Origin of the sequence: Ciceribacter sp. RN22, assembly GCF_024054295.1 — a bacterium.
Classification (GTDB): Bacteria; Pseudomonadota; Alphaproteobacteria; order Rhizobiales; family Rhizobiaceae; genus Allorhizobium; species Allorhizobium lividum.
The window spans coordinates 2,949,639-3,006,108 of the sequence record NZ_JAMXLD010000001.1; the positions used below are offsets into that span (position 1 = coordinate 2,949,639).

Consider the following 56,470-nt stretch of genomic DNA (forward strand, 5'->3'; position numbering starts at 1 on the left):
CGCGATGATACGCAAATGCGGCGCTTCAACGACCTGCCACTGATCCGGAGGATTGGGCCGCGAAATCCTCTTGCCGGTGTCTGGATCTTTCATCATTTGAAGACGATTGAACACCAGCAATCCGACGTAGGCTTCGTTGTAGAGCATTCCACTGCGGCGCTTCAGAGTTCCGTTGATGGTCGACGCGGCCCACTCGCCGCCGAAAGGCGACGGAATGCCGTCGCGGTTGAGGGCGGCAGCAATCGTGCGACCGGAACGCCCCGACGCGAACTCACTGAAGATCCGACGCACCACGTCCGCCTGTTCAGGATCGATCTCGCGAAGCCCCCTGATCGGTTCGCCCCGCTCGTCGAATTTCCGCACCACGCGGTAGCCGTATGACAAGCCACCGGCGGAAAAGCCTTTCGTCACGCGGCCGATCTGGCCACGCCGTATTTTTGCAGCCAGATCTCGGAGAAAGAGCGCGTTCATCGTGCCCTTCAGCCCGACATGCAGCTCATCGATTTGTCCCTCGCTCAACGTCACGATTGTCACACCGGCGAACCGCAGTCGCTTGAACAAGCCCGCTATGTCTTCCTGATCCCTGGACAGTCGGTCGAGCGCCTCCGCGACGACGACCTCGAACTGTCCCGATTGGGCGTCAGTAACAAGCTGTCTGATGCCCGGGCGGAGGAGCATGCTCGCTCCGGATACCGCGGCATCCGAATATGTTTCGGCGAAGTCCCATCCTTCCCTCAGAACGCGCTCACGGCACAATCGCAATTGGTCCTCGATCGAGGCCTCCCTCTGGTTATCCGAGGAATAGCGGGCGTAGAGGGCAGCACGAGTCATCGGCATGTCTCCTTGTTGAGTCTCGTCTTCAGCGTTCATGGGCATCCAGCAACGCGCTGTATTTACGTAAGAGACGGGCGCGGGACGCGCCACCACGTCAGCGGCATGCCCTTGAGGGGACGGCTTTGTTCTGGCCGACGTCAGTGGAACGAGGCAAAGGCCTCAGTCGGCTCCGACGCATCAGTCGACGGGATTGGCTCGCCCGGCCCCGACCTGCGGCTCGGTGATCACCTCGACGACTTCCCGCAAGCGGATGAAGTCGCCGAGCCGGCCGTCAAGATCGTTGAAAAGGGAGGCGAGCGCCTTTGGCGTCAGCGGCACAGTCTCCATCCGGACAATCCTCATGTCCGGAAGCGGGTCGCTACGGTTTTTCTCCGCAAGCAATTTCCGGCGAAAGGTCACGACATCCCGCCGCGCCGTATCCTGCGTATCGTAGAAACGGCGGCTGGTCCTCGTAAGGTCGTCGCCGTAAACATAGGTGTAGAAACTGCAACTCGATGCCTGCTGTGTATCCGACATGACGGTTTCCCCTTTGCAATGGCAAGGGGTCGCGGATGCTGGTCGCATAGGGAAACGGGGCTGTCTGCCCTCGTGTCGTTCGATCGGCTTCCTGGGAGCATTCGCGGTTCGCCCCCGCGTCCATGCTCAATGACCCCTGGTGATCGGGGAGTTCGAAACCGTCACGAAACGGCCCTGTAGCCTTTAGCCGGAGGCCTGTTGCATACGCCACAGGCTCCCCGACCATAAGGTCAACGAGTACGATGCCATATCAGCTGGCATCAGCTTTCGTGAGGGGTTTCGACGCCCCAAGGCAGCGCGTATCTGCCTCAAGCGGAATCCTAGTCGCAAACCGGACGACGGTGCAAGGCGTTTGGCACACAATCCAATAGCGAGGGTTGCGATCGCTCTCTCGTCAATCACCGTCGCCGTCCGCCTCCGGACCACGATTGTCGTTGGTCGCGGCGCGGCGCTTGTAGTCTTCACGCGCCAACTGCCGGCCAATCAGGCGCGCGATATCAGACACGAGGCGATTAGGCCCTTCAGGGGCTAACACGGCTTTCGTGTCAGTACTGGGGCCGGGGTTGGTCTTGCCCCCGGGGTTCGGGACCCCTTCGCCGCTTGCGGGCGTCATATCCCTTTCCATTCGCTCCTCTTCACGATCCATTTCGCACCTGCATCTGTGTCGTGCCGGCCATCAAAGACCGTCGAAACACCGGTGGGAAGGGAGAACTTCCCCTGCATCGTACGGCCGACAAGCGCGTGCGGAAAAGACTTGTAAGATGCGCCAATCGTTACGATGCCTACAGGAACGGTAGCGATCTGCGGCAAGGGATCCTCGCCGGGCGGAAGTCTCCCCGATCAAGAACGCTGCAAAGAGCCTCGCCGCGCGCCTTCACGTGCCGTGAGGCGTGCTTACCAGCGCGGCGGTGGCCCGGTTCGCCGAAACCAGCGCCGAACGGATATCCTTTCCACACGCAAGATCAGCCGCGAGGACACCTGTGAACTCGTCGCCCGCGCCGCGGGTGCTCACCAGTCTTGCCTTGACCGCCTCAACTGAAAATTCTTCGCCTTTCTTCGTCGCATGCCACCCCTTGCCCGCCCGCCGTCACGACAACGACGGGGACCGGCCGGCCAGCTGCTTGGCTGCACCAAGCGCTCCCGCCAAGGTATCGATCACCGGGACCTGGGCCAGTTGTTCGGCCTCGATGGCGTTTACGACGATCACATCGACGATCTGCCCGTGATCGTCCGACAACGTCCGCGCCGTTGCCGCATTGAGCACGAGCTGACCTCCGGCGGCTTTCATCGCCCGGGCGGCCGAGACGCTTATGATATCGTCAGCCACGTACCGTTTCCTCCGCCGCGACTGCGATCGACAGGAGATGTTCGTCAGTGTTCGGCAGGCCTGAAAGCAGGCAGCCGACGGGCATGCCGGCGTCGCCCGTGCCGCAGGGGATGGAAACGCCGCACCAGTCGAGGAAATTGCCGATCTGGGTGTTGCGCAGCGTCTTGCCGTTGGCCGCGAAGAAGGCCGCATCGTCGGTGAGAAGGCTTTCGATGGTCGGCGCGACATGGGGGAGCGTCGGGGAAACGAGGATATCTCCCGGTGCAACTGAGCGGGCCATTTCCGCGATCATGCGCTGGCGGACCTGAAGGATATGGATGTAGTCGGGGGCGGTGATCTTCTGGCCAGTCAGCGAGCGCGAGACGACGCGCGGGTCCATGCCGCGGGCGTCCTCGCCGTGCAGCCGCTCGCCATGCAGCGCATAGGCTTCGGCCGTGACGAGGGCGCCCCTTTCGGTGATCATTTCGAAGAGTTGCGCAAAGATCGGGAAGGCCTGCCGGCGGATGCGCGCGCCGGCCCTGGAAAGCCTTTCGAGCGTGGCTTCGAAGGCCATGGCGACACCGTCCTCGATGCCGTCGAAGAAGACGGTTTCCGGCACGACGAGCGACTGTCCCTCAAGCGTTCCCCTGATGACCTCGGAGGATGTCCGCCCGCGCATGGCGGCATCGACCCAGACCGCGTCCTGCACGGTGTGGCAGAGGGGTCCGAGCGCATCGAGGTTGGTTGCGAGCGGAAATACGCCGTCCATGGCGTAGCGCCCGCGGGTTCCCTTGTAGCCGACGATGCCGTTGAAAGCCGCGGGGATGCGGATCGATCCGCCCGTATCCGTGCCCATGGCGACCGGCACGAGGCCTGCGGCGACGGAAACGCCGGCCCCCGAGGAGGAGCCGCCGGGAACGCGGGGAACGTCGGTGGAGGCGGGGTTCTTCGGCGTGCCGTAATGCGGGTTGATGCCGATGCCCGAAAAGGCGAATTCGCTCATATTAGTGCGGCCGACGGCGATCATGCCGGCCTGTTTCAGCGTGGTGACGATGGCGGCATCCGTGGTTGCCGGCGGGTTCTTTGCCAGCACCGTCGATCCCGCCGTGGTGGTGAGGCCTTCCATGTCGAAAAGGTCTTTCCAGGCGACCGGGATGCCGTCGAGAATGCCGAGCGAACGGCCCTCGGCAAGCCGCTTTGCAGACTGGTCCGCCTCGGCGAGAGCCCTTTCAGGCGTCAGTACGGTGAAGATCGACTGGTCCGCATGGGTGCGGATACCATCCAGCGTCTCCTCGGCAAGCGCGCGCGGATCGAGCGCGCCCGTCTGGATAAGTGCGGAAAGCTGCGCGACCGATTTGCCAAGATGCCCCATATCCATGCCCTTTTTTCAAGCTTATCGACCGACGAGCTGCATCCAGCGCCGGACGAGATAGTTATGTTCGTCCATCGTGGTGTTCCACACCGCGATGGAGTTGGCTCTTTGCCAGTAGGAACCGCCGCTGCGCAGCGAGCCCGCCCGAATGCGGATGCCGCCGTCCGGGCCGGGCAGATCCTCGGTCGCGGGACGGCCGGCATACCAGTAGTTCCACTCGGCGTCGCTCATGTAGCTGCGCGAGCGCTCCGGCGTCGAAATGTAATAGCCCTGCCGGGCGACCACCGCACCCGGCCAGCCGGAAAGCCACCAGTTGAGATAGTCGTAGGCCGCATCGAGCGTTCGCCCGACAAGCTGGCGCGAAAGGCAGAGGCCGCCATGCCAGGCGCGGTATCCCTCGGCCGGCACGGCCTGATCGACCGGCAGGCCCTGTCCCTGCAGGATCGTCGTGCCCGTCGACCACATGCTCTGGATTTCCGTCTCGTGCCGTATCATCAGCTGCGCCGCTTCTTCCGCCGTGCGCCAGAAGGCGCGGAAGAAGCCGCAGCGCTTCTTTTCGGCGAGAAGATCGATCAGCCGGTCGATTTCCGCGACCGTCATGTTGCCGATGTTTTCAAAGCGCATCAGCCCGGCGGATTGGGCGGCGAGCGCTGCATCGAAAATGCCGATGGCCGGTTCGTCCACCAGCGCCACCCGCCCGGCCCAGCGCTCGTCGAACAGGCTCGCCCAGCTTTCCACCTCGGAGGGCGCCTTCACCAGATCCGTGCGATAGGCGAAACTGTCGAAGTTATGGTGGGTCGGCAGCATGGAGATGCGCGAGGTCGGGGTCTCGCCGAGCTCGAGGTTCGGCTGCACGAAGAGCTTCTTCACCGGCGCGTCGCCCTGCCCGAGCCGCGCATTCGGCGCGATGCGGCCGGTCTTGGTGAGGTCGGTGATTTCGTCCCACAGCGCGATGCGGTTGATGTCGATCGGCTGGATCGCCCGCCAGTACCAGACGATATCGAGATTGTGGAAGCACTGGTCGTAGATGTCGTAGCCGCCGGGATCCTGCGCCGCCTTGTACTGGGTCGTCAGGAAGTCGTTGTTGTCGAAGGCGATTTCGATGCCGAGGTCCTTTTCCGCGCCGACGCGCAGCTCTTCCAGCAGCGAGATTGCCGTGCCGAGCACTCGAAGCTTCGGCCGGCCGGCCGTTGCCAGCGCGGGCGTGGCGAGTTGGGACATCGCAGATCTGGATTTTCTCATGCGCGCGGACTACCGGTTCTGGCTCATTATCGGCGTCGGGCCATGGGCGGGTTCGGATGAGACGACCGCAAACGCTTCGAAGGACCGTTTCAACAATTTCGGATCGAGACCGTCAACAATAAAGACGATGTGGGAACGGCGATCCTCCGAGGGCCAGCCCCCCATGTGGACCGGGGTGTGCACCAGGTGCTGGACGCCGTGGATGGCGACCGGCCTCTCCTCTCCGGCAATGTTGAGGATGCCCTTCACCCGAAGCACCCGGTCGCCATGGCGGTTGAGCAGCATGGTGAGCCAGATGCCGAAGGCGGTCCAGTCGATGGCGTGGTCGATGGTGACGACGAAGGAGCGGAAGGCGGCGCTGTGGGCCTCGCCGCTCGCCGTCACCAGTTCGCGGCTGCCCTCGCAGTAAAAGCCGCTTATCGATTGCAGGCCGTTGCCACGGGTGGTGTCGGAGGAGCCGACGAGGGCGGCGACCGAGAGATCCTCGTCATGCACGTCGATCACGGTCGCAGCGGGGTTGAGCTGGCGCAGGCGTTTTTCAAGGGCCTCGGCGGCCTCCGCGCCGGCGAGATCGGTCTTCGTCAGCACCAGCCAGTCAGCGATGGCCGCCTGACGGTTGGATTCCACGTAGACGTCGAGATTGCCTTCGCCGTTGACCGCATCGACTGTCGTGATGACGTTTCCGGGTTTGAAGTGATGCCGTAGCACCGGATCGGCCTTGATGGTGGAAAGCGTGGGGAAGGGATCGGCCAGGCCCGTGCTTTCGATCATCACCCGCGAGAAGACGGGGATCAGGCCGCGTTCGCGGCGCGAATGCAGGTCCCGCAGGGCGTCGACCAGTTCGCCGCGCACGGTGCAGCAGATGCAGCCGGATTGCAGCAGCACCATGTTCTCGTCGATGCGCTCGACAAGATGATGGTCGAGCCCGGCCTCGCCGAACTCGTTGATGAGAACGGCGGTATCGGCGAGCGCCGGATCGGCGAGCATCCGGCGAAGCAGCGTGGTTTTGCCGGAGCCTAGGAAACCGGTCAACAAGTTGACAGCTGTAAACTGTGGAATCTCAAACACTTCGCTCAGTCTCCAGCCGGGTGACGAGACCCGGATCGAGAGGGTCGCAGGGCCGGCCGATCATGCGTTCGGCGGCGGGCCAGAGATGGCCGAGATCCTCGACCACTTCGCTCTTGCCGGTCTTGTTGGCAAGCACGAAGGAAGAGCCCTGCCAGTCGTGAAGCGTGAGGCCGTAGGCCGCAAGGATGCGGTTGGCGGCGGCGACGCGGTTCGCCCGTTCCCGGCGGCGATCGATCCGCTCGACATTGCGGGTGAAGACGCCGGGCCTTGCCGCCGCATCGGACCAGTGTTCCGCGCCGCCAAGGACGCCACAAAGCGAGCACATCCTGCTGCCTCCGGTTTGGGATGCGCCGGCCCTTTTAAAGGCCGGCGCGATTATACCTGTTGCCGCCGGGCTTACTTCTTGCGCGGGAAGCGCTTGGCGAAGTCGTCGGCGATTTCGTTCATGGTAACGAATTTCACGCCCGGATGCTTGCTCATGTGTGCGTAAAGACGTTCCAGCATCATCAGAACCTGCGGACGGCCGGCGACATCGGGATGGATGGTGATCGGGAAGACGGCGTAATCCATCTCGCGGTAGACCCAGTCGAACTGGTCGCGCCACATTTGCTCGATATCGCGCGGATTGACGAAGCCGTGGCTGTTCGGCGACTTCTTGATGAACATCATCGGCGGCAGGTCGTCGAGATACCAGCTTGCCGGGATTTCGATCAGGTCCGTCTCGACGCCGCGCTTCAGTGGGATCATCCAGTCGGACGGCTTCTTGGAATAGTCGATCTTGGTCCAGCTGTCGCCGACACGCACGTAATAGGGCGTGAAGTCGTTGTGCATCAGGGAGTGGTCGTACTTGATGCCGCGTTCCAGGAGCAACTCGTTGGTGACGTTGGAGAACTCCCACCACGGCGCGACGTAACCGGTCGGCCGCTTGCCCGAAAGCTGGGTGACGAGATCGATGCACTTGTCGAGGATCTCGATCTCCTGCTCGCGGGTCATGGCGATCGGGTTTTCGTGGCTGTAGCCGTGAATGCCGATTTCATGGCCGGCTTCCGCAACTGCCTTCATCTGCTCCGGGAAGGTCTCGATGGAGTGGCCGGGGATGAACCATGTGGTCTTGATGCCGAAGCGTTCGAAAAGCTTCAGGAGACGCATCGAGCCGACTTCGCCGGCAAACAGGCCGCGCGAGATGTCGTCCGGCGAATCCTCGCCGCCATAGGAGCCGAGCCAGCCGGCGACCGCATCGACGTCGATGCCGAAGCTGCAGAGAATTTCCTTTGCCATGTGAAGAACCTCCTGTGTCGTGTCTTCTGATTGGATGGGTGTGTCAGTGCGCCGGGATCACGGTTGCCTGCTCGGGGCTCCATGAGAGGATGACCTGAGAACCGATGGCGAAGGTGTCCGGGCGGTATTTTTCGACATGTCCTTCCAGCATGATGCTGCGATTGTCGGACAGGGAGACGTTGAGATGCGAGATGTGGCCGACCACGTCGAAACGGTCGATCCGTGCATCGATGAGATTACCGCCGAATTCGCGGGCGAGCCGGTCACGCCGGGCGGCGGCGGCGGGGAAAACCTCGATGGCCTCGGCGGGTACGACGAGGTTGATCGGCACACCACTGGCAAGCGCGATGGAAGACTTGCCAGTCAGCGTACCCGATGCCGTCTCGGCCACGGCCATGCCGCCCTCGCTGCCCTTGACTACGCCGGAGAACATCGTGTTGCGACCGACGAACTGCGCCACGAAGGGGGTATCGGGCCGGGTGTAGAGCTGGTGCGGCGGACTGATCTGCTCGACGCGGCCCTGGTTCATCACCACCACCCGGTCCGAAAGCGCCAGCGCCTCCGACTGGGCATGGGTGACGAAGATGAAGGTGACACCTAGGTTCTTCTGCAGGAGCTTCAGCTCGTTCTGGATCGCCTTGCGCAGGTTGGCGTCGAGCGCGCCGAGCGGTTCGTCGAGAAGCAGGATATCCGGCTCGACCACGAGGCCGCGGGCAAGCGCGATGCGCTGGCGCTGGCCGCCGGAAAGACGTTCGGGCTTGCGGTCGGCGATGTCCTCGAGACCAAGGGTAGCGAGGATGCGGTCCACCTTGGCATCCATTTCCGCCTTGGGCAGGCCCTTGACCGCAAGGCCGTAGCCGACATTGCGGCGCACGGTCATATGCGGAAACAGCGCGTAGTTCTGGAAGATCGTTGAGGTTGGCCGGCGTTGCGCGGGCACGTCGTTCATGCGCACGCCCTTGATCATCATGTCCCCGGACGAGATGCTCTCGAAACCGGCGATCATGCGCAGCGTCGTCGTCTTGCCGCAGCCGGAAGGACCGAGAAACGCGATGAACTCGCCCTTGGTCACGGCCAGATCGAATTCGGCAACCGCGGTGGTGCCGTTGTCGTACACCTTGCCGACCTTCATCAGTTCGAGGTCGTAAATCATCGCAGACTCCGTAGCTTTCCTAATGCCCCTGATGCCAATGGGGTTCCGGCGCCCGCCTTCGCCGGGGTGAGCGAAGGCGGGCGTCAGACGGTTACGCGTTGAGGAATTCGTCCCACTTCTGGACGAGATGGTCGTATTCATCCGGCCACTGGTGCCAGTAGGCGACGTTGCTTGCGCGTTCCTCCAGCGAACCGCCATCACGAAGGTCGCCTTCGTTGATGCCGCGTTCGGGTGCGCCGACCCACGGCTTGCCCTCGTACCAGAAGGCATACTTGTCGGGGTCCATGACGTTCTTGATGTTGGTCGAGGGCGAGTAGTAGCCCTGCTCGGAGACGGTGATGCCTGGTTCGCCCGAGAGCCAGTAGTCGGCATAGGCGATGACGGCTTCCTTGTTGGTGGAGCCGGCAATCATCGCCGGGCCGATGGCCCAGCCGCGATAGCCTTCCTTCGGAACCGCGTACTTGGCGGGCTTGCCCTGTGCCTTGACGGCCATGACGGCAGGCTGCCATGCGTCGCAGACGACCATTTCGCCGGATGCCATGAAGTTGACGAGTTCACCGAAATCACCCCAGAGAGCGCGGAACTGGCCTTCCTTCTTCTTCGACACCAGGAACTTCGCGGCTTCGTCGATCTGGTCCGCCGAGGGATTGCCGGGGTTCTTGACGTCGGAAAGGCCGAGCGAGTTCATCGCCATGATGGCCTGGCCGAAGGCGATCAGCGGGTCGGTGTTGAGGCCGGACTTGCCCTTCCACTTCGGATCGAAGATGCAGGCCCAGGTATTGGCTTCTTCCGCCGTGACGACATCGGGATTGTAGCCGATGGAATCGTAGTTGTAGACGGCGGGAACCATGTTCAGCATGGTTTGGCCTTCGTCGGCCCAGATCTGGCCGACGATCTGGGACTTCAGGTCCCACTTGTCGCTCGGCTTGGTGAAGGTGTCGCGGATGTTCGCCCAGTTCTTTAGCGATGCAGCCGGCAGGGTCTCGACATTGTCGGTCATGACGATCGACGGCAGGCGCTCGGCAATGATTTCCCAGCAATCATAGTCCTTCGAACCGGACAGGATCTTGGTCTGGGCGTCGGGATAGGTGGCTGCGGTGCCCGAGGTCGAGCCGACGCCGGAGGCCTTCTTGAATTCCTCCAGGATGCGTTCCTGAACGGTGACCGAAAGGCCGATGGTGCGCAGCTGCTGGCTGGCGAGATCGCCGGCGGCGGCAAAGGCGGCGCGCGACGACAGGAAGGGCGTGCCGCCACCCATCGCCAGCGCGAAGGCGCCGGCAGAACGCTTCAGAAGCGAACGGCGGTTCATTTCCATGATGGACATGTCTCTTCTCTCCAATTCTTGATTGTTCCCCGAAGCCCGGTCGCGCCGAGACCCCGCTTGTCTTCTCTTCCGTTCCGGCGGTTGTCTCCGCCGGAAACCGGTTCAGTAGCGCCCCACCAGGAGGCCCCCATCCACGACCAGCACCTGGCCGGTCATGTATCTCGCGCCGTGCGACGCCAGAAAGGTGATGACGTCGGCGATGTCTTCGGCCTCGCCGAGACGGCCCATCGGTATGAATTCGGCCGCCTTTTCCGCGCCGGCCGGGCCGAGCGAGTTCTCTTCCGACAGAAGCTGGGCGGTGCGGATGTAGCCGGGCGCGATGCCGTTGACGCGCACGCCATCGCGGGCAAGCTCGACGGCGAGCGCCCTGACCAGTCCGACGACGCCGGCCTTGGCGGTCGAATAATGGACATGCTCGTCCCAGCCATAGGCGACGCCCATGATCGAGGAGAGCGCGACGATCGAACCCGACTTGCGGGTGCGCATGGCAGGCGCTGCCGCCCGCACGAGGCGGAAGATGCCCTTGAGGTCGATATCGAGGGTGAGGTCCCACTTCTCGTCGGTCAGCTCGGCAAGCGGCGTGCGATGCGCGATGCCGGCATTGGCGACGATGATGTCGATCGGGCCGAGACGGGCCTCGACATCGGCGACGATGGCGTCTGCGGCTTCCTTTGCGCCGACGTCGTAGCGGATGAACTCCGCCGAGCCGCCGGCATCGACGATTTCGGAAACGACGGCATTGCCTTCCTTCTCGAGAATGTCGGTGACGACGACATGATCGCCGAGAGCGGCAAAGGCCTTTGCGGTGCCCCGGCCAATGCCGATGCCGGCTCCGGTGACGAGGACGATGCGATTCTTGCTGCTGGACATGTTATCTGTTCCTCAAAGCATGACGTCGCCCGAATTGGGCCCAAGGGTCTGGCCGACGAACAGGCTCGCTGCGTCGGAAGCGAGGAAGGCGACGGTTGCGGCCACTTCCTCCGGTTCGCCGAAGCGGCCGAGCGGCAGTTCCGAACGCTTGCGGGCGCGCCAGTCGTCGGAAAGCTCCATGACGAGGGGAGTGTTGATCGGACCGGGCGCCACCGCATTGACCCGCACGCCGCGGCTCGATACCTCGCGCGCCAGTGCCTTTGTCATGCCGATGATCGCGGCCTTCGCGCCGGAATAGTGGACGAGTTCGATGCCGCCGATCTGGCCGAGCTGAGAGGCGATGTTGACGATGACGCCATGGCCGGCGGCGAGCATGGCCGGCAGCACGGCGCTGGTCATCAGGAAGTTGCCCCTGACATGCACCGCGAACATGCGGTCGAAATCGGCGACCTTGAGGTTTTCGAACAGCGCCTGATGGGCAATGCCGGCATTGTTGACCATAAGCCCGACCTCGCCATGGGTCGCGACCGCTGCGGCGTGGATTGCCGCGACATCCGCCTCGGTGGAGACATCGCCGGCAAAGCCCCTGGCAAGACCGCCGCTGTTGCGGATGCCGGCGGCGACCGCTTCGGCCCGTTCGGCGGAGAGATCGTTGACCAGCACGGCATAACCGTCGGCAGCGAGCCGTTCGGCAATCGCCTTGCCAATGCCGGAACCGGCGCCCGTGACGATGGCGGAGACGGGCTTATGGGCGGAGTTTTCTGCGGACATCATGCGTCTTCCTGAACGGCGATGCGCTTGGCGCGGCGGACGGAGAGACCCATCAGGATCGCGTAGACCGACAGAAGCGCGAAGGAGAAGAGGGTGGTCAGCACGCCGAAGGCGAAGACGTTCGGATGCACTTCCACGGAGAATGTACCGTAGATGGCGAGCGGCAGGGTGAGATCGCGGCCAGAGGCGAAGAGCGTGCGCGAGAACTCGTCATAGGACAGCGTGAAGGCGAACAGCATGGCCGAAAGCACGCCAGGGAAGATCAGCGGGAAGGTGATCTTGCGGAAGGTGCGCGCCGGGCTGACCCCGAGCGACCATGCGGCTTCCTCGACGCTCGGATCGAAGCGGTTGAAGATCGCCAGCATGACCAGGAAGGCGAAGGGGAAGGTATAGACGACGTGCAGCACGAAGGCGGTCGTCCACCAGTGGCGGTCGATGCCGAAGGTGTTGGCGACGAGCGCCATGCCGAGGCCGACGAGCACGCCCGGCACCATCATGCCGAGAACGATCAGGTAGAAGACCACGCCCGAGCCGCGGAACTTGCGACGGAAGGCCTGGGCCGACATCACGCCCAGCACGGTGGAGACAACCGTGGTCATCAGCGCCAGCGCCATCGAGCGGATGAGCGCCTGGTCGATGGGCAGCGGCGCGATGCGCGATGGCGGCGTGAGCCCGAACAGATGCTTGTACCAGTAGGTCGACCATTCGATGATCGGGAACTGCGGACCGCCTTCCGGTCCCGCCTGGAAGGACAGGATGGCCAGCACCACGAGCGGGCCGTAGAGGAAGACGATGAAGAGGGTCGTATAGACCGCAAGGCCGAATTTGATGCCGCCTGCGTTCATGATCAGAGTTCCTTCTTGAGATCGACGACCCGGAGCAGGGCGGCCACGACCGCGCCCATCAGCACGGTGAGCACGACGCCAGCCACGGCGGCGAAGGCCCATTTGAGCGATCCGACCTGGGTGACGATGATATTGCCGAGCAGGTTGACCTTGCGGCCGGAGAGCGCAGCGGAAGTGGCGAACTCGCCAAGCACCATGACGGAGACGAAGATCGCGCCGACCACCACGCCCGGCATGGACAGCGGCAGGATGATGGTGCGGAAGATGCGCCAGAAGCTCGCGCCGAGATCTTCCGCTGCCTCGATGATCGAGGGATCGATACGGCCGAGCATGAAGGCGATCGGGCCGACCATGAAGACGCAGTAGATCTGCGTCATGCCGATGACCACTGACAGTTCGGAAAACAGCAGAACCTCGATCGGCTGGGTGATGATGCCGATCTTCATCAGGATCATGTTGATCGCGCCTTCCTTGCCGAGCATCGGGCGCCAGGCGAGAACGCGGATCAGGAAGGAGGTCCAGAACGGGATGACACACAGCACCAGCAGCACGGTGGAAAGCGTCTTGTTCTTGATGAAAAGCCCGACAAAGAGCGCTGCGGGATAGCCGACGAGCACGGTGGCCAAGAGAACCGTCAGCCAGATCCGGACGGTCGTCCACAGCGCGCCGAGATAGGTGTCGCTGGTGAAGAAGGTGATCCAGCTCTGCAGCGTCAGTTTCGGCTCGATCTTGAAGGTGGTCTGCGTCCAGAACGATACGTAGAGCATCATCAGCATGGGCAGCACGAGGAACAGCACCATCCAGATGACGCCGGGGGCGAGAAGCCACTGGCCCCTGGCAGGTTTGAGCGTGACCGTTGAGCTTTCGCTCGAGGTTTCAGTTATGGCGGTCATGGGTCGAACTTTCCGGGAGGATGGGCAGGGTACGGGCGGTCGGGACGTCACGCGTAAACAATGGCGTCGTCCTTCTTCCAGATGAGGCTGTAACGGCCATGCGGCTCGTAGCTTTCGGGCGCGGCGTGGCTGAGATGGGTCTCCACCTCGAAGACCTTGCCGTCGTCGAGCGTGAAGAAGGAGGTGATCGCCGATCCCGTGTATTCGCTGGCGAGGAAGGCACCCTCGATAGCGATTTCGCCTTCGCCGGCGGGCGTGCCGGCCGGACGGATGGCGATGCGGTCGTAACGGATGGCATAGGCCTGCTGCGCGCAGGGCTGCAGGGTGGCGCCGACCGGAAAGACACCGGCGGCGGTCTTGAAGCCCGCTCCCTCGATGACGCCGGAAAAGATGTTGTAACAGTTGAAGAAGCGGGCGACCGCGGGCGAGACCGGATGATTGTAGACGGTATCGGAATCGCCCTGCTGGGCGATCTTCCTGCCGTCCAGCACCAGAACCGTATCGCCCATGGCCAGCGCTTCCGTCTCGCTGCCGGTGACATGCAGGAAGGTGACGCCGCAGCGTTCGCGGATCGAGCGAAGCTCGCTGCGCATGCGCATGCGCAGGTTCGCATCGAGCGCGCCGAGCGGCTCGTCGAGCAGAACCATCTTCGGTTCGGTGACAAGCGTGCGGGCGAGCGCCACGCGCTGCTTCTGGCCGCCGGAGATCTGCGTGACCGCGCGCTCTTCCAGCCCCGTCAGGCCGACCAGCGCGATCATGTCGCGCACCTTTCGGCGCACGATCCGAGGATCCGTGACCGGATTGTTTTTCCGGTTCTCCAGCCCGAAGGCGATGTTCTTCTCGACCGTCAGATGCGGGAACAGCGCGAAATTCTGGAAGACGAAGCCGATTTCGCGCTCATAGGGCGCAACGCCGCCGATATCCCGGCCGGCAAAGCGGATCGCGCCGCGTTCCGGGGTCTCGAAGCCGGCGATCACCCTGAGCAGGGTCGTCTTGCCGGCACCCGACGGCCCGAGCAGCGACACATAGCTGTCGTCGGGCAGGGAAAGGTCGATGCCGTCGAGTGCCACGGAATCGCCGTAGGACTTCACGACATTCGAAAGTTGCAGCACTGTCGACACTGTTTTTTCCGCCAGTTCAGGGCACGGCTGTCCGTTCGCCGATACGGCCCCAGAACGCCAATTGCGTTGTTCAGGGCGCGTGGAAGCGCTTGCGCCAAGGGCATGGCGCATCGGGTTCAGGACTGTTCCGTGGCGTTTAAATGGTCCACCTCGCCGCGCTTCTTGTCCGGCGCGATCGTTGCGAAAACTATGACATCAATGATTTTTGTATGCAATACTCTTTTTGTGATTTTGCATTCGTTTTGCCTCTGACGGGTGAGCCGGTCATTTGTGACTGCAATGCGGATGCCTGCCGGCTGACGCAAGGGCGCGCCGGCAGCCGCGCAGAGCCTGAATATCAGGACATTGCGCGTGGAAATCCGGAATTTCGGCCATCCGCAACCAATGCGGGATAGCGTCGCATTATTTCTCTGCCCGCCGAGGACGGTCCGCTTGACCTCTGCGACAAGGATCATAAATTCACATTTTGCATTCAATAGTCATTTTATGAAAATCTGGCGCGGCGAATGGAAAATGCCGTAAACAAATCATCCGCTTCGTCGCTCCATCATGAAGGCTTTCCGGGTCCATGGCTGAAAACCGCAAGGGACAAAACGCACAACGCCGGTATGAAATCGCCGAGGATGTGCTCAGAACGAACATCGCCGAAGGCGTGCTGCCGGTCGGCCTCGTGCTGCTCGAGGGGCCGATCGCCGAGATCCTCCAGACCTCCCGCGCGCCGGTGCAGCGCGCCCTGCAGACGCTGGAGGCGGAAGGCCTCGTGCATCGCTTCAAGGGGCGCGGCTATCTCGTCGGTCCGGGCAGCGACGAACCGGAACCCAACCGCACCGACATCAAGACGCTCGGGCTGATCATTCCCCAGCATGCCGACGAGGCCTTGCAGAACCGCGCCTCGTGGGAGCGTATCTACAATATCGTCGAGCGGGACGTCGCCGGCTGCGTCGTTTTCGGGCAGTACCGCATCATCGAGACTGAGCTTGCCGATCATTTCAACGTCAGCCGTACCGTGGTTCGCGATGTGCTGACGCGCCTGCGCGAGCGCGGCCTGGTGCGCAAGAACGCCTCCTCGCACTGGATCGCCGGGCCGCTCACCGCGCAGACGGTCAAGGATCATTTCGTGCTGCGCGGCATTCTGGAGCCTCAGGCGCTGATCGCGTCGGCTCCCCATATCGACCGCGCCGCACTGACCGCGCTTTTCGGCCGGCTGAGCACACTGGAAGGCCGACACACGCTGGATTTCCTGAAAGACCCCTCCGATATCCAGACGCTGTTCATCGACACCTGCGTCCTGGCGACGCCGAACGAGAAGCTGCAGGAACTGATCCGCAACAATCTCCTGCCGGTTACCGCCATCGAGCGGCTGCTCGGTCTTCTCGGTCTGCCGGGCGATCCGATCATCATCACGGAACTGAGGATGATCGTCGAGCTTCTGATGCGCGGCGCGACTGCGGCTGCGGCCTCCATGCTTCAGACGCATCTGGAGGCCTCGGTCAATCGCACTATTGCCCAGATGAAGATCGTGGCGATTATTCCAAGCCCAAGTGCGACCGCCGATTACCTGACGCGCGTGATAGAGGAGTGAGCAGACAGCGCGAGAGCGGTGGCTTTCGCCTTGAATGCAGGGCTATGCTTGCGGCGGGTGGTTCCTTCATCATGGCTCCTGTTCCTCGGCACGCTGCCGTCTTCAAAAGCCGAAGGATCCTTACCTCAACTGTTCAATTTTCCCGACCCAACTCTCATTGTCCGGGCCAGGCGACTTGTCCCAACCGCTCACCATAGTCAGTCCTCCTGGCGGCTCTGGCGTGCACCTTCATGCTCCAGGCCCATTCCAGCGAATGATGCAAAGGCCTCCACCGCCTCAGGCAACGGGATCGGCCTGCCCTGCCCGCATCCGCGGATCGGTGATCACCTCGACCAATTCCCGCGATCGCCTCTTATGAGACCTGTGCGCGGGTTGGCGTACGGCTTTGAAAAGCGATAGATTTCGGCAGCTTCTCGGCTTGCCACCGCTCGATCACTGTGTTGGGCAAGATAGCGGGGGCTCTTAGGCCGCCGTCGTGAGAATATTCATGGTGCGCTTGAGGTTGTAGGCGATGGCAGTGAGGTGGACTTGGGCGGCGGCTTTGGCGAGACCTCGCCATCGCATTCGGCGAAGGTCGTAGCATCGTTTCCATGTTCCGAAGATCTTCTCGATCCGGCCCCGCACGCGATGGATCGGTTGATTCCATTGGTGGAGCCATGCCTGGGCTTCCCCTTCGGTGCACGCCCAGACGCTGGTCGCGACAATGCGGGGAATGCCGCCTTTGGCCCGCACGGCATCGCGAAAATGATTGCCGCGATAAGCGCTGTCGGCGAACACCTCGCCGGGATTGTCGGGCAAGGCTTCCGGGCCTGCCTTGCCGTCATTGATATTGGCGGATGTGACCGAGACTTCCTCGACCAGCGCTGTATCGGCATCGGCGCCAACGTGGGCCTTGAAGCCGTGAACAGCCCGTTTTCCCTTGTGTTTTACCCAGCGTGCATCGTCATCGCCCTCACTGGCAGACGCGATGATGGTGGCATCGACCAGTGTTCCGGTCTTGACCGTCACCGCCTTTGATTTGAGCTGCATGGTCACGGTTTCAAACAGCGCCCGGTCAAGCTTGTGCGCCACGAGCAGCCTGCGAAATCGGACGAAGGCGGTCCGCTCAGGCGTCGCTTCATTCGCGGAAAAGCCGCAGAAGCGGCGAAAGGAGGCTCGATCGTCGAGCGCTTCGGCAAGCTTCACATCGGACAGATCGTACCAGATCGACAGGAGCAGAGCCCTGAACATCGCCAGCGGCGGCCAGGCCGGCTCGCCCTTGGTAGCCGGATAGAGCGGATCGAGCAGTTCCGCGACCTGGCTCCAGTCGATCAGCGAGACCAGCACGTCGAGCGATGAAGCCGCCCGCTCGCGCCCGGCAAAACCAAACTGTTCCTGTCCGATCGAACGTTGTGCCACCTGCCGCTCTCCTTCTGGGAAAGCCCATAGAATCAGCAATCAACCGCCCTGTCTACGCCAACCCGCGCACAGGTCTCCTAGGCAATACTACGGAGCTATCCTCCGTAGCTTCCAGCCTCTGTTGGCACGTGCACGTAGTGCCGATCGAAATAGAGCAGTGCGTGTCCGTCACGACGGCACCTTATGTCTACCACTTCGCCAATGAAGATATTGTGCGTTCCGACTGGACGGGCCTCGGCCAACCGGCAATCGAAGGAAACGATGGCATCCACGAGCGCCTGATTGCCGGAAGGGAGATTGGTCCAGTCGGCCGCGGCGTAACGTGCCTCCATGTCACTTTGCTGACCGGCGAAGAGACCCGCCAGATCGCGGTGTTCCTGGGTCAGGACATTGACGCAGAACTGGCGGTTCTCGACGAAGAGACCGGCCTGCGACGACCGGGAATTCATGCAGACGAGCAGCGTCGGTGGCTCGTCGGTCACCGAACACATGGCGGTGGCGGTGAACCCGCCGCGCCCGGCGGGTCCGTTGGTGGTGATCACGTTGACCGGGGCGCAGACCCTGGCCATCGCATTGCGAAACTCGGTCTTCGAAACGGAGAGCGTCATAACCGTCCTCCTACTCTGCCGCATCGCGCAAGGCACGCAGGTCGTCCTGCGGCGGCATCCAGGTATCGCCGGTCCAGCCGTTCTCGTCGTAATCGGCCATGCACTGGTCGACGAGAGCCTCCATTTCCTTCAGGCGGCCGCCCCGTTCGGCGCCCTTGAGAACCTGCAGGCGGACCTCTTCGGGCGCGCCGGCATAGTTCAGCTCGTAGAGCGCATGGCGCCCGCCGAACTCGGTGCCCGTCGCATCCCACAGGAGCTTCATGATCTTGATGCGCTCGATATGGCCCATGTCGTTCGAGCCACGGACATATTGCGCGAGGTAGCGGTTGATGTCCGGGTTCTGGAAGTCCTTCGCTGACGACGGTAGGTAGATCAGGCCGGAAGCCACGGTCCGCCGCACGATGTCGATAACCTTGGGATAGGCCTCGGACATGAAGGTACGGTAGCAGAGCGCCGCCTCGAGATTCGGCAGGACGGCACCATTGGCCCACGGGATCGGATTGTGCGCCATGGCATTGGAAAACGTCCAGAACTGGTGACGGATCGCGATGACCTCGCCCAGCATTGCCTGGTTGCCACGGAAGGCATCGCCGCCGGTGGCCCGGAGCGCCTTGGCGAGAAGCCCTGCCAGGAAATCCAGCTTCACGGCGAGACGGGTGCAACCCTGGAAGCAGTAGCCGTGCATGAAGCCGGACGCCGGGTGGAAGGACAGGATCTTCGCCGCGTCACGCAACACGAGCACGTCTTCCCAGGGCACGAAGACATTGTCGAGCACGAGGATGGCGTCATTCTCGTCGAAACGCGAGGAAAGCGGGTAGTCGAACGGCTGCCCGACCGAATTCGCGGTCTGTTCGTAGGAGACGCGGCAGAACATCTTGATGCCGGGAGCATTCATCGGGACGATGAACATGACGGAGAGAGACGGATCCTCGGTCACGGTCGCCGAACTCTGGGCAAGGAAGTTGTAGTGGGTCAGGGCCGAGGAAGTCGCCACGACCTTGGCACCCGAGACATAGATGCCGGCATCGGTCTCCTTGGTGATGTGGACGAACACGTCCTTGACCGCATCCGCGGGCTTGTGGCGGTCGATCGGCGGATTGACGATCGCATGGTTCATAAACAGCACGGATTCCTGGGCACGCTTGTGCCAGGCGAGCGCGTTGTCCTTGAACGGTCCGTACCAGTCGGCATTGGCGCCGAGCGTGTTCATCAGCGCCGCCTTGTAGTCGGCCGTGCGCCCCATCCAGCCATAGGACATGCGCGCCCAGTCGGCGATGGCTCCTTGCTGGGCGACCAGTTCTTCCGAGGACTTGGCGACGCGGAAATATTTATGCGTATAGCCCCCGGATCCGGTGTCGGTCGGCGAGGTCAGACGCGCCTTGGTCTTTTCGTCGTGCAACGCATCGTACATGCGCGCGATGGAGCGGGCCGAATTGCGCATCGAAGGATGCGTCGTGACGTCGGCGACGCGCTCGCCGTTGATGTAGACTTCACGGCCGTCTCGGAGGCTCGCGAGGTACTCCGCGCCGGTGAACGGGCGCGTGTTGTCTTTCCGATAATCTTCTGCACGCATGTGCGCTCCTCCCTTTAAATTCTGACAAACGTTAAATCCGGCGCCGGCTCCGGGCCATGGACAAAGAGCCCAATTCACTGGTACTTTTTCCGGCATGACAGACAGACACGACGTCCCCACCTATTTCGTTTACGGCGAACCGACCCGAGTGCTGGATGTTGGCTTCTTCCACGTGGAAGCGGTGATGGAGCGCAGAAACGTGCATTTTGGCCATGTTTCGCCGCACAAGCATCCACAAATGGGACAAATCACTTACTGGTTCAAAGGCGGCGGGACATATCGGATCGAAGATCACACTTGGAATTTTTCTGCTCCGACCGTCAGTTTCGTGCCATCGAGCGTCGTCCATGCCTTCGATGTCGAAGAGCATTCGGATGCCGTCGTGATCTCCATCTCCGACGACCAGCTTCGTTCGCTCGCCGCCAGCGTCGATCTGCCGCTCGACGCGCCTTGCCTTTTCGAAGGCAGCCCGGAGGATCCGGCCTGGATCCGTCTCGACCGCCTCTCCGAAATGGTCGTCGACGAATATCTCGGGACAACCTCGACCAGCCCCCGGCTGCTCGCGGGGCTGATCGGCGTCATGCTTTCCCAGATCGCCCGGTTGGGCGGCGGCAGCGACTTCACGGAGGCCTCCCCTTCGAAGCGGCTGGCGGCCAGTCTTCGCCGTGCGATCGACCTGCACTACCGCGAGGACTGGACCGTCGCGCGTTACGTGACGCTGCTTGCGACCACGCCGCACCTGCTCGACAAGGCGGCGCGGGAAACTTTCGGGCAATCCGTCAAGGAGATGCTGATGGAGCGTCGCCTGCTCGAGGCCAAGCGCCTGCTGATGTTCACCATCCGGTCGGTGGAAGACATCGCCCGCGAAATTGGCTTTGAAGATCCCGCCTACTTCTCCCGCTTCTTTCGCAAAAGAACGGGCATATCCCCAGCAGCCTGGCGGCAGGGCCGTATCGCTTCCCCCGAAGCAGACGACCGGAGCGCGCTGCCTCACCGCCAGACCTCCACCGAAGACCCCGCCAATCCCGAAATTCAGGCCAGATAGGCCTTGTGCAGGATGTCGGGTTCCGCGATCAGTCTCTGAGGCTCGCCGGAGTAGGCGAACCGCCCACGAGACATGACGATGGCGTGATCGGCCAGCGACAGGGCGACGGCGGTGAACTGCTCGATCAGCAGTATGCCCGTGCCTTCCCGGGCTAGCCTTTCCACCACGCCCATCAGCCGCTTGACGATCAGGGGCGCCAGTCCCAGGGACATCTCGTCGGCGAGCACGAATTTGGGCCGGCAGATCAGCGCCTGGCCGAGTGCCAGCATCTGTTGTTGCCCGCCGGACATGGACCCGGCGCGCTGGTTCTTCCGCTCCGCCAACTCGCCGAAGATCGAGTAGATTTCCTCGAGCGCCCGCTCGAGTTCGGCGCGGGAATGGGCATGCCCGGCCGTGCGCAGGTTGTCATCGACGGAAAGCCCAGCTAACACCCGGTGCCCCTCGGGAACGGCAGCCACACCGGCAGCCCGAACCGCCTCCGTCCCCAGACCGGAGAGACGCCGGCCACCGACGTGGACGGAGCCAGCCTCGAGCGGGAGCGCGCCGGCAAGGGCCAAGACGAGCGAACTCTTGCCCGCACCATTCGGCCCCAGCAGCGCCGTGACCGTTCCCGGTCGCAGACTCATCGACACATTGTCCACCACGCGCCTGACGCCTCGGCGGACGATCAGCCCCTCGATCTCAAGAGCCTGCATCACGCTTCCTCCATACCGAGATAGACCGCCCGCACCCTAGGATCGGCCAGCACCGAGGCCGTATCGCCATAGGTGACGAGCGAACCGAAATCGAGAACCATGGTACGGTGGCATGTAGCCTGGATCAGATCGACATCGTGATCAATCAGGAAGGTCCGAGCCCCGACCGTTTCGGAAATCCCATTGATGACGGACCGCAGCGTCGCGACCTCGCTCTGGGAGAAGCCGGCTCCCGGCTCGTCCAGCAGGATGAGTCTGGGCGAACCGGCCACGCAGCGCGCCAGCTCCGTCATGCGCCGTTCGAAGGCGTTAAGCCCGGCCACGGAGCGGCGGCGGACGGCGCTGATCCCCGTGAATTCCAGAGCCCTCGTCAGGGCATCCTCCGCCGCGCCGCGCGACAGAGGGAGAGAATCGAGCACGACCCTGACATTGTCTTCCACCGTCAGTTCGTCGACGGCCTGTTCCTTCTGAAAGGACCGACGTAGGCCCCATTGTGCCCTCTGATGGGGCTGAAATCCGGTGAGTTCCTGGCCAAAGGCACGGATTCGCCCGGCATTCGGCCTGACGAAGCCGGACAACACGTTGAGAAACGTCGTCTTGCCAGCGCCGTTCGGCCCGATGATGCCGACCACCGGCGCATCAAGCTGCACGGTGAGCCCGTTCAGCGCCGTGACACCACCGAAGGAGACGGTCACGCCATCGATCTCGATCATCTGGCACTCCCTCCGTTCGACTTGCCGAGCAACCGGGTCGCGAGATCCTCGATCTGGCCGGCGATGCCTCTGGGTGCGGTGGCGAGCGCGTGGATAAGGGCGGCACCGAAGATGATGTAGGCGGCATTGCCGTTGACGCCGAGATCGTTAAGCAAAGCTGGAACGAGGCGATAGAGTGCGGCTGCAATCAGAGCGCCCATGGGGCTCCAGGCCCCCCCGACGATCGTCAGGGCAAAGATCATCACCGACTCGGCGGCTGGAAAGCTGCGCGCGTCGAGCATCTGCAGATTGCCGGCGAGCAGCACGCCGGCGATCCCGGCAAGGAAGCCCGACAGGGCGAAGGCCCAGATCTTGTAGAAGGGAACATCGACCCCGGTGGACATCGCGGCCGCCTCGGAGCGCCGGATCAGCGCCCAGGCCCGGCCCGCCTTCCCGATCTCGTGCCAGTGAATGAGAGCCATGCCGAGCGCCGCAACCACGACGCAATAGGCATAGTAGCTCACATCACTGGAGGCGACGGCCGGACGCGGCATGTATCCGGCCGACTTCACGGCAAAACCGGACCATCCACCCCCGCCATTGGGAAACTGGATCACATTGACGATGATGGCGAAGGCGCCGGCGATCATGAGGGTAACAAGGGCCAGATAGAGCCCACGCATGCGCAGGGCCGGATAGGCGAACACCATGCCAAGGCACGCAGCGGCGACCCCGCCGGCCAGCATGTTGACCTCGAAGGGCGTGCCGAGACCATAGGCAAGCCTGAGTCCGACCCAGCCACCTGCCCCCATGAGAGCGACATGGGCCAGAGAGACCAGCCCGAGACGCCGATAGAGCAGCGCGATGGCGGCAGCGGTCAGCGTGTAGATCGCGACGCCCGTCAGGACCTTGAGCCAGAGGGAGGCCAGGAACAGCGGCGGCAGAAAGGCGAGAACCGCAACAAGGATGGCGAAACCGACCGGGCGGGAGCGCCAAAGGGCCGGGATAGGAGTGGAAACCGCCGGGGGATTCGATGCCATCATCTCAATCCTCTCCGGCGAACGTCAGCCGTCGGCCGCGCTGCAGCCACATCAGCGCCAGCGTCGCGATGACGAAGGGAGCGGCCACGCGGAATGGAGCAAGCGGCTTCACCAGGGTCAGCATGCTTTCGGTCACTCCGATCAGAAGTCCGGCCACGAAGGTGACCGGAATGGATTTCAGTCGTCCGATGATTGTGGTGGCGATCACCGGGATGACGAGAAAGGTGAGGACCGCCGGATCGAGCCGCACCAGTCCTCCGAAAAGCAGGCCGGTAAAACCGGCCAGCACACCCGAGATCCCCCAGGCGATGGCCTCGACGCGGCGAACCGGGACACCGAGGATGGCGGCGACATCGCGGCTGTCGGCGAGCGCCCGCATCAGCAGGCCCGTACGGGTTCTCGACAGATAGATCCCCATGGCGAGCGTGGCGATCACCCCGCCGGCAAGCGCGATCAGCCGGGTGCCGTTGATGCGGACCCCGATGATGGAAAGGCCGAGGCTGTCCGAGAACAAGCCGAGCTTGCGGGACGTCACCATCCAGACCAGGTTCATCAGGCCGAGCAGACATAGCGCGAAGCCGAGTGTTGCCACCGCCTTGATCACCGGTTCCCGGTGGGCGAGTTGCGGAGCGACCAGCAGACCAAAACCCAGAGAGAGAGCGAGGCTCACCCCCATCGCGGCCGCCCAGGCGAGAGGCTCCGGTAGGTGCCATTCCAGCACCTGCCAGGCCGTCATGGCGCCCACGGCGCCAATGGCGCCATAGGCGAAGTTGAGCACGCCGGTGGCGCGGTTCAGGATCACAAGCCCTACCCCGCCCAGCGCATAGAGGGCGCCGACGGCGAGCCCCGAGACGAGGAACATTCCATAGGCGCCCAGCATCCCCCAGCGACCTCAGTTCACGACACCGAGCGCCTTTTCATCGGCGCGATAAGGATCGAGATAGGCGCTGTCCACGTCCGTGCATTCGCCGACGACCTTGTAGCCACCCTCGACCGTCTGGACCATCATGTTGGCGTGGTTCGGCATATGGCGGTCGCCCGTGCCGACATAATAGGGACCGCACAACAGGTCGGAGCTGTAGTTCTTGATATTGCGGATCGCCTCGGTCACCGTCGCACGATCGAGCTTTGCCGGGTCCTGCTGCAGCATGGCGTCGACGAAGAAGCGGGCAGAGAGGTATCCGGCCTGGCTGAACGTGTCGCGCGGATCATCGGCACTGCCGTGAGCATCGAGAACGGCGCGCCAGTTGCTGGCATCGGGACCCGTCCCGTCGATTGGTGTCAGTTCGATGTTGACATGCATGACACCGGCCCAGTCTGCGCCGAGCATGGCCGGAACATCACGGTCATAAAGCGGCGTGGAGGAAATCCACTTGTAGCTGTCGCGCTGACCCGACTCGAGAGCCGCCTTCAGGAAGGCCGCAGCCATGCCTGCAGGCAGATTGACGAGCACCGTATCGGCCCCGGAGGCGACGGCTTCCAGGAAGGCCGAGTTCATGTCCGCCGCCGAGGGGTCGAGCAGCACGCTCGAACCTGCCAGGTTCTTCGACTGCATGTACTTCTCCGTCCAGCCGCAGGAATACGGACCGACGCTCGGAATGGTGAGACCGATGCACACGACATTGGTTGAGCCGAGGTTGGCGACCGCCCACTGGGCAGCCCCCACGGAAGACGGCAGCGGACCCTCGTTGGTGGAGACGATGTTCTTCGATTCGAAGCACTCGGCTACGGCGCAACCGGAGGCCATGGCCATCACGCCCTGTTCCTCGTAGAGCTTGGCATTGACGCCCATCTCCACGAAGGAAGCGTTGCCGACGAGGGCGACCACCTCTTCGTCCTTGACCAGCTTGGTCGCGACCTGCGCGGCGACTTCCGGATTCCACTGGTCGTCCTCGACGAGGTATTCGATCGGGCGGCCATTGATCCCGCCATTGGCGTTCACGCAGTCGAAATAGGCCTTAGCCGCCCGCGAAGCGGACGAGAAGTCGTCGGGGCCTGTCCGGCCGACGATGGTGCCGACCTTGATCGGTTCGCCGGTCGCCGCCTGACCGTTGTTCAAGCCGCAACTCGGCGCGGCGGCGGCGGAGCCCGCCGATGCCAGGAACAGTGCGGCAATGGCGGCGGAGCCGCACAGAAGATGCGATTTCATGTTTTCCTCCCAATGTGAGCCGGAACCCGGCTTCGTGGCCAAAAGGCCGTTTTTTGATCGCGCGGTCTCCTCAGGCCGCGCGATCCCTCCCCAAGATGAAGCGGCTGGCGCGCTCCCCGATCATGATCGTCGGTGCATTGGTGTTGCCCGAGACGAGCGTCGGCATGATCGAGGCGTCCGCCACCCGCAGCCGGTCGACGCCGAAGACCTTGAGTTCCTCGTCGACAACGGCCATCCGATCCTCCGGAACGCCCATCTTGGCCGTTCCGGAGGGATGGAATACGGTTTTCGAGATGCCTCGGATGTAATCGCGCAAGGCCTCCGGATCTTTCTCTATGCCGGGCGTCGGCAAGACGCGACGCTTGATGATCTTCGCCAGGGACGGCGCCTCGGTAATCTTGATCGCCAGCTCGACGCCGCGGACCAGCGTCTCCAGATCCGCCGGATTGGCAAAGGAATTGGCGTGGAAGAGCGCGGGATCCTCGGGATTGGACGACCGGAGCTTGACCGTGCCGCGCGATTGCGGCCGCAGGAAGCACGGGCCGATCGAGATGCCGTGTCCCGGCTCGGCCAGACGCTCTCCGAAGCCGATGAAGCTCGGCAGCACATGGAACTGGATGTCGGGCTGGCCGAGGCCTGCCGTATCGACGAAGCCGCCGGATTCGACGACAGTCGAGGTCAGCAGACCCGTTTTCATCAGCATGTATTGCAGCATGTGGCTGGCGGCGGCGAGGCCCTTGTCCTGCCCGAACAGGGACATGATGTTGACTTCGGCCTGAACCGTTGCCTCGAGATGGTCCTGATAGTTCTCCCCGACGCCCGGCAGATCGGCCACGACATCGATGCCGTGCGAACGCAGGTGCTCGGCTGCACCAATACCGGACAATTGCAGGATCTTGGGCGTGGCGATCGCGCCTGCCGTCAGGATGACCTCGCCGCGCGCCTTCACCCTTTCGCCGGACGAGAGTTGCACGCCGACCGCGGTCCGCCCCTCGAACAGGACCTTTTCGACCTTGACCCCGGCCATGATCTCGAGATTGGCGCGCCCCTCGGCGTCGCGCAGAAATGCCTGTGCGGCGCTCCAGCGGCGACCATTGTTCGTCGTCGTCTGATAAAATCCGACGCCTTCCTGCTCGGCGCCGTTGAAGTCTTCGTTATACTTGATCCCGACCTCCTGGGCGGCACGGATGAAGGCCCAGGACAGGGGATGGCCGTAGCGGCGGTCGGACACCTTCAACTGACCGTCCGCGCCGTGAAACTCTCCGGAGAGCCGCTGGTTGCCTTCGATGTCACGGAAGACGGGAAGCACCTTGTCGTAGGACCAGGACCGGCATCCCATCTGCGCCCAGGTCTCGTAGTCCTGGCGCTGGCCGCGGATATAGATCATCGCGTTGATCGAACTCCCCCCGCCGAGCACATTGCCCTGCGGAACGACGTTCGGCTTGCCCTTGATGCCGGGATCCGGTTCGGACATGTAGAAATGCACGTCCCGGCCCTTCTCGATCACCTTGAAGAAGGTGGCGGGGATATGAATGAACTTGTCGGTGTCCTTCTGTCCACTCTCGATCAGCAGGACCTTGTTGGATGGATTTTCCGAAAGACGTGCGGCCACCACGGAACCCGAGGACCCGCCACCGACGACGATATAATCAAACTCACGCATTTGAGCCTCCCGCACGGTGTCACAACAGCCGCGCCTTGAAAAAAGCCTGACGAACGGTTCAGCAGAAAACGGTCTGGATGGTGGTGAATTCCTTCAGCCCATCGACGCCGAACTCGACGCCGATCCCGGACTGCTTCACGCCTCCAAAGGGCGCATTGGGCTGGATCGCACCGTGCTTGTTGATCCAGACCGAACCGCATTCGAGCCGCGCCGCGACCTGCCTGGCCTTGGTGACATCCCCCGACCAGACCGAGCCGCCGAGACCGCTCGGATTGTCGTTGGCCTTGGCGATCGCTTCTTCTATGTCATGGTAGCGGATGATCGGCAGGGCCGGTCCGAACTGCTCCAGGTCGACGAGCTTCGCACCATGATCGACATCGGCGACCAGGGTGACGGGATAGAAGTAACCCGGTCCGCCCTGCGGTGCGCCACCCGTCAAAACCCGACCGCCCTTGGCGACCGCATCCTCGACGAAGTCAGAGACGATTCCGAACTGGGCCGAATTCTGAAGCGGCCCGAGAACCACGTCCTCCGCCAGGCCGTCGCCCACCTTGATGGCGGACGCATAGCCGGCGAGTGCCTCACATACGGCATCGTAGATGCTGTCATGCACGTAAAGGCGCTTCAGGCAGGCGCAGGTCTGGCCGCTGTTGATGAAGGCGCCCCAGAACAAGCCTTCGGCGATCGCTTTCGGATCGGCATCGGGAAGAACGATGCCGGCATCGTTGCCGCCCAGCTCGAGCGTCAGCCGCTTCAGCGTATCGGCGGCGGATGCCATCACGCTGCGCCCCGTGGCGGTCGATCCGGTGAAGGTGATCTTGGCGACATCCGGATGGGACGTGAGCGCTGCGCCCAGATCGTTGTCGTCGGCGATGACGTTGACCACGCCGGCCGGCAGCACCTCGTTCATCAGTTCCACGAGACGGATGGTCGTCAGCGGCGTGTTGGGCGACGGCTTGATGACCACCGTATTGCCGGTGCGGATGGCCGGGATGATATGCCAGCAGGCGATCATGACCGGCCAGTTCCACGGCGTGATGGCGGCAACGACGCCGATCGGCTTGCGATGCAGTTCCACCCGGCCTTCCGGTCCGTCCTGCACAACCTCGACCGGCAGATCGAGGGAAGCCGTATGGCGGGTCCAGGCAACAGCACCGCCGATCTCGAAGCGTGAACCGAGGCCGTTGAGCGGCTTGCCCTGCTCCAGCGTCAGAAGCCGCGCCAGTTCCTCGGCATTCGCCTCGATCGTCTCCGCCACGCGGGCGCAGAGCGCGGCACGGTCGGAGGAAGAACGGGCGGCCCAAGCCGGAAAGGCGGCCTTGGCGGCGGATACGGCAGCGTTCAGATCGTCGATGGTGGCCAGCGGGGACATTCCGACGACCTCGCCGGAAGAGGGATTTGTGACCTCTCTATGGCGCGCGGTCGGGGCCGCCTTGCCGCCGATGACAAGTTTGAATTTCTGCATGATACATCCTCCCATGCACTGCGATGGAAGGAGACTAGCCAATGCCCGTCGGTAATTCTTGGATCACGGCGCGGCCTGAATTGGACAAAAGCGCGGCAGGCGCCTCATGCCAAATCAGGCCATCACGACGTCCTTGGGCGAGCAGTCGAACAGCTTGCGGAAGCTGCGATTGAAGTAGGAAATATCGTTGAAACCGACCGAATAGGCGACGTCGGCAATAGCGCCCGGATGATGCGCGCCACGCAGTCTTTCGAGCCTCGCCCGAGCCAGGCGCAGCCGCTTGAGCTTGATCATGCCGGTCACCGTCATGCCCTGGGAGCTCAGATCCTCCTGAAGGGTCCGCAGCGAAACGCCGACACGGCTGGCGAGCCATTGCGGCGTCAGGTAGTCCTCGGTCAGGTTCTCGTCGATCAGCACCTGGACGACCTCGAGCCGTCCCGTGCCGCTGTCGCCACGGACGAAGAGCTCTTCACCCGGATCGAATGAGAAAGCCTGTCGCGTCGTGTTGAACAGCAATTCCCTGAGATGCGGCGCCCGGTTGTCGTCGCTTGAGGTACTCATCATCTTGGCCACGAGTGCGCCGAGCATGATCGACATCGGATCATCCGCCTTGATCTTGCGTGTCACCGAGATACGGACCGCCCGATCCGACAGCAGCATCTGCCTGGGCAGATGCACGGACAGGTGATTGGAAAACGAGCCACCGAAATAGAAGATCGACGGCCTCGTGGAATCGACGAGGATGCACTCGCCCGGATGGAGCTGTTCCTGACGGCCCGACTGCTCGACCCCGCAGGAGCCTTCCAGCTGCAGCAGCAGGAACAGGTTGTCGCCCTGGTCAGCCCGGATGTCGTCGGGATCACGGCGGATGTAATCGAGGTCGTTCGAAACCTGCGCCAGTTCCACTCCGGCGGCGTGAGACAGGGCAGCACCGCCGCGCACGACGTTTGATCCGTCGTATCGGGTGGGATTGAAATGGCCGCAGATGGATTTCAGATCCGACGTCCAGGCGTCGAACTCACGCGTCATCCATTGCGTCGGAACGCAACGTCCCAAGCTCCCCAAGTGCATGTCCGCCTCCTCCCAAAGTCGGTCACCTAGTTATTGAGCATGTTAACAAATCTGATGTTTGTCAAACTCCAGGTGCAGATCCCTTCGCCGTTCAGTAGACCTTCACGCCCGCCGTCGGCTGCGTCGGCTTTGCATCGTTGAAATCCTTGAGCAATCGCGCTGCGGCATTGCTGAGCAATCCCACATCATTGCCGATCCCCACGAACGTGGCTCCGAGCTCAGCATAGCGTTTCGCCAGCCCGAGATCGCCGATCAGGATCCCGGCGGCCTTGCCGGAGGCGAGGATCCGACCAATGGATCGCTCCACCACTTCCTGGACTTCGGGAGCGCCCGGCCGCCCGAGATATCCCATGTCCGCTGCCAGATCGGAGGGGCCGATGAACACGCCATCGACACCACCGACGGCGCAGATCGCGTCGAGATTATCGATCGCGACGCGGCTTTCCACCTGCACCAGCAGGCAGATCTCGTCGTTCGCCGTCTGCAGATAGTCGCCGATACGGTTGAAATCCGAGGCACGCGCCAACGCTGCGCCGACACCGCGAACGCCCTGCGGCGGGTAACGCACGGCCTTGACCATCTCGGCCGCAAGCGCCGCATCGTGCACCATGGGCACGAGGATGGTCTGGGCGCCGATGTCCAGCATCTGCTTGATCACCCAGGTCTCACCGATGGGAGGGCGGATGATCGCATGCGACGGCGAACCGCGCATGGCGCGCAACTGCTCGGCCAGCCGCGGCACGTCGCTCGGCCCGTGCTCGGCATCCAGCAACAGCCAGTCGTAGCCGGCACCGGCGCAGATTTCGACCGTGTTCGGGCTTCCAAGAGCCTGCCACAGGCCGATCTGCAAACGGCCCTCTTTCAAACCACGCTTGAAGCTGTTGACAGGTGCGGGCATCACGGCCTCCGTTCACTTCTATGCCAGACGGCCAGCTTGGTCCGCCTCTGCTCACTCATTCGAAAAACAGGCTGACGGTTCCATAGGGACCGAAGTCGCCGACGATCGTGTCTCCGTGGCGGGCCTCGACGGGACGGATGAACGAGCCGGCGAGCACGATCTGACCCGCTTCGATGCCGTCGCCATACTGGGCCAGCCGGTTGGCGAGCCAGGCAACACCCCGTGCCGGCTGGTTCAGCACACCGGCACCCAGCCCCGTCTCCTCGACTTCCGCATTCCGGCTGACGATGGCGCCCATCCAACGCATGTCCAAGGCATCCGGTCTGACCGCGCGGCCGCCGGTGACGATCGCCGCATTGGCGGCATTGTCAGAAATCGTGTCGAACACCGTCCGCGCCTTTTTCGTCTCCGGATCCACCCGCAGAATGCGGGTATCGAGGATCTCCAGGGCCGGCGTGATGTAATCCGTGGCATTCAGCACGTCGAAGACGGTAACGCCCGGCCCTTTCAGCGGCGCCTTCATGACAAAGGCGATCTCGGCCTCGATGCGCGGCTGGATGAAGCGATCCTTCGGAACGGTGGCGCCATCCTCGAAGACCATGTCATCGAAGAGAACACCGGAGTCCGGGATGTTGATGTTGAGCGCATATTGCATGGCCTTGGAGGTCAGGCCGATCTTCCAGCCGATGACCTTGCGCCCTGCGGCGACCTTCCGCTTCACCCAGGACGCCTGGATGGCATAGGCGTCATCCATGTCGATGCCCGGATGGGCGAGCGACATCAGACCAGTCTGAACTCTCGTGCGCTCTGCCTCGTCGAGCCTGGCGGCGGCGGCTTCGATCTCTTCTTTCGTCAGCATGTCAGGCCTCGTCAGCGATCGTGTTTCGAAGAATCCCAAGTCCATCCGCCTCGACTTCGACGACATCGCCCGGCTTCAGCCAGATCGGCGGATCGAAGCGGGCGCCGGCACCGGTCGGCGTGCCGCAGACGATCACGTCGCCCGGAACGAGTGTGGTGAAGGTCGAGATGTAGTTGATGATCTTGCGGAAGGAAAAGATCATCCGGCTGGTGCGGTCGCTCTGGCGAACCTCGCCATTGACTCGGGTTTCGAGCTTGATGTCAGCGATCTGGCTCTCGTCCACGAACGGAACGAGCCAGGGGCCGATCGATCCGGTCCGGTCGAAATTCTTGCCCTGGGTCACGTTGAATTTGGCGTGTCGTACCCAGTCGCGGATCGTACCCTCGTTGCAGAGCGTCAGCGCCGCGATGTGATCGAGGGCATCCTTTTCCGCGATCCGTCGGCCACCCTTGCCGATGACGACGACAATCTCGCCCTCGTAATCGAGCTGCGGGCTTTCCGGTGGACGGATCAACGGCTGGTCATGGCCGGTAAAGGAGCGAGGAAAGCGGATGAACAGCGACGGATTGGCGGGGGCCGCCTGCCCGTCCTTATATTCCTCGTTGCGGTCCGGGAAATTGACGCCGACGCAGATCAGCTTCTCCGGCGCGGGGATCGGGATTTCGAACGAAACCTCTGTCAGCGCCATGTCCGCCTTGTCGTCCGCGTGCCGCTCTGCCAACGTTGCGAGCGCTCCGTCGGCAATAACCTCGCGCAATGTCGGATACTGCCCGGCATATCGCACGGAAAGATCGACGATGCCGCCCTCGACGAGAAGACCGAAGCCTTGCCGGCCGGTGGGCGTGCTGAAGCTCAGAAAACGGGGATGGGACATGGACGTGCTCCTCACTCGACGCCGCCGAGGCAAACATACTTGATTTCGGTGAATTCCTCGATGCCGTAACGCGATCCCTCGCGTCCGAGGCCCGAGAGCTTGACGCCGCCAAAGGGGGCTTCCGCTGTCGAGATCAGTCCCGTATTGACGCCGACCATCCCATACTCCAGGGCCTCGGCGACACGAAAGACGCGCGCGAGATCCTTGGCGTAGAAATAGGAGGCGAGCCCAAATTCGGTGTCGTTGGCCTGCGCGATCACATCCGCCTCATCGGCAAAACGGAAGAGCGGCGCGACCGGACCAAAGGTTTCCTCGCGGGCGACGGCCATGGCCTTGGTGACATCGGCAACTACCGTCGCCTCGAAAAAGGTGCCGCCGAGGCTATGGCGCTTGCCGCCCTGGATGACGCGGCCACCCTTGGCCACCGCATCCTGGACATGTTCCTCGACCTTTTGGAGTGCGTTTTCGTCGATCAACGGGCCAAGAATGACGCCTTCGTCGAAGCCGTTACCAGTCTTGAGCTTGCCGACGGCCGTTGCCAGCTTCTCCGCGAAGGCCTCGTAGACGCCATCCTGTACATAGATGCGGTTGGCGCACACACAGGTCTGGCCGTTGTTGCGGAATTTCGCGATCAGCGCGCCCTCGACCGCCGCATCGAGATCCGCGTCGTCGAAGACGATGAAGGGCGCGTTGCCGCCGAGTTCCAGCCCCAGTTTCTTGATGGTCGGCGCCGACTGCCTGTAGAGTTCCGCTCCCACTTCGGTGGAGCCGGTAAAGGTCAGCTTACGCACGACCGGGCTCGAGGTCAGTTCCGCACCGATCACGCGGGCCGAGCCGGTCAGTACGCTGAACAGGCCTTTCGGCACACCGGCGCGCTCGGCGAGGATGGCGAGCGCGATGGCCGAGAACGGTGTCTGCGAGGCCGGTTTCAGAACCATGGCGCAACCGGCGGCGAAGGCCGGACCCGCCTTGCGGGTAATCATCGCGTTCGGGAAATTCCACGGCGTGATCGCAGCGACCACACCGACCGGCTGCTTCATGATCAGGATGCGCTTGTCCCTCTGATGACCCGGGACGATATCGCCGTAGACCCGTCTCGCCTCTTCGGCGAACCATTCGATGAAGGAGGCGCCATAGGCGATTTCCCCCTTGGCCTCGGCGAGCGGTTTGCCCTGCTCGAGGGTCAGGATTCGTCCGAGATCGTCCTGGCTGGCCATGACCAGCTCGTACCAGCGGCGCAGGATGACGCTTCGTTCCTTGGCAGTCCGGCCGGCCCATTCGACCTGCGCCACTCTGGCGGCCTCGATCGCGGCACGGGTTTCTGTCGCTCCGAGGTTAGGCACGCGCCCGATGATCTCACCGGTTGCGGGATTGTCCACCGCGATGGAATTGGCCGGATCGGCCTCGATCCAGGCACCCCCGACGAGGGCGGCCTGGCGGAAGAGTGTCGGGTCCTTGAGCTGCATGAACTGGCCTTGCTGAGAGGATCGATCGGGCAGCACGTGTGCCGTGCTGCCCGCAGGATGAGGTCAAGGCGCGATGATCGGCTGCGCCTTCAGGTCGGACTCACGGACAGCAGCTCCTGCAAACAGGCTCCCGTGCTCGAACCACGAACGCGGCGCCGGCGCCCCCCACAGCGTCTGGCGCTGCGGATCCTTCAGGTCCCACTTGATCGGCTCCAGATCGGGATCGACGGTCTGGTAATCCGAGCAATAGATCTCGATGCGATGGCCGTCCGGATCGAGGATGTAGAGGAAGAAGGCGTTCGAGATGCCGTGACGACCCGGACCGCGCTCGATATTGGCGACCCAGCCGGTGGTCGACATCAGGTCGAGCAGGTCGATAATGTTGAGCGGCGTCGGCACCCAGAAGGCCGTATGATGCAGACGGGGACCCTTGCCGTTGGTGAAGGCGATGTCGTGCACGCCCCCCTTGCGGTGGGTCCAGGCGGCCCAGAGACGGCCCGTCTCTTCATCGGCGGTGTATTCGGTGACCCGGAAACCGATCTCGTTGTAGAAGGCGACGCTTTCATCGACATTCGGCGAGAAGCAGTTGAAGTGGTCAATGCGCAGCGGCTTGACGCCGCGATAGAGCGCGTATTTCTGATGGATCGGCGGCAGGCGGTCCATCTTTGCGTAGAATTCCAGCGGCGTGCCGTGCGGGTCGCGGGTGCGGAAGGTCCGCGCCTGGTAGGGCCGCTCGACCCATTCGACACCGAGCCCCTTGCCGTCGAAGAAGCGTGCCGCCTTTTCCAGTTCGGCTTCGTCATAGACCTTGAAGCCGAGATCCCGCGCTTCGGCCTTGTCGGACTTGCGCAGAACGATGCAGTGGTGGCCACGCTCCTCCATCGCACGCAGATAGATCGCATCCGACGTCTCGTCGGTCACCTGCAGGCCGAGCGTGTCAACGTAGAAGGCGCGCGAACGGGCAAGATCGGTCACGCCGAATTCCACGTGGCTGAGCCGCACGATGTTGAAGGGCGGGTACAGATTGGGTTCCGGTAGTGCCATGATGTCCTCCTCCGGCCTGCGGTTGGCGCCGCAGGCGTCGATCGTGTCGTGTGAAATTCAGCCGCCGAGCTTCTGAATGGCGTGCGGCTTCGTGGCGAATGCGATGTTCTTGGTTTCCATGTAGAAATCGAAGGACCAGTCACCGCCGTCGCGGCCGATTCCGGAATTCTTCACGCCGCCGAACGGCGTCGGCAGGTGCCGGACGTTTTCCGAATTCACCCAGATCATCCCGGCCTCGAGATGGTCGGTGAAGCGGAAGGCCCGCGTGACGTCCGATGTCCAGAGATAACCGGTCAGGCCGTACTGGACGTCGTTGGCGAGCGACAGGGCCTCGTCCTCGTCGCGGAACGGGATCGCGGTCAGCACCGGGCCGAAGATTTCCTCCTGTGCTATGCGCATCTGGTTGTTCGCTCCGGTAAACAGCGTCGGCGAGACATAGCAGCCGCCGCCGGGACCTTCGAACTTCGCGCCGCCGGCCGCGACCTTGGCCCCTTCCGACTTGCCGATCTCGATGTATTCCAGCACCTTCTTCTCGTGCACAGGATGGATCAGCGGCCCGATGACCGTCTGCGGATCGAGCGGATGGCCGACCTTGATCCGCTTGGCCTTCTCCGCGACCATGGCGGTGAACTGGTCGTAGATCTTCTCCTCGACCAGCAGTCGCGACGAGGATGTGCAGCGTTCGCCGTTCAGCGAATAGATCATGAAGACGGCCGCATCGGCAGCGCGTTCCAGGTCGGCGTCGGCAAAGACCACGACCGGGTTCTTGCCGCCGAGCTCGAAATGCACCCGCTTCAGCGTGTCGGCACCCTGCTTCATGATCATCGAGCCGGTGCGGCTCTCACCGACGAAACCGATCGCCTTGATCAGCGGATGCTCCGTCAGCGCCTTGCCGGCATCCTCGCCGAAGCCGTTGACCAGGTTCCAGACACCCTTGGGCAGACCCGCCTCTTCGGCGATTTCCACGAGCAGGCGCGCCGTCAACGGGGAAAATTCAGCGGGCTTGTGGACGATCGTGCAGCCAGCTGCCAGCGCCGGCGCGATTTTCCAGGTCGACAGCATGAACGGGGTGTTCCAGGGGGTGATGACACCCACCGGGCCGATCGGCACGCGGGTGGTCAGGTTCACCTGCCCCGGCGCCCGCAACGACTTGCCGTCCCGCGCTTCCGGCGCCCGGTCCGCGAAGAAGCGGAAGTTCTCCGCACCACGCAGCGCCGCTTTGCCCATGAACTTCAGCGATTGTCCGGTGTCCATGCATTCGACGAAGGCGATCTCTTCCGCCCGCGCCTCGATTGCGTCGGCGATCTTGTGCATCAGTTTCCTGCGGGCATCGCCCGGCATCGCGGCCCATTCGGCGAAGGCGGCCTTCGCCGCCTTGGCCGCGAGATCGATGTCCGCGGCCTTGCCGCGCGCAACCTTGGCCAAGACACCGAGATCCACCGGCGAAATGGTCTCGAAGGTCGAGCCGTCGAGAGCGTCGAGATCCTCTCCGCCGATGCGGTTTTTCACGCCGCCCTCGAACTTTTTCAGATAGGCCTTGGCCTTGCTCAGATTGTCTTCAAACGATGCCATGCATCCGTCTCCCTGGACTTGCTGTGCGTCGAGCCGACGCCTTATGTCTTTTGTCAGTTGTCAAATGGTCTTCTGTCGAAGCCGCGGATGAATGGCGTTCTTCTTCCAGCTCAAATCCGCGTCGATCTCACGGATTTCGAGCGACAGCATGAAATGCGGCGTCTCGAAGCGCTCGGCCAAAAAATCGCCGACTGCGGCGAAAATGGCATCGCCCGCGCGCTTGCGATCCGCTTCGCTGCGCCCCTTGCCGATGCGCAACGACATGTCGATGAAGCTGTTTTCCTCGAGCAGATCGGCCACCGCATAGACGTCAGTGCGAAAGCCGCGCACGCGGATCGCCCCGAGCTCGAAGAGGCCCGTTTCCATCATCGTCTGATGGATGAGCTTCGCCAAAGCCTTCAAGTCGACCAAACCCTCGAGATTGGCCGAGTAGTCGAATGTGAAATGCGGCAATGGCTCCTCCGTTGTTTCTATTTAACAGGTTAAGTGTTTTGACGGATCTGTCAAGGAGGGAACGGCGACAGCAAGGAATGTTTGCAAATGGCCTCGAACTTGCTCATAGAGGACGCATGACCATTGCCGAGAATAAGAGACCCGAACTGGAGCAGGACGCGCTGCTGCCGCGCAATGTGAAACGTTCGCTGCCGATTGCATTGCTTCGTGCGCGCGAAGCGGTCATGACGCATTTTCGACCAATGCTGGCGGCGCATGACCTCACGGAACAACAGTGGCGCGTGATCCGCTTTCTCGCAGAAAACGGTGTAGTAGATGCCACCAAAGTGGCCGAACGCACTTTCATCCTTGGCCCTTCATTGACGCGGATGATCAAGACGCTCGAAAGTCACGGCCTGATTAAGAAGGCCCGCGACGAGGCCGATGGTCGGCGCGTGCTGTTGCAGATCACTCCGGCGGGCCTCCGCGTCATTGAGGAAGTCACGCCCGAAAGTCGTCTCATCTATGCGGATCTCGAACGCAAGTTCGGCGAAGAGAAGATGGACCTCCTGCTCCATCTTCTGAGTGAGCTCGCCGATACGACGAATCCTGATTAAGGGCCAATCTCACCCCAGCGCTCCGATTGAGCCCGATTCTGCGCGAGCATCCACCGACCGACACTTGCGGGTCTATGCTCCGCCTCGGACAGGCATCCGTTTTCCAACCGGCAATTGCCAGGACACAAGTCAGAGCGCTGCGAGACCCGCATCCAAAGCCGACAGGATCTTTGCGACATCGGTCGCAGTGATGATCAGCGGCGGAGACAGAATGATGTTGTTGCCGGAAACGCGCACCATGACGCCGGCCTCGTAAGCGACCCGATGCACCTTGCCGATGCTCTTCTTGTCGATCGGCGTCTTGGTGCCGCGATCGGACACGAGTTCTAGCGCACACATCAGGCCTTGCCCGCCGCGCACGTCGCCAACGGCGCCGTGTTTTGTCATGAGAGCCTGCAGGCCGGCAAAAAGCTCGTCCCCGCGCGCCGCGGCATTTGTCGCGACCTGCAGCCGTTCCGTTTCCTTCAGGCAGGCAATGGCCGCCGCCGCACCGACCGGGTGGCCAGAATAGGTGTAACCCGATCCGATGGCACCCTTGCCGGACGTATCCTTCTCGAACACCTCGGCCACTGCATCCGACACCATGACCGCCCCGAAGGGAAAGTAGCCGTTGGTGATGGCCTTGGCCGAGCAAAGCAGGTCGGGCTTCACGCCCCAATGGCGGGAACCGGACCAGCTTCCGGTGCGCCCGAAAGCCGTGATCACCTCGTCCGCGATCAACAGGATGCCGTATTTCGAGCAGATCGCCCGCAGGCCCGGCATGAAGCTCTTGTGCGGCGGGATGACACCTCCGGCACCCAACACCGGCTCCATGATGAAGGCGGCGATCGTCGAGGGATCCTGGAATTTGATCTCGTCCTCGACCGCTGCGAGGCAAAGCTGCGCAAGCCGCTCGGGGTCTGATTCATTGAACGGGTTTCGATAGGTATACGGCGCCGGCGTGTGGAAACAGCCGGGCATCAGCGGCTCGTACTGCGTCCGGAAATTCGAGTTCCCGTTCACCGATGCACCGAGAGTATGGGTGCCGTGGTAGCCCTTCTTCAGGCTGAGGAACTTGACGCGCCCGGCCTCGCCACGGATCTTGTGATACTGACGCGCAAGCCGCAGCGCGATCTCGACGCTGTCCGATCCGCCCGACGTGAAGAACGCCCGCGACAGACCGTCCGGCGCGAAGAATTCCGCCAGCATCTCGGAAAGCTCGATGACATTGTCATTCGTCGTGCCGCGAAAGATCGAGTAGTATGGAAGCCGATCGAGCTGCGCGGCGATCGCCTTTTTCACCGGCTCGCAGGAATAGCCGAGATTGACGTTCCATAGCCCGCCAACGGCATCGAGCAATCGGTGGCCGTCGACATCGACGATTTCGACGCCCTCCCCCTCGACGATGATATCGGGCGGGCTGGCGAGGCTCTCGGCCGGGTGCGCCATCGGATGCCACAGGCGCTTGGCGTTGTTTTCCTTGAGGTAATTGGAGGTCTTCATTCGCTTAGTTTCCCTGTGCGAGCATGTCGAGCGCAAGCGCATAGCTCTCGCCCGGACGCGTGACATCGAAATGGACATACGGCATGCCGACCGCGACGGCGCCGTTTAAGTTCTTGGCCTGGTCATCGACGAAGACACAGTCTTTCGCCTCGATCGCCAATCCGTCAGTCACAAACCGGAAGGCTCGGGGATCGGGTTTCAGTATCCCTGTATAGGTCGCGTCCACGATCAGATCGAAATCCGCTAGAAAGGGCAGTCTGGAGCGGAAATCCTTGCCATAGAAGAGATCAAGCTCGTTCGACAGGATCGCGAGCTTGTAGCCGGACGCCTTGGCCCGTGTGATCGCGTCGAGCGCTTCCGGACGGATGACAGCTTCCGGCTCGGCTCCGCGCAGGCGGCCGACGAACTCCGGAAATTCCGTCCACGCTTCGCCGATGAGGGCGCCGGTCTCGCGCATTCTCAAGGCCCAGTAGTCGCGCTCCGTCATCTCTCCGGCTTGCATCGCGCGCCAGGCATCGTCGCCGTCTGGGTCGAAGGGCCCCCGCCACGTCAGCGTTCCCGAAGGCAGCCCGAGCGCGGCCTCCGACAGTGAATGCGTTTCGAACAGTGTCTTGGAGATCACTCCGCCGAAATCGAGAACCAGTGCGCGCATCACAGCTTTATCCATGCCGTCTTGAGATCCAGGTACTTGTCGAAGGCATGGAGCGATTTGTCGTGTCCATTACCCGACTGCTTGACACCGCCCAACGGAATGGTGAGGTCGGAGCCGCCGTAAGTGTTGACGTGCACCAACCCGGCCCTGATCTTGCGCACCATCCGGTGGGCGCGCGACAGGTTGGATGTCCAGATCGCTGCCGCGAGGCCGTATTTGCTATCGTTGGCGAGAGCCACGGCCTCCGCCTCGGTGTCAAAGGCCGTCACAGCGAGGACGGGACCGAACACCTCTTCCTGGAAGACGCGGTCTTCTCTCGCCGCATCCGCGACGATGGCAGGTGACATGTAGAAACCGCCGGTTTCCTCCAGGATACGCTGGCCGCCGATGACCTTGCGCCCCTGGCCGCGCGCCTCCTCAACGAATTGCAGGTTCTGCCTCAGTTGCCGCTCGGAATTGACCGCACCGGATTGGGTTGCCGTATCGAGCGGATTGCCGACCCTGATCGATGCGGCATGGAAGGCCAGTTTTTCGACGAATTCCTCATGGATCCGGCGCTCGACGAGAAGGCGTGAACCGGCGATGCAAACCTGGCCCGAATTCCGGAAGATGCCGTGTGCCGACACCCTCGCGGCCTCGTCCAGATCGGGAGCGTCCGCGAACACGATGTTCGGCGACTTTCCGCCGAGTTCCAGATAGACCCGTTTGAGGTTCGACCGAGCCGCAGCTTCGAGCAGCCGTCGTCCGGTTGACCCGGAGCCAGTGAACACCAGGACATCGACGTCCATGGATTCCGCGATCCGAGCACCGACGACGGCCCCCTCGCCGGTCACCACGTTGAACACGCCGGCCGGCATGCCTGCCTCCAGGGCCAATTCGGCCAGCCGCACCAGACCGAGCGAAGCGGTTTCCGCCGGCTTGAGCACCATGGTACATCCTGCGGAGAGAGCCGGGCCGAACTTCCAGGCGCCGATCATCAGGGGAAAATTCCAGGGAACGACGGCGCCCACGACACCCGCAGGCTCGCGATGGACGAGCCCGAGGAAAGCGGGATCCGTCGGAGCGACCTCGCCGAACAGCTTGTCGACGGCTTCAGCGTAATAGCGAATCGTGGCAGCCGCCGACAGCGGCTCCGCCTTCAGCGCCATGCCGATTTCCGTGCCGTTTTCGCGCACGCCGAGAACAGCGAGTTCCAGGGCATTTGCTTCGATCAGGGCGGCCCAATTAAGCAGGATCTTCTTGCGCACCGCCGGAGCCAGGTCGGACCAGATGCCGCTGTCGAATGCCTGCCGGGCGGCGGCGATGGCGGCATCGGTATCCTCCCGCGTCCCGCGTGCCATCGTCGTGAGCACCGTCCCGTCGACCGGCGAGATCACGGACATGGCACCACCGTCCGAGGCGGAAACACGGCGTCCGTTAATCACGTGTTGGAAGGCTGCGAGCGGAACCGCGCGAAGCACGTCAATACGGTCTTGGTTCATGGTGGCCCCGATTTGCTTGGTTTGATATTTACACCATCGGTTTATATCATGCGCCGGAGAACGGAATCGGTCAACCCCGCTTGTGGCGGGGCCCAGTCGCATGGCGGAGCAAGTAGGGATGTCAGCGGAACGGGAAGAGTTCAGTGCTGAGCTTGGGCAAATCGGGAAGCCGCCGCCACGAATGCGGCCGGCGGGCGCCCGTCCGTCCCATGATTGACCTTTTCAGCCTCCCGGAACAGCGCGGCAATGGCTTGACGCCGAAGTTCGTTTGTCATCCGGTGAGCGGGCGTGGCAACCGCGAGCGCCCCCACGGGCGCGCCGTCGCGATCGAATACCGGAACGGCGATCCCGTAGACGTCGTCTTCGTTCGTCTGATCTGCCTCGGCGAAACCGGTGAGACGGATCTCTTGAAGGCGTACGTTCAACACGCTCGGATCCGTCAGTGTGCGGGATGTCTTAGCGATCAGCGTCTCACCGAGGATGCGCGCTACCACCTCCGGCTTGGAAAACGCCAGAATCACCAGTCCCGAGGCTGTGCTGTGCATCGGCAGGATTTCCCCGGCAACAAGCGAAACGCGACTGCCGCGATTGCTCTCGGAGACACCGATCGTCGCCAGCGCCCGCCCCGAGATCAGTGAGGCATGAGCAGTCTCCCCAATCTCCCCCGATATTGCGTCGAGCGAGTGCTGAAAGACCGAGGTCACTGGGAAGGCCGTCTCGCGCACACGTGCCAGCCGCAACACGCCCGCACCCAAGCGGTAAAGACGGGCACCGCCACGCTGTTCCACAAGGCCACGATCACACATGACCACGAGCATGCGGTGCACGGTTGCCTTGTCTATACCGGACCGGCGGGCGAGTTCGGACAGTCCGATTTCAGGCTCCGCTTCCGAGAAAAAATCCAACAGAGAGAGAGCTTTGGCTACCGTTGTCGACATGAAACCCATCACCGGACACAGATCCCGCACGCCAAATCGTTCAAAATTGATTGACGACAATAGAGCTGGGAGCTAATATTGAACTAGTGGTGACAATAATAAACCAAAGAGGGGTTGTCAATGCTTAAATCACGCTTGCTTATGGTCGGACTCGCTCTGCTTGCCTTCGCACCACCTGCGATGGCGGAATATCCCGAACGCCCGGTGACCTTTGTCGTGCCGTGGCCTCCAGGCGACCTGGAAGATCAGCTGACGCGCATCATCGCAGACGAATTCACCCAGGAAACCGGGGTACCGGCCAAGGTCGTCAACCGACCCGGCGGTGGCGCCGTGGAAGGCGCGACCTTCGTGTCCCAGGCCAACCCCGACGGCTATACGGTCGGATCTTTCGTGATCGATGTCCCGACGGTTCATGTGATCAAACAGATCGCCCCCTATGATCGGGCCAGTTTCGAGCCGGTCGGCATCTTCCTTACCTATCCCTTCGCTCTGGTCGGTCGCGCCGATGCGCCGTACAGCGACATGGCGAGCCTCGCGGCTTATGCCAAGGACAAGCCGGTCAAGCTCGGCCATTTCGGTTACGACGTTATTCCGACAATGGCGACTTTCGCCGCAGCCGACAAGCTGGGCTTCAAGTTTGCCGCCGACACGCCGGCCGATCTTCTCGACTGCGCCCTGCTGCAGTCGGGTGACGTTGACGTGATGGCGACGTCGATGGCGCTGGTCCTGCCCTGCCTCGACAGTGTCAAGGTCCTCGCCGCCTATACCGACAAGCCGCTTTCGCTCACTCCCGACGTCAAGCTTCTGTCCGAGCAGGTGCCGGGGCTGAAGATCACCTTGTGGAACGGTCTCTTCCTGCCGAAGGGCACGCCGCAGGAGATCGTCGACAAGCTGGCCGCGATTGCCGAGAAGGCCATGGCCTCGGAAAAGGCACAGGAAGTGTCGAAGAATACCGGAGCCGGGGTCTATTGGATCGGACCGACCGAGGCCAAGGCCCGGATCGATGCGGATTATACGGCAGCCGAAGCTCTGGTCGCCGACACCCAGAAATGACGTGACGTGGGGGGTGGCCCTAGCCGCCCCCTTTCCACGTGAGCCGAACTGCAGGCTCCTCCATTCCAGCCGATGTAAACCGATCTCGCGGCAAAAGCCGCAAAGGAGAAACCATGACCACCGAACAGGGGTCTGCCGGTTTCGAGCCGGTGCCGCATGGCGTACCGCTGCCCGACGATCCGGAGCATACCGAGTTCATTCATCCCGAGGCACAGGGCCTGATCGCATTGATCTTCACGCTCCTGGCCGTCGGTTTCCTCCTGCTTCTACCGATCGCGACGCGGTCGGCCCCCATGCAAAAGGGTTGGTGGGTCGAGCCCTCGACATGGCCGATCTTCACCCTGACCGCGACCATAATCGCTGCGCTGTTCCAGGTGGTATCCTGGCTGCGCTCCGGCAGGGCGGCCGGATTTTCGGGCGACTTCTGGAAAAGGTCCTTCTGGGCTTTCGGCGCGCTCGGCCCGGCGCTCTCCTATTCGGCCGTCTTTCTCGTCTATCTCTTTGCTGTCGGCTGGATCGGCTTTGCCCTTTCGTCCTTCATCTTTCTCCAGGTCGTGGTCTGGATGGCCGGACTGCGCGGCACGGCGTGGCGTCTGAAGGCCGCCTTATTCGTCGTCCTCGTCGTGATCGTGTTCCGCGTCGGGATGGACCTGTGGTTCCCGATGGCGCCGCTCTACGAGAACTTCTTTCCTGACTGGTTCGTCCGGTCGATTGCTATCTACCTCTGAGGATCCCCCATGGACAGCATCCTTGCCGGTATCGAACACATCACGACCTACCAGGTTCTCCTGGCCCTGCTTCTCGGCGCGGTCTGCGGCATTACCGTGGGCGCCATTCCCGGGCTGGAACCTGCCGGCGCGATGGCGATCCTCTTGCCGTTCTCGCTGCAACTCGAGCCCCTGGCCGGCATCACCCTCTTGCTCGGCGCCTATGGCGGCGCTTGGTACGGAGGCGCCATTCCGGCAATCCTGATAAAGGTGCCCGGCACACCGGTCAATGTTCTGACCACCTATGACGGCTATCCGATGACCCGCCGAGGCGAGGCCCATCGGGCCTTGTCGCTGGCCTATTCCTCTTCCTTCATCGGCGGCATCTGCTCCGTCCTCGCCCTGGTATTCCTTGCGCCCTACCTGGCCAGGATCGCTGCGAATTTCGGCGCCCCGGAATATGTCGCCATCGCGATCCTGGCGATCTCCTCCGTGATCCTCGCCCATTACAACCAGATCGGCGGCGCGATCATGTCGCTGGGGATGGGCATGTTCCTCGGCACCGTAGGCATGGAAAGCGTCTTCAACACCCAGCGCTACACTTTCAACGAAAGCTGGCTCCTCGGCGGCGTGCCGCTGGTACCGGCGGTCATCGGGCTCTTCGCCATGAGCCAGGGTTTCGTGCTGCTGACCACACCAACCCGAACGGGTCCGGCCGTCAAGATCGAATACACCAACCGCTTCCGCGGTCTTCTGGAGGCCTTGCGCTATCCGAAGGTCCTGGGCCGCTCGGTGGGCCTCGGCCTCACCATGGGCCTTCTGCCCGGCGTTGGTGAATTCGGGGCGCAGTTCCTGAGCTATTCCATCACCAAGCGCCTGTCCAAGACGCCTGAACGTTTCGGCAAGGGCGCTCCGGAAGGTCTGATCGCGTCGGAAAGCTCCATCTCGGCCTGCACCTCGACCGTTCTCATCCCGCTGCTGTCACTCGGCATGCCGACCGATCCGCTGATGGCGATGGTCCTGACTGTCTTCATGATTCACAACATCGTGCCTGGACCCCGGCTGTTTGTCGATCATCCGGATTTCGTCAGCGGCCTCTACGCCTCGCTCTTTCTCGTCAACATCCTGATCCTGGTGATCCTGTTGTTCGCGACGAAATACATAACGCGCCTCGCCAACATCAATCCCCGCTTCATCGGCGCCTGCGTTATGATCCTGGCACTGATCGGCTCCTATACGCAGAACTACCGCATCAGCGATGCGCTGATCATGGTCGTCTTCGCCATCATCGGCCGGATCATGATCCGCAACGACATCCCGGCCTTCCCGATGGTGATCGGCCTGGTGCTCGGCCCGCTCTTCGAATGGCGCTTCGCGCAGTCCATGAGCCTGTCGAACGGCAATCTGCTGGTCTTTTTCGAGCGACCGATCTCCGCCACGCTGATCGGATTGGCCGTGACCGCATTGATCGTGTTCGCGATCACCAGCTTCCGCAAAAGGCGTCAGGAAAGCCCGACCGGCCCTCAGCCATGACGCCGGACGAGGAGGGTACCGCACCCTTGGCAACTGCACGAATACACAGAGAAGGTACGACCATGAATGACCTCGTTGCGCGCCGCCGCGCCCTGCTAGGCCCCAACGTCTCGACATTCTACGACGAACCCGTTCACGTGGTGCGCGGAGAAGGCGTCTGGCTATGGGATAACGACGGCCGCAAGTATCTCGACTGCTACAACAACGTTCCGCATGTCGGGCACTGCAATCCGCGTGTCGTGGAAGCGATCTGCCGGCAGGCGGCGACGCTCAATACACATACCCGCTACCTGCACGAAGGCATTCTCGACTATGTGGAGCGCCTGACCGCGACCTATGACGATCCGCTGAAGACCGCAATCCTGACCTGCACGGGCTCGGAGGCCAACGATATAGCGCTGCGCATGGCCGAGGCGGTGACCGGCAAGCGGGGCATCATTGCCACGGATGCCACCTATCATGGCAATACCACGCTCGTGAGCCATCTTTCCAAAAGCAACGTACCGGAAGTGGGCTTCGGCCTCGGCCAGTATTTCCGTCACGTCGAAGCGCCCGACAGCTATCGTATCCCCGATCCGGACGGCCAGCGCTTCGCCGAAAAGGTGCAGGAGGCGATCGACGACCTGGAAAGGAGCGGCATCGGATTTGCGGCGCTCGTTGTGTGCCCGCTCTTCCTGAACGAGGGCTTTCCCGCGCAAGCGCAGGGCTGGTTGAAACCGGCGGCCGAGGCCGTCAAGCGATCTGGCGGTCTTCTAATCTGCGACGAGGTGCAGTCCGGCTTCGGCCGCTGCGGCACGCATTTCTGGGCGCACCAGAAGCAAGGCGTCATCCCTGACGTCGTGACCATGGGCAAGCCGATGGGCAACGGCCATCCCGTCGCCGGTCTCGTCACCAGCGGCGAGATCATGGCGCGCTTTCGCAAGTCCTTCCGCTATTTCAACACTTTCGGCGGCAATCCGGTCAGTTGCGCCGCCGCCATGGCGGTGCTGGAGGAATTGCAGGAGAAGAAGCTTCAGGCGCACGCCGAAAAGATGGGCCTTCTGGCCCATCGACGCCTGACGGAACTGGCCGGCAGGTACCCGATCATTGGGGATGTCCGCCAGTCCGGCATGGTCTTCGGCGCCGAATTCGTGCTCGACCGCGAGAGCAAGGGGCCGGCCATCGCCTTTGTCGACCGCGTCGTCAACCAGATGCGGCATCGCGGCATCATCCTCTCGAAACTGGGGCGTCACAAGAACACCCTGAAGATCCGTCCACCGATGCCGTTCGCAGAGGAGCATCTCGACTTGCTGATGACGACGCTCGATGAAGCCATCGGCGAGGCGGTGGAGTCGATATGAGCGCTGCGTTAGAGGCCTCACTTGCAGTCTGGGGACTGACGGGCGCCGACTGCGAATTCGTGGCCGGCAGGGAAAACCGGGTCTACCATGTGAAATCCGCGCGAGGCGACTTCGCGCTTCGGATCAAGCGGCCCGGCTATCGCGAGATGGACGAACTCGTCGCCGAACTCAATTGGCTGGAAGCCATGGAGAAGGCAGGCCTGCACGTGCCGCGGCCACTGCCGTCACGCAATGGCCGGCTTCTCGAATGCGTCGACACCTTCTTCGTTGACGTCGTCAGCTGGCTGCCGGGCACTCCACTCGGCAAGAGCCGCCAACCGCTCGCCCTAAAGGACCGGTTGGGCGCGTTTCATGCCATCGGTTCGGAAATGGCGGGTCTGCACGCAGCATGTGACGCCTGGAAGCGTCCGCCCGGTTTCAAGCGTTGCCACTGGGACCTGGAAGGTCTCCTGGGCGACACGCCCGTATGGGGGCGTTTCTGGGAAAACCCCACACTCTCCGAGGATACCCGGGAGCTGTTTCTCCGCTTCCGGCAGGCGGCACGGGACCGGGTTGCGGAACTGTGTCCCGACCTGGATTACGGACTGATCCATGCGGATCTCGTCCGCGAAAACGTGCTGCTTGATGGAGAGACGATCAAGATCATCGATTTCGACGACGGCGGCTTCGGCTATCGGCAGTTCGACATGGCGACGGTTCTGCTGAAGAACATGACCGAACCGGACTATCCCGACCTGAAGGCTGCCCTCATTGAAGGCTATCTCAGCCGGCGAGTGCTGGACCTTACGAGCCTTGATGTTTTCATCACGATACGTGCACTGTCTTATGTTGGCTGGATCGTGCCGAGGATACACGAGACGGGTGGGACGCTGCGCAACGAGCGCTTCGTGGCCGAAGCACACAACCTTTGTACTGCCTTTTTCCAATAAGCCCGAATGTCAAAGGGGGAACCATGAAAAAGACAATTCTGGTCATTGGCACGTTCGACACGAAAGCCGCGGAACTCGCTTATCTCATCGAGCGCATCGAGGCCCAGGGCGGCGCCACACTTGCCATGGATGTCAGCATCCTCGGGGACGCCACTTTTCCGGTCGCAGTGAGCAAGCATCAGGTGGCGGAAGCCGTCGGCACGACGATACCCGACCTGATTGCCCTCGGCGAAGAGGGCGAAGCCTTCGAACGCATGAGCGCCGGGGCAGCCGTGATGACGCGGCGCCTCTTCGATGAGGGCCGCTTCGACGGCATGATCGCATTGGGCGGCACCATGGGCACGGATCTTGCGCTCGACTGCGCCCAATCTCTGCCGATCGGCGTACCGAAATATCTCGTCTCGACGGTGGCGGGCTCGCCGCTGATTGCCGCCGAGCGTATGGCGGCCGACGTGCAGTTCATCCTCTGGGCTGGTGGTCTCTATGGTCTCAACCCCTTGTGCAAGTCGTCGCTCAGCCAGGCGGCCGGCGCCGTCCTCGGTTCCGCCCGCGCGGTCGAGGCCCCGTCCTTCGACCGACCCGTCATCGGCATGACCTCGCTCGGATCGTCATGCCTGAAATACATGAAGAGGCTGCATCCGGAACTGATGAAGCGGGGCTATGACGTGGCCGTCTTCCACACGACCGGTATGGGTGGCATGGCTTTCGAGCGGCTCGCGGCCGAGGGCGTCTTTGCCTGTGTGATGGACTTCTCCCTGCAGGAATTCGTCAACGTTCAGCACGGTTCCCTCGTCAGTGCCGGCACCGACCGGCTGTCGGGCGCCGGACGCAGCCGGACACCGCAACTGGTGGCGCCCGGTGCGGCGGACATTCTGGATCTCGCCGGCTGGCAGGATATTCCCGACCGGTTCCAGGATCGCCCCTTCCATCAGCATAATCGGCTGATCAAGAACGTGGCGTTCAATGTCGAGGAGCGCCGCCACCTCGCCCGCGCCATGGCGGAACGCCTCGCCCAAGCAGGTGGCGCCACCCACTTCATTCTTCCGAAAGGCGGCATCGAGGAATGGGACCGTCCCGGAGAAGCGGCGCATGATCCGGAGGGTCTGGCGGCATTCACCGCCGAAATCGAAGCGGCGATGCGTGGACGGGTGGAAATGACGGCACTGGATTGTCACATCAACGATGCCGAGTTCTGCGATGCCGTGCTGGCGAAATTCGACGCATGGGTCGCCGAAGGCATCGTACCGGCGGGGAGTATCGCCCGATGAACGGCCGGTATGCTGGCAAGGTGGCTCTGATTTCGGGTGGCGGGACCGGCATCGGGGCGGCAACGGCGCGACGCTTGGCACAAGAGGGTGCAAAGGTCGTCATCATGGGCAGGCGCCAGGGGCAGTTGGAAACCGTCGCCGAACCGATCGGGGCGGCCATTTTCGTCGGCGATGCGGCAGATCCGGTTCAGGCTCAGTCGGCAGTTGCGCAAGCCGTCGAAGAATTCGGCGGCCTCGACGTGGTGGTGGCAAATGCCGGCGGCCATGGTTTTGCGACAATCGCCGAGACCACCGACCGCGATTGGACGGATGCCTGCCGGGCGAACCTCGACACGGCATTCGTCTTGCTGCGCGCGGCAATGCCGGAACTGGTGCGCCGCAAGGGCGCGATTGCCGTGACCGCCTCCATCGCCAGTCTCGCGGCACCCGCCAGCGCATTCGGCTACACGGTGACCAAACATGCCCAGATCGGGCTCGTTCGCTCCATCGCCCGTGACTTCGGCCGGCAAGGCGTCCGCTGCAACGCGGTCTGCCCCGGCTGGGTTACCACCGAGATGGCCGACGCGGAGATGGATGAGCTGCGGGCGAGGATGAACCTTGCCAGCCGCGAGGAAGCCTATGGCATTGTCACGCGCGATGTCCCTCTCGGTCGCCCCGCCCATCCCGACGAGGTGGCGACCGTGATCGCGTTCCTCTGCTCGTCGGAGGCATCCATGATCACTGGCGCAACCCTGACCGTTGACGGCGGGTCGACGATCGTCGACGTCCCAACCCTGGCCTTCGGCTGACCTTTTCTCACGGCCGCGGGGTGTCCTTCGGCCGACGTCATCCCGACCGCAAGTCGGCATCGAACCCGCGGAACAGGGCAGTCATTCGGCCAGACTGCTGTGCGAGGATCGTAGGGATCGAGCAAGCGGCCTATTCCGCCAACAGCACATCTCGCGCCGATCCGTTCATTTGATTCAGATCAAAGTGACCTCACGGCGCGCAACATATAGATAACACGTTAACGACTTTCTGGGAGGAAATGATGGGCAAACTCGTACTGGCGGCCAAAGTCACACACGTGCCGACAATGCTGCTTTCCGAAATGGAGGGTCCGCTCAAAGGCTTGAGAAAGGCGGCGATAGACGGTCATGCCGAGATCGGTCGACGCGCGATGCTGGCTGGCGCGGACACCGCCATCGTGCTGGATACACACTGGCTGGTGAACGCCGGCTATCACATCAATGCAAACCATCACTTCAAGGGAAGGTTCACCAGCCACGAGTTCCCGCAATTCATCCGGAACCTCGACTACGAATTCGAGGGCAATCCCGCCCTGGGCGATCTGATCGCCGAAAAGGCCAATGCCAAGGGGGTCTCGACCCTTTCACACCAGATCGACAGTCTCGATCTCGAATACGGCACGATCGTTCCCATGCGTTTCATGATGCGCAACCTGGAGCGGAAGATGAAGGTCGTATCCGTGGGCGCAATGTGCACCGTGCACAGCCACGAGTCGTCGCGGCGCCTCGGGGAGGCCATCATGGAAGCCATCGAAGCGAGCGATTCAAACGTCGCCCTGATCGCGTCCGGCTCCCTCTCCCACAAGATCTGGCCCAACGAGCTCTACGCCAAGAACAACGGGACCACCACGATCTCCTCCGAGTTCAACCGGCAGGTCGATCTGCGCGTGCTCGAACTATGGCAGAACGGCGATTTTTCGACTTTCCTCAAGATGTTGCCGGATTATGCCGAGTATTGCGACGGCGAGGGCGACATGCATGACACCGTGATGCTGTTCGGAGCGCTGGGCTGGGACCGGTATCAGGGACGCGGCGAGGTCATCACGGAATACTTCCCCTCATCGGGCACCGGCCAGACAAATGTCGTCTTCAGCCTGCCGCAGTGAACTGCGTCACCCACAGAGGCAAGGCCGCCAATGGGAAAATCGCGCGACCTTGCCTGGTGACGTCGCCGGCGCGACGCTCTCCCTTCCGGATCTCACGCGTCCCAGCAGCGTGATACCGGACATCAATGTCATGGACCTGTGGGGCGAGCCCGTCTCGCAGGCGGGAGTTCAATACGAGACCATCCACCGGTTTGCCGAACTGATGGGGCGCATGCCGCCGCCCCATCGCCACGCCGACTGCCTGCAGATTCATGTCATCGAGTCGGGCATGTTCCATTTCGTTCTCGATGAAGAGCGCCATGCAGGCACGGGTCCCGCCGTCTTCTTCACTCCGCCTGCCGTGCCGCACGCATTTTCATTGTGTGGTGATGCAATCGGGCATGTGCTGACCGTCCGCCAGGACCTGCTGTGGCAGATGGCTCGACACCATGATCTACCGGTTCAACGGGAGGCGCTTCGTCCCTTCTGTGCAGATCTTTCCTGCGAAAAGGGGCAGGAGACGGTCAACGTGATCCTGAGCTGCTTCAGCCTGCTGGCGCCCGAGCTCCGCTCGGCAGCCCCCTCTCGGCAGGGGGCCGTCCGGTTGCTGGCGGCCTTCATTGTCGCCAAGGTACTCGAACTGGGAACGCAAGACGGCCAGGCGTCTGCTTCAGGCAGCGGCCAGCCGTCGCTCTATCGGCGATTTCTCGAATCCGTCGAAATGCATTATCCCGAACACTGGTCCGTCGCCCGATATGCGCAGGACCTCAACATAACGCAGTCGCGCCTTTACGAGCTGTGCCAGGACAGTGCCGGGCGATCACCGAAGGCGGTGCTGAACGATCGCATCGTCCAGGAGGCGCGGCGATATCTTTCGTTCTCCGGGATCAGCATGAAGGAACTCGCGGGCGTTCTCGGCTTCGAGGACGTGAATTACTTCTTCCGCTTCTTCAAACGGTTGACCGGTGAAACCCCGTCGACCTACCGCCACCGGATCCGTGCGGCGTCGAAGGTGGAAAATGTCCAGTAGAAGAGGAAATCCATCCATTGGCGGGGCTGCCGCTGCAGAGCAAGCTCCGGTTCTTATCGGGTTCAGAAGAACGCGCGTCCATGTGAGGAGGAGACCAGAATGGCAGCACGAACGGGAAAAGAGTTCATCGAGGGGCTGAAGGACGATCGGGAGATCTGGCTGGGCAATGAGAGGGTGAAGGACGTTACCACCCATCCGGTTCTCCGCGGCTCTGTCCTGGGGATGGCGGGCTATTTCGACTGGCAGCACCGATACGCAGAGGACTGCCTCGTTCCCGATCCGGTAACGGGCCAGCCGATGAATGCGAGCCTCATTGTACCCCGCAACGCCGACGACCTTCAGCGGCGCCACCGCGCCTTCGAGCGGTTCGCCCGGTATTCCTGCGGCATGCTCGGTCGCACTCCCGACTATGTCAACGTGACGCTGGCCGGCTTCGTCGCCCGCAAGGACATTTTCACCAGCAAGGGGGACACCACATCGTATGACCGTCTTCATGCCTTCTACCGCGAGGTAGTGGAGAAGGATCTGTCGATGACGCACACCATCATCCAGCCCGCCATCGACAAGAGCGTGGGCGAACTGATCGGCCTGAACGGTGAAATCGCGCTGAAGGCCGTCGGTCGCACCGACGAGGGCGTGATTGTGCGTGGCGCCAAGATCCTCGCGACGCTCGGTCCCTTTGCCGACGAGATCTTCGTCTATCCGGCGGGGCCTCTTCCGCCCGGCAGCGCAGCCGAACACGCCCTGATGTTCTCCATCCCCGTCAAGACGAAAGGTGTCATCCAGGTCTGCCGCGACCATTACGGCACGACGGCACCGCAGCAGGATCAGCTTTTTTCCAGCCGCTTCGACGAACAGGACACTTATGTCATCTTCGATGACGTGCTGGTTCCACACGAGCGCATGTTCATCGACTGCGATCTCGACGCCTACAACAATCTCAGGGCCGCGGGATGGGCCGCGAACGTGTTTCAGCAGACCTCGACACGCGCCGCCGTCAAGCTTGAGTTCGCCTATGATCTCTGCACGCGCATGGCCCAAATCATGAATGTCGAGAAAAAGCCGGACGTGGCCATGCGGCTTGGAGAGCTGTGGTCCTACTCCCAACTGACCCGCGCGGCCACCAGGGCCGCGATGATCGACGCCCGCGACTGGGGATCGGGTGCCTTCTTCTGCGATGACAGGCCGCTGCGTGCCGTCCGCGCGCAGATGCCGAGCTGGATGAGCCGCATGGCGGAACTGCTGAAGTCAATCGGCGCGCACAACCTGCTCGCCACCCCCTCTCTGGAAGCCTTCAAGAACCCGGCGATGCAGCCCTTGCTGGACAAGTACATGCCGTCGGCCAATGGCAAGGATGCCGAGCATCGCGCCCGCATCTTCCGTCTTGCCTGGGATTTCGTCGGCTCTGCGCTCGGTGCACGTGTCGATCTCTACGAGCATTTCTATCTCGCCAGTCAGCCGACCAACTTTATTCGTGAGCACATGCAAACGCTGGCCGAGGGTGGCTTCGGCGTGCTGGATGAATTCCTTCACGAAAACGGCGTCAACTGAGTATCTTCCGGGACGCGTTTCCTGCAACAGCGTTGCGTCCCGGCTACTGCCGGGACGTGCGGCTTTTGCGGCTTCGATTACGTTCCGCCGCAATCAACATGTCGAGGAAGATACGCACCTTGGCCGGTCGGAAACGTGCCACGGGAAAAACGGCATGGATGCCACCCTCTGGCAGGGACCATTGCGGCAAGAGATGAACGAGTTTTCCCGCTCGGACATCCGGCTCTACCAGAAAGTCCGGGAAGATCCCCACCCGAAGACAAACCGCAAGGACGGCGTTGTCACATTATTTCCGGTTTAGCGGCTTCGGTCTATTGGTCGGTGATGAGCAAGCCGGTCATCGGCTACAAGAACCATCGGTTTCCTCGACAGGTCATCGCCCGGGCCGTGTGGCTCTATTTTCGGTTTCCGCTAAGCCTGCGATTGGTCGAGGAGATGTTGCTGGAGCGCGGGATTGTCGTCTCCTATGAAACGATCCGCAGGTGGGTCCGGGAATTCGGTCCGGCTTATGCCAAGCAACTGCGCCGCAGGACGGCTTCCCGTAGGGACATCTGGCATCTGGATGAGGTGGTGATTTCCATCGCCGGCAGAAAGCACTGGCTCTGGCGCGCCGTCGATCAGGATGGGTACGTTCTCGACGAAATTGTCCAGAACCGTCGCAACGCCAAGGCCGCCAGGCGATTGCTGATCAGGCTGTTGAAGAAGCAGGGTCTCACGCCGAAGCGTATCGTCACCGACAAACTCCGCTCATATGGCGCAGCAAAGCGCGAGGTCGTGCCGGATGTCGAGCATCGATCGCACAAAGGTCTCAACAACCGGGCGGAAAATTCGCACTTGCCACTGCGAAAGCGGGAGCGAATGCTGCAGGGATTTCGATCGGTAGGAGGCCTGCAACGCTTCGTATCGATTTTCTCGGCAGTCCGGAACATCTTCGTTCCACCGCATCAGAAACGCTCCGCTCTCGCGATCCACATTCATCGCTTGCAAGCCATGGCGCATTGGAACGTCGCGACGGGCACGCTTGCCTGATCTCAAAGAGCGGTGGAATACTTCTATCATCGCTCAACAACCTGACATCTCCCAGCGCGTTTCTCGTCGACAATATGCAACGCCTTGCCGAAGCACTCCGCGAAGTCGATCAGGTGAAGCAGGATCTGGCGAAGGCCAACCGCAAGCGGATGGCGATGACGATCGGCAGTCCGGAAACCGGCATCATACAAGCATCGGCCATCACCGCCGTTGGCCAGGTCCTGGCACCGGGCACTGAGCTGATGCGGATCGTTCCCATGAACCAGAAACTTGAGATCGAGGCCTATCTGCCAAATCGGGATATCGGCTTCGTGCAGGCAGGGCAGGAGGCAGTTATCAAGGTCGAAGCATCTCCCTTCACGCGATACGGCATCCTGCATGGAAAGGTCATCCGGCAATTCCCGAGCCCGACGCCCGCCAATTGGAAGAGATGTCATCGGGCAGTCTGCAGTCGACTGTGCCGATCAGCAACGCCCAGAGGGTTCAGAACCTAGTCTACCCGGTCGTCGTCGAACCGATCCAGGCCGAAATCCTCGTGGACGGTAACCCGGTCCACCTTTCACCCGGCATGGCCGTTAGGTCGAGGTCAAGACTGGTCAGCGTCGCATTCTCGAATATCTGTTCTCGCCGTTGGCAGAGGTGGCCTCCAGTGCGATGAAAGAACGTTGAGATGATACACGCTACGGGGCAGCCGGCGGCCTGAAGCCGCGGCGTCCGCTTGGCTTGCACTCACCGCGGCGCGATCAGGTCGGCATGACGCCTCGCGGCGCGGGCAAGACGGACGTTGGGCGCGGGCGGATCAATCAGCGCCTTCGCAAAGCGCACCCGATCCTCCGTCGCTAAACGTAGCACGTCGGCTTCCTCGCCCGCCATGGCGATGAGATAGCCCGTCAGCGTCATGCCGCGCCGCTTGGCCGCGCGCTGCATCCGCTCATAGATGTGGACGGGAACGCGCGCCTCAAGGCGGCCGGTTTCGATTTCACTTGCGGGTCTGGGCACGACTGATCTCCTTGACAAGATCATATACGGCATGTTGCCGGATGTATCAAAGATCGGATGAGCCAAAGAGTTCATCGAACAGATCCCCCGAACCATCGTTCGATGACCTCGATCTCCGCCTCAGCGACGGGAACGGAGTCGGGCCAATCCTCGGCGACGGGCCATGTGCCGAGGTCGTCTTTGGGCGGCTTGCCGGGAAAGGGCCAAGGATGGCCCAGGAGCTCCTCAATCTGCTTCAACGCCGATCGCGCTCAGCGCCAAGAACCTTGCTATCCGTCGTCTCGTCTCCGATGCAGAACTGGAGAAGAGGCGAGCTTAGCGGAAGATCGAGAAACGGCTGACACCGCGCAGTTACGATTTGCTCTATCGCGATCATGTCCTCCAGGCGGACGAAGGCTGCGACGGCTGCGCCTATCGTCGGCAATGAAGCTGCGGAAGAGATCGACGGCAACTGCGTTGCCGTCACCCGGTCCGTCAGCCGCCCGGTGATATGCAAAACATCGGACCGCCGCGCCAGCGCGGGAAACCGTAGCCGTGGATTTCGACGAGGTCGATGTCCGACGCCCTTTCGGCGACCCCTTCAGCCAGGATTGCCTCGCCTTCGCGCGCCATCGCACTGACCAGGCGATCGGCGATTGCCGCGGCATCCAGGGCAGCCGCAGGCTTGATGTGGCCATGGAGCAGCTGATCAACCTCCTGCGAGGGATGAGCGCGTCGATCGCCGGGCTTGTAGTCATACCAGCCGCCGCCGGTCTTCTGGCCCTTGCGGCCGGCTCTCACGAGGATGTCGCCGAGCGTTTCAGGAACGTCTAGGCCGGCGGCCCGTGCACCTTCTCGCTGCAGAAAGGCGATGTCGAGGCCACCGAGGTCCTGCGCTTCGAAGGGGCCCATGGCGAAGCCGAAGGCTCGCATTGCGGCGTCGACGTCAGCGATCGCGACACCCTGCCGGACCAACGCTTCGGCTTCGGCGCGATAGCGCTTGAGAATGCGGTTGCCGATGAAGCCCTCGCAGATGCCGGCACGGACCGGCACCTTGCCGAGCAGGCGAGCCAGCGCGAAACCCGTGGCGAGGGTCGCGGCGTCCGTCTCCGGCGTCGGCACGATCTCAAGGAGCTTCATGACATTGGCTGGGCTAAAGAAATGCAGGCCGATGAAGCGGCCCGGACGCGGCAGGCCTTGGGCGATTTCCCGCGGGTCGAGATAGGACGTGTTGGTCGCCAGCACCGCGTCGGCGCGGCAGACGCGACCGAGTTCATCGAACACCTGACG

General features: G+C 62.5%; 57 protein-coding genes and 1 pseudogene (1 of these 58 running past the window's edge). 15 read left to right on the forward strand and 43 right to left on the reverse strand.

The window, feature by feature from the left end; all coding sequences use genetic code 11:
* From NHF53_RS14420 to NHF53_RS14505, 18 genes and pseudogenes are all read right to left on the reverse strand, one after another.
* The coding region (locus NHF53_RS14420) for a recombinase family protein (protein WP_252834747.1) at nucleotides 1–831 on the reverse strand (831 nt) is incomplete at its 3' end.
* A 180-nt stretch (nucleotides 832–1,011) separates the two neighbouring features.
* A complete protein-coding gene (locus NHF53_RS14425; RefSeq protein WP_252834748.1) occupies nucleotides 1,012–1,350 on the reverse strand; it encodes a hypothetical protein in 339 nt (112 codons plus the stop codon).
* Nucleotides 1,351–1,744: 394 nt separating this feature from the next.
* The gene (locus NHF53_RS14430; RefSeq protein WP_252834749.1) at nucleotides 1,745–1,996 is read right to left on the reverse strand and encodes a hypothetical protein; all 252 of its coding nucleotides are present in this window, start codon (nucleotides 1,994–1,996) and stop codon (nucleotides 1,745–1,747) included.
* Between the two features lie 228 nt (nucleotides 1,997–2,224).
* Nucleotides 2,225–2,413: pseudogene (locus NHF53_RS24310) on the reverse strand (PfkB family carbohydrate kinase); the annotation flags it as partial.
* A gap of 24 nt (nucleotides 2,414–2,437) precedes the next feature.
* Nucleotides 2,438–2,677 (reverse strand): hypothetical protein, encoded by a 240-nt coding sequence (locus NHF53_RS14440; RefSeq protein ID WP_252834751.1) that lies wholly within the window; start codon nucleotides 2,675–2,677, stop codon nucleotides 2,438–2,440.
* Entirely contained in the window at nucleotides 2,670–4,034 is a 1,365-nt protein-coding gene (locus NHF53_RS14445; protein ID WP_374591118.1) for an amidase, read from the reverse strand. The genes NHF53_RS14440 and NHF53_RS14445 overlap by 8 nt, the downstream gene beginning before the upstream one ends.
* 15 nt (nucleotides 4,035–4,049) lie before the next feature.
* On the reverse strand, nucleotides 4,050–5,270 hold the full coding sequence (locus tag NHF53_RS14450) for a PotD/PotF family extracellular solute-binding protein (protein WP_374591120.1): 1,221 nt from the start codon (nucleotides 5,268–5,270) through the stop codon (nucleotides 4,050–4,052).
* Nucleotides 5,271–5,279: 9 nt separating this feature from the next.
* On the reverse strand, nucleotides 5,280–6,347 hold the full coding sequence (locus NHF53_RS14455; RefSeq protein ID WP_252834984.1) for a GTP-binding protein: 1,068 nt from the start codon (nucleotides 6,345–6,347) through the stop codon (nucleotides 5,280–5,282).
* Nucleotides 6,331–6,663, reverse strand: coding sequence for a hypothetical protein (locus NHF53_RS14460; protein ID WP_252834753.1), 333 nt, complete (start codon nucleotides 6,661–6,663; stop codon nucleotides 6,331–6,333). The genes NHF53_RS14455 and NHF53_RS14460 overlap by 17 nt, the downstream gene beginning before the upstream one ends.
* A gap of 71 nt (nucleotides 6,664–6,734) precedes the next feature.
* Nucleotides 6,735–7,616, reverse strand: coding sequence for a polysaccharide deacetylase (locus tag NHF53_RS14465; protein ID WP_148658129.1), 882 nt, complete (start codon nucleotides 7,614–7,616; stop codon nucleotides 6,735–6,737).
* 43 nt (nucleotides 7,617–7,659) lie between these two features.
* Nucleotides 7,660–8,769: an ABC transporter ATP-binding protein gene (locus NHF53_RS14470; protein ID WP_252834754.1), complete on the reverse strand. Its 1,110-nt coding sequence runs from the start codon at nucleotides 8,767–8,769 to the stop codon at nucleotides 7,660–7,662.
* 91 nt (nucleotides 8,770–8,860) lie between these two features.
* Nucleotides 8,861–10,093 (reverse strand): PotD/PotF family extracellular solute-binding protein, encoded by a 1,233-nt coding sequence (locus NHF53_RS14475; RefSeq protein ID WP_252834755.1) that lies wholly within the window; start codon nucleotides 10,091–10,093, stop codon nucleotides 8,861–8,863.
* A 102-nt stretch (nucleotides 10,094–10,195) separates the two neighbouring features.
* Entirely contained in the window at nucleotides 10,196–10,963 is a 768-nt protein-coding gene (locus tag NHF53_RS14480) for an SDR family NAD(P)-dependent oxidoreductase (RefSeq protein ID WP_252834756.1), read from the reverse strand.
* Between the two features lie 12 nt (nucleotides 10,964–10,975).
* Entirely contained in the window at nucleotides 10,976–11,734 is a 759-nt protein-coding gene (locus NHF53_RS14485; protein ID WP_252834757.1) for an SDR family NAD(P)-dependent oxidoreductase, read from the reverse strand.
* On the reverse strand, nucleotides 11,734–12,579 hold the full coding sequence (locus NHF53_RS14490; RefSeq protein ID WP_252834758.1) for an ABC transporter permease: 846 nt from the start codon (nucleotides 12,577–12,579) through the stop codon (nucleotides 11,734–11,736). Before NHF53_RS14490 ends, NHF53_RS14485 begins: the two co-directional genes overlap by 1 nt.
* 2 nt (nucleotides 12,580–12,581) lie before the next feature.
* Nucleotides 12,582–13,472 (reverse strand): ABC transporter permease, encoded by an 891-nt coding sequence (locus tag NHF53_RS14495; RefSeq protein WP_129332898.1) that lies wholly within the window; start codon nucleotides 13,470–13,472, stop codon nucleotides 12,582–12,584.
* 47 nt (nucleotides 13,473–13,519) lie between these two features.
* Nucleotides 13,520–14,593: an ABC transporter ATP-binding protein gene (locus NHF53_RS14500; RefSeq protein ID WP_252834759.1), complete on the reverse strand. Its 1,074-nt coding sequence runs from the start codon at nucleotides 14,591–14,593 to the stop codon at nucleotides 13,520–13,522.
* 116 nt (nucleotides 14,594–14,709) lie between these two features.
* The gene (locus NHF53_RS14505) at nucleotides 14,710–15,048 is read right to left on the reverse strand and encodes a hypothetical protein (RefSeq protein WP_252834760.1); all 339 of its coding nucleotides are present in this window, start codon (nucleotides 15,046–15,048) and stop codon (nucleotides 14,710–14,712) included.
* A 113-nt stretch (nucleotides 15,049–15,161) separates the two neighbouring features.
* Here NHF53_RS14505 and NHF53_RS14510 point away from each other — a divergent pair, with 113 nt between their 5' ends.
* Entirely contained in the window at nucleotides 15,162–16,175 is a 1,014-nt protein-coding gene (locus NHF53_RS14510) for a GntR family transcriptional regulator (RefSeq protein ID WP_129332901.1), read from the forward strand.
* A gap of 462 nt (nucleotides 16,176–16,637) precedes the next feature.
* On the opposite strand, the gene NHF53_RS14515 is transcribed toward NHF53_RS14510, so the two are convergent.
* From NHF53_RS14515 to NHF53_RS14525, 3 genes are read right to left on the reverse strand one after another with little or no spacing between them, the layout of a single operon-like run.
* On the reverse strand, nucleotides 16,638–17,612 hold the full coding sequence (locus NHF53_RS14515) for an IS5 family transposase (RefSeq protein ID WP_252834761.1): 975 nt from the start codon (nucleotides 17,610–17,612) through the stop codon (nucleotides 16,638–16,640).
* Nucleotides 17,613–17,668: 56 nt separating this feature from the next.
* Nucleotides 17,669–18,181, reverse strand: a complete 513-nt coding sequence (locus tag NHF53_RS14520; protein ID WP_252834762.1) for a flavin reductase — start codon at nucleotides 18,179–18,181, stop codon at nucleotides 17,669–17,671.
* 10 nt (nucleotides 18,182–18,191) lie between these two features.
* Nucleotides 18,192–19,754: a 4-hydroxyphenylacetate 3-hydroxylase family protein gene (locus NHF53_RS14525; RefSeq protein WP_252834763.1), complete on the reverse strand. Its 1,563-nt coding sequence runs from the start codon at nucleotides 19,752–19,754 to the stop codon at nucleotides 18,192–18,194.
* Between the two features lie 94 nt (nucleotides 19,755–19,848).
* On the opposite strand from NHF53_RS14525, the gene NHF53_RS14530 reads away from it, so the two are divergent.
* Nucleotides 19,849–20,799, forward strand: a complete 951-nt coding sequence (locus tag NHF53_RS14530) for a helix-turn-helix domain-containing protein (RefSeq protein ID WP_252834764.1) — start codon at nucleotides 19,849–19,851, stop codon at nucleotides 20,797–20,799.
* On the opposite strand, the gene NHF53_RS14535 is transcribed toward NHF53_RS14530, so the two are convergent.
* From NHF53_RS14535 to NHF53_RS14605, 15 genes are all read right to left on the reverse strand, one after another.
* Nucleotides 20,787–21,494, reverse strand: coding sequence for an ABC transporter ATP-binding protein (locus NHF53_RS14535; protein WP_252834765.1), 708 nt, complete (start codon nucleotides 21,492–21,494; stop codon nucleotides 20,787–20,789). The genes NHF53_RS14530 and NHF53_RS14535 overlap by 13 nt on opposite strands.
* Nucleotides 21,494–22,207, reverse strand: coding sequence for an ABC transporter ATP-binding protein (locus NHF53_RS14540; RefSeq protein ID WP_252834766.1), 714 nt, complete (start codon nucleotides 22,205–22,207; stop codon nucleotides 21,494–21,496). Before NHF53_RS14540 ends, NHF53_RS14535 begins: the two co-directional genes overlap by 1 nt.
* Entirely contained in the window at nucleotides 22,204–23,226 is a 1,023-nt protein-coding gene (locus NHF53_RS14545; RefSeq protein ID WP_252834767.1) for a branched-chain amino acid ABC transporter permease, read from the reverse strand. Before NHF53_RS14545 ends, NHF53_RS14540 begins: the two co-directional genes overlap by 4 nt.
* A gap of 4 nt (nucleotides 23,227–23,230) precedes the next feature.
* On the reverse strand, nucleotides 23,231–24,106 hold the full coding sequence (locus NHF53_RS14550; RefSeq protein WP_252834768.1) for a branched-chain amino acid ABC transporter permease: 876 nt from the start codon (nucleotides 24,104–24,106) through the stop codon (nucleotides 23,231–23,233).
* A gap of 12 nt (nucleotides 24,107–24,118) precedes the next feature.
* Nucleotides 24,119–25,375: an ABC transporter substrate-binding protein gene (locus tag NHF53_RS14555; RefSeq protein WP_252834769.1), complete on the reverse strand. Its 1,257-nt coding sequence runs from the start codon at nucleotides 25,373–25,375 to the stop codon at nucleotides 24,119–24,121.
* A gap of 70 nt (nucleotides 25,376–25,445) precedes the next feature.
* Nucleotides 25,446–27,038, reverse strand: coding sequence for a GMC family oxidoreductase (locus NHF53_RS14560; RefSeq protein WP_252834770.1), 1,593 nt, complete (start codon nucleotides 27,036–27,038; stop codon nucleotides 25,446–25,448).
* 58 nt (nucleotides 27,039–27,096) lie between these two features.
* On the reverse strand, nucleotides 27,097–28,503 hold the full coding sequence (locus tag NHF53_RS14565; protein WP_252834771.1) for an aldehyde dehydrogenase family protein: 1,407 nt from the start codon (nucleotides 28,501–28,503) through the stop codon (nucleotides 27,097–27,099).
* 114 nt (nucleotides 28,504–28,617) lie between these two features.
* The gene (locus NHF53_RS14570) at nucleotides 28,618–29,574 is read right to left on the reverse strand and encodes a helix-turn-helix domain-containing protein (RefSeq protein WP_252834772.1); all 957 of its coding nucleotides are present in this window, start codon (nucleotides 29,572–29,574) and stop codon (nucleotides 28,618–28,620) included.
* 91 nt (nucleotides 29,575–29,665) lie between these two features.
* Entirely contained in the window at nucleotides 29,666–30,472 is an 807-nt protein-coding gene (gene hpaI / locus NHF53_RS14575; protein ID WP_252834773.1) for a 4-hydroxy-2-oxoheptanedioate aldolase, read from the reverse strand.
* A 55-nt stretch (nucleotides 30,473–30,527) separates the two neighbouring features.
* Entirely contained in the window at nucleotides 30,528–31,331 is an 804-nt protein-coding gene (gene hpaH / locus NHF53_RS14580) for a 2-oxo-hept-4-ene-1,7-dioate hydratase (protein ID WP_252834774.1), read from the reverse strand.
* Between the two features lies 1 nt (nucleotide 31,332).
* The gene (locus NHF53_RS14585; RefSeq protein ID WP_252834775.1) at nucleotides 31,333–32,205 is read right to left on the reverse strand and encodes a fumarylacetoacetate hydrolase family protein; all 873 of its coding nucleotides are present in this window, start codon (nucleotides 32,203–32,205) and stop codon (nucleotides 31,333–31,335) included.
* Nucleotides 32,206–32,216: 11 nt separating this feature from the next.
* Nucleotides 32,217–33,671 carry an NADP-dependent succinate-semialdehyde dehydrogenase gene (gene gabD, locus NHF53_RS14590; protein WP_252834776.1) on the reverse strand — a complete coding sequence of 485 codons (1,455 nt, stop codon included), beginning with the start codon at nucleotides 33,669–33,671 and terminating at the stop codon, nucleotides 32,217–32,219.
* 63 nt (nucleotides 33,672–33,734) lie between these two features.
* Nucleotides 33,735–34,715, reverse strand: coding sequence for a 3,4-dihydroxyphenylacetate 2,3-dioxygenase (hpaD, locus tag NHF53_RS14595; RefSeq protein WP_252834777.1), 981 nt, complete (start codon nucleotides 34,713–34,715; stop codon nucleotides 33,735–33,737).
* A 57-nt stretch (nucleotides 34,716–34,772) separates the two neighbouring features.
* The gene (hpaE, locus tag NHF53_RS14600; protein WP_252834778.1) at nucleotides 34,773–36,287 is read right to left on the reverse strand and encodes a 5-carboxymethyl-2-hydroxymuconate semialdehyde dehydrogenase; all 1,515 of its coding nucleotides are present in this window, start codon (nucleotides 36,285–36,287) and stop codon (nucleotides 34,773–34,775) included.
* 60 nt (nucleotides 36,288–36,347) lie between these two features.
* A complete protein-coding gene (locus NHF53_RS14605) occupies nucleotides 36,348–36,740 on the reverse strand; it encodes a 5-carboxymethyl-2-hydroxymuconate Delta-isomerase (RefSeq protein WP_252834779.1) in 393 nt (130 codons plus the stop codon).
* A 116-nt stretch (nucleotides 36,741–36,856) separates the two neighbouring features.
* On the opposite strand from NHF53_RS14605, the gene hpaR reads away from it, so the two are divergent.
* Nucleotides 36,857–37,336, forward strand: a complete 480-nt coding sequence (hpaR, locus tag NHF53_RS14610; protein WP_252834780.1) for a homoprotocatechuate degradation operon regulator HpaR — start codon at nucleotides 36,857–36,859, stop codon at nucleotides 37,334–37,336.
* Between the two features lie 129 nt (nucleotides 37,337–37,465).
* Here the strand turns inward: hpaR and NHF53_RS14615 are convergent, their stop codons facing one another.
* From NHF53_RS14615 to NHF53_RS14630, 4 genes are all read right to left on the reverse strand, one after another.
* A complete protein-coding gene (locus NHF53_RS14615; RefSeq protein ID WP_252834781.1) occupies nucleotides 37,466–38,818 on the reverse strand; it encodes an aspartate aminotransferase family protein in 1,353 nt (450 codons plus the stop codon).
* Between the two features lie 4 nt (nucleotides 38,819–38,822).
* Complete coding sequence (locus NHF53_RS14620) at nucleotides 38,823–39,473, reverse strand: HAD-IA family hydrolase (protein ID WP_252834985.1); 651 nt, start codon at nucleotides 39,471–39,473, stop codon at nucleotides 38,823–38,825.
* Nucleotides 39,470–40,951, reverse strand: coding sequence for an aldehyde dehydrogenase family protein (locus NHF53_RS14625; RefSeq protein WP_252834782.1), 1,482 nt, complete (start codon nucleotides 40,949–40,951; stop codon nucleotides 39,470–39,472). Before NHF53_RS14625 ends, NHF53_RS14620 begins: the two co-directional genes overlap by 4 nt.
* Before the next feature lie 140 nt (nucleotides 40,952–41,091).
* On the reverse strand, nucleotides 41,092–41,889 hold the full coding sequence (locus NHF53_RS14630) for an IclR family transcriptional regulator (protein ID WP_252834783.1): 798 nt from the start codon (nucleotides 41,887–41,889) through the stop codon (nucleotides 41,092–41,094).
* A gap of 120 nt (nucleotides 41,890–42,009) precedes the next feature.
* On the opposite strand from NHF53_RS14630, the gene NHF53_RS14635 reads away from it, so the two are divergent.
* From NHF53_RS14635 to NHF53_RS14680, 10 genes are all read left to right on the forward strand, one after another.
* A complete protein-coding gene (locus tag NHF53_RS14635; protein WP_252834784.1) occupies nucleotides 42,010–42,942 on the forward strand; it encodes a tripartite tricarboxylate transporter substrate binding protein in 933 nt (310 codons plus the stop codon).
* Nucleotides 42,943–43,055: 113 nt separating this feature from the next.
* Complete coding sequence (locus NHF53_RS14640) at nucleotides 43,056–43,670, forward strand: tripartite tricarboxylate transporter TctB family protein (RefSeq protein WP_252834785.1); 615 nt, start codon at nucleotides 43,056–43,058, stop codon at nucleotides 43,668–43,670.
* Between the two features lie 9 nt (nucleotides 43,671–43,679).
* On the forward strand, nucleotides 43,680–45,182 hold the full coding sequence (locus NHF53_RS14645) for a tripartite tricarboxylate transporter permease (protein ID WP_114364033.1): 1,503 nt from the start codon (nucleotides 43,680–43,682) through the stop codon (nucleotides 45,180–45,182).
* Between the two features lie 62 nt (nucleotides 45,183–45,244).
* On the forward strand, nucleotides 45,245–46,522 hold the full coding sequence (locus NHF53_RS14650; RefSeq protein ID WP_252834786.1) for an aspartate aminotransferase family protein: 1,278 nt from the start codon (nucleotides 45,245–45,247) through the stop codon (nucleotides 46,520–46,522).
* Nucleotides 46,519–47,451, forward strand: coding sequence for a phosphotransferase enzyme family protein (locus NHF53_RS14655; RefSeq protein WP_252834787.1), 933 nt, complete (start codon nucleotides 46,519–46,521; stop codon nucleotides 47,449–47,451). Before NHF53_RS14650 ends, NHF53_RS14655 begins: the two co-directional genes overlap by 4 nt.
* Before the next feature lie 23 nt (nucleotides 47,452–47,474).
* On the forward strand, nucleotides 47,475–48,719 hold the full coding sequence (locus NHF53_RS14660) for a Tm-1-like ATP-binding domain-containing protein (RefSeq protein WP_252834788.1): 1,245 nt from the start codon (nucleotides 47,475–47,477) through the stop codon (nucleotides 48,717–48,719).
* Nucleotides 48,716–49,507, forward strand: coding sequence for an SDR family NAD(P)-dependent oxidoreductase (locus NHF53_RS14665; RefSeq protein ID WP_252834789.1), 792 nt, complete (start codon nucleotides 48,716–48,718; stop codon nucleotides 49,505–49,507). Before NHF53_RS14660 ends, NHF53_RS14665 begins: the two co-directional genes overlap by 4 nt.
* Nucleotides 49,508–49,749: 242 nt before the next feature.
* Nucleotides 49,750–50,613 (forward strand): 3,4-dihydroxyphenylacetate 2,3-dioxygenase, encoded by an 864-nt coding sequence (gene hpaD, locus NHF53_RS14670; protein WP_252834790.1) that lies wholly within the window; start codon nucleotides 49,750–49,752, stop codon nucleotides 50,611–50,613.
* A gap of 49 nt (nucleotides 50,614–50,662) precedes the next feature.
* A complete protein-coding gene (locus tag NHF53_RS14675) occupies nucleotides 50,663–51,622 on the forward strand; it encodes a helix-turn-helix domain-containing protein (RefSeq protein ID WP_252834791.1) in 960 nt (319 codons plus the stop codon).
* Between the two features lie 99 nt (nucleotides 51,623–51,721).
* Nucleotides 51,722–53,173, forward strand: a complete 1,452-nt coding sequence (locus tag NHF53_RS14680; protein WP_252834792.1) for a 4-hydroxyphenylacetate 3-hydroxylase N-terminal domain-containing protein — start codon at nucleotides 51,722–51,724, stop codon at nucleotides 53,171–53,173.
* Nucleotides 53,174–53,216: 43 nt separating this feature from the next.
* On the opposite strand, the gene NHF53_RS14685 is transcribed toward NHF53_RS14680, so the two are convergent.
* Nucleotides 53,217–53,426 (reverse strand): LysR substrate-binding domain-containing protein, encoded by a 210-nt coding sequence (locus NHF53_RS14685; protein WP_252834793.1) that lies wholly within the window; start codon nucleotides 53,424–53,426, stop codon nucleotides 53,217–53,219.
* A gap of 71 nt (nucleotides 53,427–53,497) precedes the next feature.
* On the opposite strand from NHF53_RS14685, the gene NHF53_RS14690 reads away from it, so the two are divergent.
* Nucleotides 53,498–54,202, forward strand: coding sequence for an IS6 family transposase (locus tag NHF53_RS14690; protein ID WP_374591123.1), 705 nt, complete (start codon nucleotides 53,498–53,500; stop codon nucleotides 54,200–54,202).
* The gene (locus NHF53_RS14695; RefSeq protein ID WP_252834794.1) at nucleotides 54,172–54,696 is read left to right on the forward strand and encodes an HlyD family efflux transporter periplasmic adaptor subunit; all 525 of its coding nucleotides are present in this window, start codon (nucleotides 54,172–54,174) and stop codon (nucleotides 54,694–54,696) included. Before NHF53_RS14690 ends, NHF53_RS14695 begins: the two co-directional genes overlap by 31 nt.
* 235 nt (nucleotides 54,697–54,931) lie before the next feature.
* On the opposite strand, the gene NHF53_RS14700 is transcribed toward NHF53_RS14695, so the two are convergent.
* Together NHF53_RS14700 and NHF53_RS14705 are read right to left on the reverse strand one after the other, a co-directional pair.
* Entirely contained in the window at nucleotides 54,932–55,201 is a 270-nt protein-coding gene (locus NHF53_RS14700) for a DUF1778 domain-containing protein (protein ID WP_252834795.1), read from the reverse strand.
* Between the two features lie 474 nt (nucleotides 55,202–55,675).
* Nucleotides 55,676–56,470, reverse strand: partial view of a 3-hydroxyacyl-CoA dehydrogenase NAD-binding domain-containing protein gene (locus NHF53_RS14705; protein ID WP_252834796.1) — the 3' portion only. The gene runs 1,146 nt beyond the window's last position; only the last 795 of its 1,941 coding nucleotides appear in the window; its start codon lies off the right edge, out of view — the gene reads right to left on this strand; its stop codon occupies nucleotides 55,676–55,678.

Bases quoted from the DNA above. Each gene is read 5' to 3' on its own strand.
- NHF53_RS14425 (WP_252834748.1), bottom strand. From the start codon at position 1,350: ATGTCGGATACACAGCAGGCATCGAGTTGCAGTTTCTACACCTATGTT.
- NHF53_RS14430 (WP_252834749.1), bottom strand. From the start codon at position 1,996: ATGGATCGTGAAGAGGAGCGAATGGAAAGGGATATGACGCCCGCAAGC.
- NHF53_RS14445 (WP_374591118.1), bottom strand. From the start codon at position 4,034: ATGGATATGGGGCATCTTGGCAAATCGGTCGCGCAGCTTTCCGCACTT.
- NHF53_RS14450 (WP_374591120.1), bottom strand. From the start codon at position 5,270: ATGAGAAAATCCAGATCTGCGATGTCCCAACTCGCCACGCCCGCGCTG.
- NHF53_RS14460 (WP_252834753.1), bottom strand. From the start codon at position 6,663: ATGTGCTCGCTTTGTGGCGTCCTTGGCGGCGCGGAACACTGGTCCGAT.
- NHF53_RS14465 (WP_148658129.1), bottom strand. From the start codon at position 7,616: ATGGCAAAGGAAATTCTCTGCAGCTTCGGCATCGACGTCGATGCGGTC.
- NHF53_RS14470 (WP_252834754.1), bottom strand. From the start codon at position 8,769: ATGATTTACGACCTCGAACTGATGAAGGTCGGCAAGGTGTACGACAAC.
- NHF53_RS14475 (WP_252834755.1), bottom strand. From the start codon at position 10,093: ATGTCCATCATGGAAATGAACCGCCGTTCGCTTCTGAAGCGTTCTGCC.
- NHF53_RS14480 (WP_252834756.1), bottom strand. From the start codon at position 10,963: ATGTCCAGCAGCAAGAATCGCATCGTCCTCGTCACCGGAGCCGGCATC.
- NHF53_RS14485 (WP_252834757.1), bottom strand. From the start codon at position 11,734: ATGTCCGCAGAAAACTCCGCCCATAAGCCCGTCTCCGCCATCGTCACG.
- NHF53_RS14490 (WP_252834758.1), bottom strand. From the start codon at position 12,579: ATGAACGCAGGCGGCATCAAATTCGGCCTTGCGGTCTATACGACCCTC.
- NHF53_RS14495 (WP_129332898.1), bottom strand. From the start codon at position 13,472: ATGACCGCCATAACTGAAACCTCGAGCGAAAGCTCAACGGTCACGCTC.
- NHF53_RS14505 (WP_252834760.1), bottom strand. From the start codon at position 15,048: ATGATCCTTGTCGCAGAGGTCAAGCGGACCGTCCTCGGCGGGCAGAGA.
- NHF53_RS14510 (WP_129332901.1), top strand. From the start codon at position 15,162: ATGGCTGAAAACCGCAAGGGACAAAACGCACAACGCCGGTATGAAATC.
- NHF53_RS14520 (WP_252834762.1), bottom strand. From the start codon at position 18,181: ATGACGCTCTCCGTTTCGAAGACCGAGTTTCGCAATGCGATGGCCAGG.
- NHF53_RS14525 (WP_252834763.1), bottom strand. From the start codon at position 19,754: ATGCGTGCAGAAGATTATCGGAAAGACAACACGCGCCCGTTCACCGGC.
- NHF53_RS14530 (WP_252834764.1), top strand. From the start codon at position 19,849: ATGACAGACAGACACGACGTCCCCACCTATTTCGTTTACGGCGAACCG.
- NHF53_RS14535 (WP_252834765.1), bottom strand. From the start codon at position 21,494: ATGCAGGCTCTTGAGATCGAGGGGCTGATCGTCCGCCGAGGCGTCAGG.
- NHF53_RS14540 (WP_252834766.1), bottom strand. From the start codon at position 22,207: ATGATCGAGATCGATGGCGTGACCGTCTCCTTCGGTGGTGTCACGGCG.
- NHF53_RS14545 (WP_252834767.1), bottom strand. From the start codon at position 23,226: ATGGCATCGAATCCCCCGGCGGTTTCCACTCCTATCCCGGCCCTTTGG.
- NHF53_RS14550 (WP_252834768.1), bottom strand. From the start codon at position 24,106: ATGCTGGGCGCCTATGGAATGTTCCTCGTCTCGGGGCTCGCCGTCGGC.
- NHF53_RS14555 (WP_252834769.1), bottom strand. From the start codon at position 25,375: ATGAAATCGCATCTTCTGTGCGGCTCCGCCGCCATTGCCGCACTGTTC.
- NHF53_RS14560 (WP_252834770.1), bottom strand. From the start codon at position 27,038: ATGCGTGAGTTTGATTATATCGTCGTCGGTGGCGGGTCCTCGGGTTCC.
- NHF53_RS14565 (WP_252834771.1), bottom strand. From the start codon at position 28,503: ATGCAGAAATTCAAACTTGTCATCGGCGGCAAGGCGGCCCCGACCGCG.
- NHF53_RS14570 (WP_252834772.1), bottom strand. From the start codon at position 29,574: ATGCACTTGGGGAGCTTGGGACGTTGCGTTCCGACGCAATGGATGACG.
- hpaI (WP_252834773.1), bottom strand. From the start codon at position 30,472: ATGCCCGCACCTGTCAACAGCTTCAAGCGTGGTTTGAAAGAGGGCCGT.
- hpaH (WP_252834774.1), bottom strand. From the start codon at position 31,331: ATGCTGACGAAAGAAGAGATCGAAGCCGCCGCCGCCAGGCTCGACGAG.
- NHF53_RS14585 (WP_252834775.1), bottom strand. From the start codon at position 32,205: ATGTCCCATCCCCGTTTTCTGAGCTTCAGCACGCCCACCGGCCGGCAA.
- gabD (WP_252834776.1), bottom strand. From the start codon at position 33,671: ATGCAGCTCAAGGACCCGACACTCTTCCGCCAGGCCGCCCTCGTCGGG.
- hpaD (WP_252834777.1), bottom strand. From the start codon at position 34,715: ATGGCACTACCGGAACCCAATCTGTACCCGCCCTTCAACATCGTGCGG.
- hpaE (WP_252834778.1), bottom strand. From the start codon at position 36,287: ATGGCATCGTTTGAAGACAATCTGAGCAAGGCCAAGGCCTATCTGAAA.
- hpaR (WP_252834780.1), top strand. From the start codon at position 36,857: ATGACCATTGCCGAGAATAAGAGACCCGAACTGGAGCAGGACGCGCTG.
- NHF53_RS14615 (WP_252834781.1), bottom strand. From the start codon at position 38,818: ATGAAGACCTCCAATTACCTCAAGGAAAACAACGCCAAGCGCCTGTGG.
- NHF53_RS14625 (WP_252834782.1), bottom strand. From the start codon at position 40,951: ATGAACCAAGACCGTATTGACGTGCTTCGCGCGGTTCCGCTCGCAGCC.
- NHF53_RS14630 (WP_252834783.1), bottom strand. From the start codon at position 41,889: ATGTCGACAACGGTAGCCAAAGCTCTCTCTCTGTTGGATTTTTTCTCG.
- NHF53_RS14635 (WP_252834784.1), top strand. From the start codon at position 42,010: ATGCTTAAATCACGCTTGCTTATGGTCGGACTCGCTCTGCTTGCCTTC.
- NHF53_RS14640 (WP_252834785.1), top strand. From the start codon at position 43,056: ATGACCACCGAACAGGGGTCTGCCGGTTTCGAGCCGGTGCCGCATGGC.
- NHF53_RS14645 (WP_114364033.1), top strand. From the start codon at position 43,680: ATGGACAGCATCCTTGCCGGTATCGAACACATCACGACCTACCAGGTT.
- NHF53_RS14650 (WP_252834786.1), top strand. From the start codon at position 45,245: ATGAATGACCTCGTTGCGCGCCGCCGCGCCCTGCTAGGCCCCAACGTC.
- NHF53_RS14655 (WP_252834787.1), top strand. From the start codon at position 46,519: ATGAGCGCTGCGTTAGAGGCCTCACTTGCAGTCTGGGGACTGACGGGC.
- NHF53_RS14660 (WP_252834788.1), top strand. From the start codon at position 47,475: ATGAAAAAGACAATTCTGGTCATTGGCACGTTCGACACGAAAGCCGCG.
- NHF53_RS14665 (WP_252834789.1), top strand. From the start codon at position 48,716: ATGAACGGCCGGTATGCTGGCAAGGTGGCTCTGATTTCGGGTGGCGGG.
- hpaD (WP_252834790.1), top strand. From the start codon at position 49,750: ATGGGCAAACTCGTACTGGCGGCCAAAGTCACACACGTGCCGACAATG.
- NHF53_RS14680 (WP_252834792.1), top strand. From the start codon at position 51,722: ATGGCAGCACGAACGGGAAAAGAGTTCATCGAGGGGCTGAAGGACGAT.
- NHF53_RS14690 (WP_374591123.1), top strand. From the start codon at position 53,498: ATGAGCAAGCCGGTCATCGGCTACAAGAACCATCGGTTTCCTCGACAG.